This is a genomic window from Flagellimonas spongiicola (assembly GCF_023502425.1).
GTDB classification, from domain to species: domain Bacteria; phylum Bacteroidota; class Bacteroidia; order Flavobacteriales; family Flavobacteriaceae; genus Flagellimonas; species Flagellimonas spongiicola.
Genome location: NZ_JAMFMA010000003.1, coordinates 115,343 through 173,013, shown reverse-complemented (window position 1 = coordinate 173,013; position 57,671 = coordinate 115,343). Strand labels below are relative to the sequence as shown.

Annotated in this window: 59 protein-coding genes and 1 tRNA gene (2 of these 60 running past the window's edge); 33 read left to right on the top strand and 27 right to left on the bottom strand. The window is 39.3% G+C overall.

The genetic code is table 11. The features are described 5' to 3' along the window. Both M3P19_RS12310 and M3P19_RS12305 read left to right on the top strand, forming a co-directional pair. Nucleotides 1–453, top strand: partial view of a 3-deoxy-D-manno-octulosonic acid transferase gene (locus M3P19_RS12310; protein WP_313791627.1) — the 3' portion only. 789 nt of this gene lie to the left of the window's left edge; 453 of the gene's 1,242 nt are visible here — the last part of the coding sequence; its start codon lies beyond the left edge, outside the window; its stop codon occupies nt 451–453. A gap of 31 nt (nt 454–484) precedes the next feature. Next, nucleotides 485–1,834 (top strand): sugar porter family MFS transporter, encoded by a 1,350-nt coding sequence (locus M3P19_RS12305; RefSeq protein WP_249657982.1) that lies wholly within the window; start codon nt 485–487, stop codon nt 1,832–1,834. Between the two features lie 279 nt (nt 1,835–2,113). On the opposite strand, the gene M3P19_RS12300 is transcribed toward M3P19_RS12305, so the two are convergent. From M3P19_RS12300 to M3P19_RS12275, 6 genes are all read right to left on the bottom strand, one after another. After that, nucleotides 2,114–2,740 carry a hypothetical protein gene (locus tag M3P19_RS12300; RefSeq protein WP_249657981.1) on the bottom strand — a complete coding sequence of 209 codons (627 nt, stop codon included), beginning with the start codon at nt 2,738–2,740 and terminating at the stop codon, nt 2,114–2,116. 47 nt (nt 2,741–2,787) lie between these two features. Next, the gene (locus M3P19_RS12295; protein ID WP_249657980.1) at nt 2,788–3,087 is read right to left on the bottom strand and encodes an HPF/RaiA family ribosome-associated protein; all 300 of its coding nucleotides are present in this window, start codon (nt 3,085–3,087) and stop codon (nt 2,788–2,790) included. A 140-nt stretch (nt 3,088–3,227) separates the two neighbouring features. Continuing rightward, a complete protein-coding gene (locus tag M3P19_RS12290; protein WP_249657979.1) occupies nt 3,228–4,544 on the bottom strand; it encodes an ATP-dependent 6-phosphofructokinase in 1,317 nt (438 codons plus the stop codon). Between the two features lie 12 nt (nt 4,545–4,556). Then, the gene (pckA, locus tag M3P19_RS12285; RefSeq protein WP_249657978.1) at nt 4,557–6,185 is read right to left on the bottom strand and encodes a phosphoenolpyruvate carboxykinase (ATP); all 1,629 of its coding nucleotides are present in this window, start codon (nt 6,183–6,185) and stop codon (nt 4,557–4,559) included. 17 nt (nt 6,186–6,202) lie between these two features. Next, entirely contained in the window at nt 6,203–8,038 is a 1,836-nt protein-coding gene (locus tag M3P19_RS12280; protein ID WP_249657977.1) for an SLC13 family permease, read from the bottom strand. Between the two features lie 22 nt (nt 8,039–8,060). Next, the gene (locus M3P19_RS12275) at nt 8,061–8,849 is read right to left on the bottom strand and encodes a universal stress protein (RefSeq protein ID WP_249657976.1); all 789 of its coding nucleotides are present in this window, start codon (nt 8,847–8,849) and stop codon (nt 8,061–8,063) included. 260 nt (nt 8,850–9,109) lie between these two features. Between M3P19_RS12275 and M3P19_RS12270 the strand changes: the two genes are divergently transcribed. After that, nucleotides 9,110–9,805: a DUF2490 domain-containing protein gene (locus tag M3P19_RS12270; RefSeq protein WP_249657975.1), complete on the top strand. Its 696-nt coding sequence runs from the start codon at nt 9,110–9,112 to the stop codon at nt 9,803–9,805. 106 nt (nt 9,806–9,911) lie between these two features. Further along, nucleotides 9,912–10,637 carry an energy transducer TonB gene (locus tag M3P19_RS12265; RefSeq protein WP_249657974.1) on the top strand — a complete coding sequence of 242 codons (726 nt, stop codon included), beginning with the start codon at nt 9,912–9,914 and terminating at the stop codon, nt 10,635–10,637. A 54-nt stretch (nt 10,638–10,691) separates the two neighbouring features. Here the strand turns inward: M3P19_RS12265 and M3P19_RS12260 are convergent, their stop codons facing one another. Then, a complete protein-coding gene (locus M3P19_RS12260; RefSeq protein WP_249657973.1) occupies nt 10,692–11,888 on the bottom strand; it encodes a succinylglutamate desuccinylase/aspartoacylase family protein in 1,197 nt (398 codons plus the stop codon). A 2-nt stretch (nt 11,889–11,890) separates the two neighbouring features. After that, nucleotides 11,891–13,738 carry a glutamate-cysteine ligase family protein gene (locus M3P19_RS12255; protein WP_249657972.1) on the bottom strand — a complete coding sequence of 616 codons (1,848 nt, stop codon included), beginning with the start codon at nt 13,736–13,738 and terminating at the stop codon, nt 11,891–11,893. A gap of 155 nt (nt 13,739–13,893) precedes the next feature. Here M3P19_RS12255 and hemN point away from each other — a divergent pair, with 155 nt between their 5' ends. Both hemN and M3P19_RS12245 read left to right on the top strand, forming a co-directional pair. Next, entirely contained in the window at nt 13,894–15,249 is a 1,356-nt protein-coding gene (gene hemN, locus M3P19_RS12250; protein WP_249657971.1) for an oxygen-independent coproporphyrinogen III oxidase, read from the top strand. A gap of 17 nt (nt 15,250–15,266) precedes the next feature. Beyond that, nucleotides 15,267–16,088, top strand: a complete 822-nt coding sequence (locus M3P19_RS12245; RefSeq protein ID WP_249657970.1) for a universal stress protein — start codon at nt 15,267–15,269, stop codon at nt 16,086–16,088. An 87-nt stretch (nt 16,089–16,175) separates the two neighbouring features. Here M3P19_RS12245 and M3P19_RS12240 read toward each other — a convergent pair whose 3' ends face one another. From M3P19_RS12240 to M3P19_RS12200, 9 genes are all read right to left on the bottom strand, one after another. Beyond that, on the bottom strand, nt 16,176–17,444 hold the full coding sequence (locus M3P19_RS12240; protein WP_249657969.1) for an acetyl-CoA hydrolase/transferase family protein: 1,269 nt from the start codon (nt 17,442–17,444) through the stop codon (nt 16,176–16,178). Nucleotides 17,445–17,454: 10 nt separating this feature from the next. Further along, a complete protein-coding gene (locus M3P19_RS12235) occupies nt 17,455–18,165 on the bottom strand; it encodes a sulfite exporter TauE/SafE family protein (RefSeq protein WP_249657968.1) in 711 nt (236 codons plus the stop codon). Between the two features lie 4 nt (nt 18,166–18,169). Then, nucleotides 18,170–18,616: a FixH family protein gene (locus tag M3P19_RS12230; RefSeq protein ID WP_249657967.1), complete on the bottom strand. Its 447-nt coding sequence runs from the start codon at nt 18,614–18,616 to the stop codon at nt 18,170–18,172. 10 nt (nt 18,617–18,626) lie between these two features. Further along, a complete protein-coding gene (gene ccoG, locus M3P19_RS12225; protein WP_249657966.1) occupies nt 18,627–20,036 on the bottom strand; it encodes a cytochrome c oxidase accessory protein CcoG in 1,410 nt (469 codons plus the stop codon). A gap of 23 nt (nt 20,037–20,059) precedes the next feature. Next, entirely contained in the window at nt 20,060–21,010 is a 951-nt protein-coding gene (locus M3P19_RS12220) for a cbb3-type cytochrome c oxidase N-terminal domain-containing protein (RefSeq protein WP_249657965.1), read from the bottom strand. A gap of 4 nt (nt 21,011–21,014) precedes the next feature. Further along, a complete protein-coding gene (locus M3P19_RS12215) occupies nt 21,015–21,200 on the bottom strand; it encodes a CcoQ/FixQ family Cbb3-type cytochrome c oxidase assembly chaperone (RefSeq protein ID WP_249657964.1) in 186 nt (61 codons plus the stop codon). A gap of 12 nt (nt 21,201–21,212) precedes the next feature. Further along, nucleotides 21,213–23,417 (bottom strand): cytochrome-c oxidase, cbb3-type subunit I, encoded by a 2,205-nt coding sequence (ccoN, locus tag M3P19_RS12210; protein WP_249657963.1) that lies wholly within the window; start codon nt 23,415–23,417, stop codon nt 21,213–21,215. A gap of 2 nt (nt 23,418–23,419) precedes the next feature. Beyond that, nucleotides 23,420–23,629, bottom strand: a complete 210-nt coding sequence (gene ccoS, locus M3P19_RS12205; RefSeq protein ID WP_249657962.1) for a cbb3-type cytochrome oxidase assembly protein CcoS — start codon at nt 23,627–23,629, stop codon at nt 23,420–23,422. 227 nt (nt 23,630–23,856) lie between these two features. Next, entirely contained in the window at nt 23,857–26,268 is a 2,412-nt protein-coding gene (locus tag M3P19_RS12200) for a heavy metal translocating P-type ATPase (RefSeq protein WP_249657961.1), read from the bottom strand. Nucleotides 26,269–26,387: 119 nt separating this feature from the next. Between M3P19_RS12200 and M3P19_RS12195 the strand changes: the two genes are divergently transcribed. The 22 genes from M3P19_RS12195 to M3P19_RS12090 all read left to right on the top strand — a co-directional run bounded on the left by M3P19_RS12195 (nt 26,388) and on the right by M3P19_RS12090 (nt 46,053). Next, nucleotides 26,388–27,077 (top strand): Crp/Fnr family transcriptional regulator, encoded by a 690-nt coding sequence (locus tag M3P19_RS12195; RefSeq protein ID WP_249657960.1) that lies wholly within the window; start codon nt 26,388–26,390, stop codon nt 27,075–27,077. Nucleotides 27,078–27,159: 82 nt separating this feature from the next. Then, nucleotides 27,160–28,071 carry a universal stress protein gene (locus tag M3P19_RS12190; RefSeq protein ID WP_249657959.1) on the top strand — a complete coding sequence of 304 codons (912 nt, stop codon included), beginning with the start codon at nt 27,160–27,162 and terminating at the stop codon, nt 28,069–28,071. A 109-nt stretch (nt 28,072–28,180) separates the two neighbouring features. Then, on the top strand, nt 28,181–28,510 hold the full coding sequence (locus M3P19_RS12185) for an avidin-fold protein (RefSeq protein WP_470299683.1): 330 nt from the start codon (nt 28,181–28,183) through the stop codon (nt 28,508–28,510). Nucleotides 28,511–28,638: 128 nt separating this feature from the next. Next, complete coding sequence (locus tag M3P19_RS12180; protein ID WP_249657957.1) at nt 28,639–29,082, top strand: nuclear transport factor 2 family protein; 444 nt, start codon at nt 28,639–28,641, stop codon at nt 29,080–29,082. Between the two features lie 98 nt (nt 29,083–29,180). After that, nucleotides 29,181–30,062 carry a glycoside hydrolase family 16 protein gene (locus M3P19_RS12175; RefSeq protein WP_249657956.1) on the top strand — a complete coding sequence of 294 codons (882 nt, stop codon included), beginning with the start codon at nt 29,181–29,183 and terminating at the stop codon, nt 30,060–30,062. A gap of 50 nt (nt 30,063–30,112) precedes the next feature. Then, nucleotides 30,113–30,757, top strand: a complete 645-nt coding sequence (locus M3P19_RS12170) for a hypothetical protein (RefSeq protein ID WP_249657955.1) — start codon at nt 30,113–30,115, stop codon at nt 30,755–30,757. Nucleotides 30,758–30,946: 189 nt separating this feature from the next. After that, the gene (locus tag M3P19_RS12165) at nt 30,947–31,561 is read left to right on the top strand and encodes a hypothetical protein (protein ID WP_249657954.1); all 615 of its coding nucleotides are present in this window, start codon (nt 30,947–30,949) and stop codon (nt 31,559–31,561) included. Nucleotides 31,562–31,604: 43 nt separating this feature from the next. Then, a complete protein-coding gene (locus tag M3P19_RS12160; RefSeq protein WP_249657953.1) occupies nt 31,605–33,536 on the top strand; it encodes a S41 family peptidase in 1,932 nt (643 codons plus the stop codon). Between the two features lie 88 nt (nt 33,537–33,624). Further along, complete coding sequence (locus M3P19_RS12155; protein WP_249657952.1) at nt 33,625–34,104, top strand: GyrI-like domain-containing protein; 480 nt, start codon at nt 33,625–33,627, stop codon at nt 34,102–34,104. A 20-nt stretch (nt 34,105–34,124) separates the two neighbouring features. Then, nucleotides 34,125–35,249, top strand: a complete 1,125-nt coding sequence (locus tag M3P19_RS12150; RefSeq protein ID WP_249657951.1) for a helix-turn-helix domain-containing protein — start codon at nt 34,125–34,127, stop codon at nt 35,247–35,249. A gap of 78 nt (nt 35,250–35,327) precedes the next feature. Next, nucleotides 35,328–36,647, top strand: coding sequence for an amidohydrolase family protein (locus M3P19_RS12145; protein ID WP_249657950.1), 1,320 nt, complete (start codon nt 35,328–35,330; stop codon nt 36,645–36,647). Nucleotides 36,648–36,743: 96 nt separating this feature from the next. Further along, nucleotides 36,744–37,274, top strand: coding sequence for a hypothetical protein (locus tag M3P19_RS12140; protein WP_249657949.1), 531 nt, complete (start codon nt 36,744–36,746; stop codon nt 37,272–37,274). 13 nt (nt 37,275–37,287) lie between these two features. Continuing rightward, entirely contained in the window at nt 37,288–40,203 is a 2,916-nt protein-coding gene (locus M3P19_RS12135) for a hypothetical protein (protein WP_249657948.1), read from the top strand. Between the two features lie 13 nt (nt 40,204–40,216). After that, a complete protein-coding gene (locus tag M3P19_RS12130; RefSeq protein ID WP_249657947.1) occupies nt 40,217–40,741 on the top strand; it encodes a hypothetical protein in 525 nt (174 codons plus the stop codon). A gap of 67 nt (nt 40,742–40,808) precedes the next feature. Then, nucleotides 40,809–41,939: a glycoside hydrolase family 26 protein gene (locus tag M3P19_RS12125; RefSeq protein WP_249657946.1), complete on the top strand. Its 1,131-nt coding sequence runs from the start codon at nt 40,809–40,811 to the stop codon at nt 41,937–41,939. A gap of 75 nt (nt 41,940–42,014) precedes the next feature. Then, the gene (locus M3P19_RS12120; RefSeq protein WP_249657945.1) at nt 42,015–42,692 is read left to right on the top strand and encodes a M23 family metallopeptidase; all 678 of its coding nucleotides are present in this window, start codon (nt 42,015–42,017) and stop codon (nt 42,690–42,692) included. A 131-nt stretch (nt 42,693–42,823) separates the two neighbouring features. After that, nucleotides 42,824–43,738, top strand: a complete 915-nt coding sequence (locus tag M3P19_RS12115) for a DUF5996 family protein (RefSeq protein ID WP_249657944.1) — start codon at nt 42,824–42,826, stop codon at nt 43,736–43,738. A 6-nt stretch (nt 43,739–43,744) separates the two neighbouring features. After that, on the top strand, nt 43,745–44,044 hold the full coding sequence (locus tag M3P19_RS12110; protein ID WP_249657943.1) for a DUF1905 domain-containing protein: 300 nt from the start codon (nt 43,745–43,747) through the stop codon (nt 44,042–44,044). 11 nt (nt 44,045–44,055) lie between these two features. Further along, complete coding sequence (locus M3P19_RS12105) at nt 44,056–44,619, top strand: Crp/Fnr family transcriptional regulator (RefSeq protein WP_249657942.1); 564 nt, start codon at nt 44,056–44,058, stop codon at nt 44,617–44,619. Nucleotides 44,620–44,729: 110 nt separating this feature from the next. Beyond that, on the top strand, nt 44,730–44,933 hold the full coding sequence (locus tag M3P19_RS12100) for a tautomerase family protein (RefSeq protein WP_249657941.1): 204 nt from the start codon (nt 44,730–44,732) through the stop codon (nt 44,931–44,933). Then, a complete protein-coding gene (locus M3P19_RS12095; protein WP_249657940.1) occupies nt 44,930–45,673 on the top strand; it encodes an SDR family NAD(P)-dependent oxidoreductase in 744 nt (247 codons plus the stop codon). The genes M3P19_RS12100 and M3P19_RS12095 overlap by 4 nt, the downstream gene beginning before the upstream one ends. A gap of 8 nt (nt 45,674–45,681) precedes the next feature. Further along, a complete protein-coding gene (locus M3P19_RS12090) occupies nt 45,682–46,053 on the top strand; it encodes a nuclear transport factor 2 family protein (RefSeq protein WP_249657939.1) in 372 nt (123 codons plus the stop codon). 54 nt (nt 46,054–46,107) lie between these two features. On the opposite strand, the gene M3P19_RS12085 is transcribed toward M3P19_RS12090, so the two are convergent. The 5 genes from M3P19_RS12085 to M3P19_RS12065 form a co-directional block, all read right to left on the bottom strand. Beyond that, complete coding sequence (locus tag M3P19_RS12085) at nt 46,108–47,235, bottom strand: glycoside hydrolase family protein (protein WP_249657938.1); 1,128 nt, start codon at nt 47,233–47,235, stop codon at nt 46,108–46,110. 178 nt (nt 47,236–47,413) lie between these two features. Then, entirely contained in the window at nt 47,414–49,657 is a 2,244-nt protein-coding gene (locus M3P19_RS12080; RefSeq protein ID WP_249657937.1) for a xanthine dehydrogenase family protein molybdopterin-binding subunit, read from the bottom strand. Continuing rightward, nucleotides 49,654–50,118: a (2Fe-2S)-binding protein gene (locus M3P19_RS12075; protein WP_249657936.1), complete on the bottom strand. Its 465-nt coding sequence runs from the start codon at nt 50,116–50,118 to the stop codon at nt 49,654–49,656. Before M3P19_RS12075 ends, M3P19_RS12080 begins: the two co-directional genes overlap by 4 nt. After that, a complete protein-coding gene (locus tag M3P19_RS12070) occupies nt 50,118–50,489 on the bottom strand; it encodes a c-type cytochrome (RefSeq protein WP_249657935.1) in 372 nt (123 codons plus the stop codon). Before M3P19_RS12070 ends, M3P19_RS12075 begins: the two co-directional genes overlap by 1 nt. Nucleotides 50,490–50,707: 218 nt before the next feature. After that, a complete protein-coding gene (locus M3P19_RS12065) occupies nt 50,708–51,703 on the bottom strand; it encodes a helix-turn-helix domain-containing protein (protein WP_249657934.1) in 996 nt (331 codons plus the stop codon). Nucleotides 51,704–52,054: 351 nt separating this feature from the next. On the opposite strand from M3P19_RS12065, the gene M3P19_RS12060 reads away from it, so the two are divergent. Then, on the top strand, nt 52,055–52,741 hold the full coding sequence (locus M3P19_RS12060; protein WP_249657933.1) for a hypothetical protein: 687 nt from the start codon (nt 52,055–52,057) through the stop codon (nt 52,739–52,741). 7 nt (nt 52,742–52,748) lie between these two features. Beyond that, on the top strand, nt 52,749–53,180 hold the full coding sequence (locus M3P19_RS12055) for a hypothetical protein (RefSeq protein WP_249657932.1): 432 nt from the start codon (nt 52,749–52,751) through the stop codon (nt 53,178–53,180). A gap of 70 nt (nt 53,181–53,250) precedes the next feature. On the opposite strand, the gene M3P19_RS12050 is transcribed toward M3P19_RS12055, so the two are convergent. Beyond that, nucleotides 53,251–53,332, bottom strand: a tRNA-Leu gene (locus M3P19_RS12050). 97 nt (nt 53,333–53,429) lie between these two features. On the opposite strand from M3P19_RS12050, the gene M3P19_RS12045 reads away from it, so the two are divergent. Beyond that, entirely contained in the window at nt 53,430–54,821 is a 1,392-nt protein-coding gene (locus tag M3P19_RS12045) for a dipeptidase (protein ID WP_249657931.1), read from the top strand. A gap of 32 nt (nt 54,822–54,853) precedes the next feature. On the opposite strand, the gene M3P19_RS12040 is transcribed toward M3P19_RS12045, so the two are convergent. Next, complete coding sequence (locus M3P19_RS12040) at nt 54,854–55,090, bottom strand: hypothetical protein (protein WP_249657930.1); 237 nt, start codon at nt 55,088–55,090, stop codon at nt 54,854–54,856. 169 nt (nt 55,091–55,259) lie between these two features. Between M3P19_RS12040 and M3P19_RS12035 the strand changes: the two genes are divergently transcribed. Further along, on the top strand, nt 55,260–55,607 hold the full coding sequence (locus M3P19_RS12035) for a helix-turn-helix domain-containing protein (protein ID WP_249657929.1): 348 nt from the start codon (nt 55,260–55,262) through the stop codon (nt 55,605–55,607). Here the strand turns inward: M3P19_RS12035 and M3P19_RS12030 are convergent. From M3P19_RS12030 to M3P19_RS12020, 3 genes are read right to left on the bottom strand one after another with little or no spacing between them, the layout of a single operon-like run. Then, the gene (locus M3P19_RS12030) at nt 55,569–55,790 is read right to left on the bottom strand and encodes a hypothetical protein (RefSeq protein WP_249657928.1); all 222 of its coding nucleotides are present in this window, start codon (nt 55,788–55,790) and stop codon (nt 55,569–55,571) included. The two genes, M3P19_RS12035 and M3P19_RS12030, sit on opposite strands and share 39 nt — an antisense overlap. Next, nucleotides 55,783–56,361, bottom strand: coding sequence for a hypothetical protein (locus tag M3P19_RS12025; protein ID WP_249657927.1), 579 nt, complete (start codon nt 56,359–56,361; stop codon nt 55,783–55,785). The genes M3P19_RS12030 and M3P19_RS12025 overlap by 8 nt, the downstream gene beginning before the upstream one ends. Continuing rightward, nucleotides 56,297–56,440: a hypothetical protein gene (locus M3P19_RS12020; RefSeq protein WP_249657926.1), complete on the bottom strand. Its 144-nt coding sequence runs from the start codon at nt 56,438–56,440 to the stop codon at nt 56,297–56,299. Before M3P19_RS12020 ends, M3P19_RS12025 begins: the two co-directional genes overlap by 65 nt. A gap of 424 nt (nt 56,441–56,864) precedes the next feature. On the opposite strand from M3P19_RS12020, the gene M3P19_RS12015 reads away from it, so the two are divergent. Then, on the top strand, nt 56,865–57,671 hold the 5' portion of the coding sequence (locus M3P19_RS12015) for a DUF4407 domain-containing protein (protein WP_249657925.1). 294 nt of this gene lie beyond the right edge of the window; 807 of the gene's 1,101 nt are visible here — the first part of the coding sequence; it begins with the start codon at nt 56,865–56,867; its stop codon lies beyond the right edge, outside the window.

Sequence of the window (57,671 nt, the reverse complement as noted above, 5' to 3'; positions counted from 1 at the left end):
CATACCATAAAACCTTCCAAAATAGACAAGTTAAAGGCAAGTCTGGAAGTACCTGCAATTTGCTATTCCGAAATAAACGACAATGAATTGTCCAGTTATCAAGTACTGATTGTAGATACGATAGGGTTATTAACCAAGATTTACAGCTATGCCAACATTGCTTATGTTGGTGGTGCTTTTGCAACAGGTCTTCACAATACGCTAGAACCGGCAGTTTTTGGAGTACCCATCATTATTGGCCCAGATTATTCTGGATTCAAGGAAGCAGAGGATTTGGTTGCTCTTAAAGGCATCCAGACAGTGCAAAACAAAACGGAATTCAAAATTCTTATGGACAAATTTGTTACCGATTCTAAATACCGAGAATCCATAGGTGAAATCAATACTTCGTACATCCAAAATAATCTGGGTGCCACTGATAGCTTCATGAAGACGATTAAAAAGGTTCTTTGATTTTTTCCTAGATTTAGAAAAAATCAACCTTATGAACCAGCGTATTTTCAAAATCTCCCTTACCGCCGCCCTGGCAGGATTTCTATTTGGATTTGACACTGTAGTTATCTCCGGAGCCAATCTTCCCATAAAGGAATTATGGAATACCTCCCCTGTATTTCATGGTGTTTTCATTATGAGCATGGCCTTATGGGGAACGGTTTTAGGTTCATTATTAGGTAGCATTCCTTGCGACAAATTTGGACGAAAGAATACCTTGGTCTGGATTGGTGTGCTTTATTTTATTTCTGCGTTGGGCTCCGCTGTTGCCCATGACCCCTATTTGTTTTCATTCTTTAGATTTATTGGCGGAGTAGGCGTTGGAGCTTCAAGTGTTGCAGCACCAATATATATATCGGAAATATCAACTCCGAAAAATAGAGGAAAACTCGGGGCAATGTATCAATTCAATATCGTCTTCGGAATTCTGATAGCCTTTTTTTCCAATTATTTCCTAAAGGGATTTGATGGCGCAAATGACTGGCGATGGATGTTAGGTGTAGAAGCAATACCAGCTTTTGGCTACACCTTAATGGTTCTTACTGTTCCTAAGAGTCCTAGATGGTTATTATCCCAAAAGCAGGATGAGGAAGGTGCACTAAAAACACTGGAATACATCACCAGTATGGAACAAGCCAAAGTTAGATTGACCCAAATCAAAGAAGTCCTAGGAAAATCATTGGCAAAAGAAAATTTGTTCTCCGGAAAGTACAACAAACAACTCTCCTTGGCTTTCTTGATCGCATTTTTTAACCAGTTGTCGGGAATCAACTTTGTGCTATACTATGCTCCCGAAATATTGGAGCGGGCCGGTTTGGCATCCAAAGAATCTTTGTTCAGTTCAATTTCCATTGGTGTTGTCAATTTAATTTTCACCTTACTGGGCATTCGACTCATCGATTACTTGGGCAGAAAACAATTGATGAAAATTGGTTCTATAGGCTACATACTTAGTCTTGCCATGGTTGGATATTGTTTTTACAGTGATGCAAGTTCTACCTTATTATTGACCTTCATCTTGGTTTTCATTGCATCACATGCTGTTGGACAGGGGGCCGTAATTTGGGTGTTCATTTCCGAGATATTCCCAAGTAAAGTTCGCGCTTCTGGCCAATCCTGGGGAACAGGCACACATTGGGTGTTTGCTGCTTTGATTACCCTGACCACACCAATATTCTTAGACGCTGACAAAGGTATTTTCAAGGACAACCCATGGCCCATATTCTTGTTTTTTGCCTTTATGATGGTTTTACAGCTGTTATGGGTTCTTTTCCGAATGCCAGAAACCAAAGGTGTCTCATTGGAAGAATTGGGAAATACCCTAAGCGGAAAATCGAAATAGTACAGGACATACTTAAAAGCGTTCAGTTGGTCGAATAACCATCTGAAAACAAGGCGATTTCTCTGAATTATTCCGTAAATTGAAAGGAAATAACACTATTATGACTGATGATATTTCTTTTGGCAACAAAATGCTTGTCGGTTTTTTACGATTGATGGTTTTCGTCTTGGTATTGATTTTGGTTGCCATACCGGTTTGTATCCTTTTGGATTTTCTAGGTATTCTTGGATAAAAAAAATGCGGTAGTCACCTACCGCATCCTTTTCTATTTCTAATTGATTAAAAAATTACGTCCACATCTGCCATTGCCGTGGTCATTAATTTGATATAGGCGTCTATGGTCTTACTGGCCTTACTGGGTTCCTCTACCTCAAAGTCACCTTTCCAAATCAACTCGCGGTCTTTGTCCACACAAATACAATAAAGTGCTGTTTCTATGTAGTACAAATTGAAGGTGTCATAATATTCAGGGTCATAATACATATCCTGATGTCCTAAATAATCAGCGCTAAACCTGCTATACAGATTATTGAATTTGTTCATACGTTCCCTGAAAGTTCTTCTGTTTTCAGTACCAACTACCTTAGTGAACAAAATAGCATCAAATCCTTTGTCCAAAAGTTGCTGTTCCACATCTGAAAGTTCTTCTTCAGATTTTTCAGAAGATGTAAATTCAACATCGAACAAATCAACACTGCGCATAGCTTCTACACCTAACTTCTCCAACTTTTCCTTCATCTGACTTTCAAATTCCAGTCGGACCTCATCGTCTTGGCTCATGCCAACAATCAATACTTTGCCGGCATCAAAAACAACGTGCTCTGGATTCTTCCATGTTTCCACCAATTTAGTGGAAGCACAACTTGTCATCAGCACCAATGACAATAACATCAATTTGGTTTTCATGGCATTGTATTTAAAAAATTTCCTTAATCCCTCTCAGGATAACCCTGTCAATGTCTTACAAACATATCATGTCTCTTTTCCAATTGTCTTTTAAGGTCATTTATGGTCTCTGCCATCGCTTTCTCAAAATCATTGGATCTAGATTTGGCAAACATTCTTGGTCCAGGAGCACTCAATTCTATCTCGCAAATATTGTCTTCTCCCGATTTATCATGTTCTTCCTTAAACAATACATTGGCTTTAATGACCCAGCTATATTTATCACCCAATCGATGCAATTTTTTAAGCAACAGTTTATTCAAGGATTCACTGGACGGCATTTTTTGATATTGAATATTGATAACCATAACATTTGTTTTTAAAATCAATATAAAACTAGCCAGTACCCAATCGGAATAAAATGACAAATGTCAGGATTGATAAAGGTATATTTCCGTAAAGAGACGGGAATGGCACCAATAAAATGATGAAAGTTCTTTTGTACCCTCTATTTCAGTAAGAAAGGCTGACCGGTGCTTTGAAGTACGGAGAACCAAAATTCACTCTCCAAATCTATTTTCTTGCGTTTTTTGGTCACCTCTTTAATGGGGATGTAGACAAATTTGTTGTTTACTTTACAAGAAACAAATTGTGTCTTTCCTGCCATGGCCCCATGTACTGCGTGATACGCTAATCTACTACAATACACACTATCACTGGAATTTGCAGGAGCACTTCTAACAATGTAACTAGGGTCTATATATTTAATCGTGACTGGAGTTTCCGTGAAGTATTCCTTGATCTTATCCTTTAGAAATATCCCAATATCTGCATGTTTGATATTCCCGGAAGCATCTTGAACTCTGTTCTGGTCTTCAAACAATTGTTGTCCAGCACCTTCAGCAACTACAATTACCGCATGTTTCTTTTGCTGCAACCGTTTTTTGAGCACTCCCAAGAAACCCAATTCCCCTTCCAATTGAAAATCCATTTCGGGAATCAACACAAAATTAACAACAGGCATAGCTAGCGCCGCAGAGGCTGCTATAAACCCACTATCGCGCCCCATTAATTTCACTATGGAAATCCCATTGAAAGCGCCGGCAGCTTCGTTATGTGCATCCCTAATTATTGGACTCGCAACATCAAATGCCGTTTCAAACCCAAAGGATTCATCAATAAGATCTATATCATTATCAATGGTTTTTGGAATACCAACAACGCTGATATCGGCACTTCTTTTTTTGATCTCTTCACCAATAGCGTCAACACCTTTAAGTGTACCATCCCCCCCAATCGCAAATAACATGTTCACATGATTGGATTCCAATGTATCCACCATGGTCGATACATCCTGGCCGCCTCTGGAAGAACCAAGAAAAGTACCTCCAAATTGATGGATATCCTTGACTTTGTCTGGGGTCAGTTCAATAAGTTCATGGCCCATTTCAGGGTTAAGCCCTTCGTAGCCATAAGGAATACCAATGATGCGTTTTATTCCGTAGAAATAATGAAGTGCCATCACAACACCACGAATCACATTATTGATTCCTGGACATAAGCCCCCACAGGTAACAATCGCAGCTGTGGTGTCTTCAGGTTTAAAAAATATATCCTGTCTAGGTCCCGCTTTTTCCAGACATTGCGGTTCCTCCCCGTTGGATAGGCAACTAGCATAGCTATCCAGCGATAAGTCGAAAACCAATTTATCGGACTCCTTGACAAAATTGAAGATATGATCTCCCCTGACAGTACTTAACTGCAGGGGAGATTTGTAATTGGGCTTACCCAAATTTGCTATTTGAAACCTATTTGTTTCGCTCACGTTCTAAAACGATTAAAAATGATCATCCAATCCATGATGAGAATCAATCAGCGGACCTCCATTAAGGATTTCTTCTGACGCCTCACTAGCAAATTTATCAAAGTTAATGTGAAATGAATGTGCCAACTGGATGGATTTGCTCACATAGGCTCCTTTTTGCAACCAAGTGTTCATTGGATCTAAAATTTCGGTTGGAACACCTGGGCAGTATTTTGGCATATGTAATCCAAATACTGGGTGTGCATCATATTCCACCTCATCCAACTTCCCTTCCAAAATAGCGGATATCATGGCCCTAGTATATTTCAACTTAATTCGGGATCCAACCCCGTAAGGTCCTCCTGACCATCCTGTGTTGATCAACCACACATTGACTCCTGCCTCTCTCATCTTTTTGCTCAACATTTCGGCATAAACTGCTGGGTGCAAAGGCATGAAAGGTTCACCAAAACATGCAGAAAACGAAGGTACCGGTTCATTGATGCCCGCTTCTGTACCTGCAACTTTGGCCGTATAACCAGAGATAAAATGATATGCCGCTTGACCTGGGGTTAGCTTGGACACTGGAGGCAATACGCCAAAGGCATCACAGGTTAAAAAGAAGATGTTCTTTGGATTGGTTGCATAAGAAGGTGTCTGAATGTTATCGATATGATCAATTGGATAACTTACCCGTGTGTTTTGGGTTATACTGCTATCAAAGTAATCCACCTCCTTTGTTCCTTCTTTAAAAACAATATTCTCCAAAAGCGCACCCGGTCTGATTGCTCTATAAATATCCGGTTCCTTTTCTTCCGTCAAGTCAATCACCTTGGCATAACATCCTCCTTCAAAATTGAAGATGGTGTTTTCTTCCGTCCAGCCATGCTCATCATCACCAATCAACTTTCTTTTTGGATCTGCCGAAAGGGTTGTTTTACCTGTACCCGAAAGTCCGAAATAAATTGCAGTATCCCCTTCTTCACCAACATTGGCGGAGCAGTGCATGGGCAAAACATTTTTTTCAACCGGTAGCACAAAATTCAAAGCAGTGAATATTCCTTTTTTCATTTCTCCAGGATACTCAGAACCGCCAACGAGTGCTACTTTTTTACTCCAGTTCAAAATTGAAAAGTTCCCCGCAATGATTCCGTATTCCTCTGGATTTGGGCATTCATATCCGGGCGCACAGAGCACTAACCATTCTTCCTCAAAATTTTGCAGTTCAGCTTCGCTCAATCGAATGAACATGTTTTTGATAAAGTAACTGGACCAAGGATATTCAGCAATGACCCTAACGTTCATTTTATATTTGGGATCAGCACAAACGGCGGCATCCCTAACATACAGTTCCTTGCCATCCATGTAATTGACCACTTCGGCCTGAAGTTTATCAAAATTTTCAGGTGAAATGGGTTTATTGATCCTACCCCACCATACTTTATCTTTAGTGTAATCATCTTTTACCAAAAAACGGTCTTTTGGTGAACGTCCCGTAAATTTTCCGGTGTTTACGGAAAGTGTACCATTTTCTGATTCTACGCCCATTCCTTTATCAACGGTGATTTGTTGAAGGGTTTCGGCGCTAAGGTTCCAATGCGCTGTTGCATTCTCTAAGCCATATTTGCTTAAATCTTTTGTTGTTTCCATAACGTCGTTCATAATTTCCTATTTTTAGGTTAAAAGCTCCATATTGCAGGAACCAGTATTAATGTTGCAATGAAAAATAGCAGCAGCAACGGCCCTCCTACTTTCACATAATCCATAAAATTGTATCCTCCTGAGGACAACACCATGGCATTGGTAGTGGTCCCCACTGGGGTTAAAAATGCAGTTGATGCACTGATGGCTACGGCAATCATAAAAGGCTTTGGCGATACCCCCAATGTTGTTGACGCCATTATAGCTATTGGAGCCATTAGTACAGCTGTTGCGGAATTGTTGATCGTTTGACTAAAGGTGGTGGTCAAAAGAAATATGCCTGCCAATAGTGCAGTTGGATGTATACTCCCCAAGGCTTCCACCAAACCATTTGCAGCCAATTGGGCAACTCCTGTTTTCTGCAAGGCCAATCCCATGGGAATCATGGCTGCTATCATGACCACACTGGTCCAACTAATTCCCTTATACGCCTTACTTATCGGCACACATCCAGTCAACATCATGATTCCGGCACAGGCCAAAGCTGCAATTGCTCCAGGTAGAATCTTAAATACCAACAATACGATCATCAGCACCAAGGTTCCCAAGGCTATATAGCTTCTTGGTGTTAATTCATCCACGTTTTTGGATAATGCTTCCGGACTGCCGGAAATTACCAGGTTGTCGTACATGGAAGTCAAAGCCTCTATGTTTTCCCATTGTCCTCTGATGATAAATGCATCTCCGGCTTCTATCTTAATCTTGCCACTTAAAGGTCTGTTATGTCTTGAAGCAGCCAATAATTGTACTCCGGCTTGCTTCAAATAATGACCTAACGGAAGTGTCTTACCTACAAAAACAGATTTTGGTGTAATGATCATTTCAGCCAAACCAACTTCTTGATTGATCAATTCTTTTTTCAATAGGTCTTTCTCTGGTTTCCAAGGAAGCACGCCCAAACTAAACTTCAGAATAAGTTTATCAACATCTGCCGCCGTTCCTTTAACCGTAATGATATCATGATAGCGCATCTCGGTTTCTAGAGCAGGTAATTCAACAAACTGATGAATTCCCTGCAATGGATTTGGATGTCTTCGTTTTAAGCGCATAAGAGACACGTTGTGCACATCCTCAAAATCCCAATCCCCAACTTTTGTGTTGATCAATTGTGACATAGACCGAATCCTCAAGCGATAGATATTGTCTCCAATACTATAGTTTTCAATCCATTTGTGCATTTCCTGATCCAAAGCCATTGGCTTGTTTTTTGTGGTATGACTTGGCAACAAGCGATAACCAACATAACGGAAATACAGAATTGATATCAACAATAGTGGTAGACCAATCAATCCAAATTCAAAGAACGAAAAGCCTTCAAAGCCATTCTCCACCAATGCATTACTAGCAATAATATTAGGAGGTGTTCCCGTCAAGGTCAGTAATCCTCCTGTATTGGAGCCAAATGCAACCGGCATCAGTAATTTTGAAGGCAAGGTTCCGGCATTCCACGCGGCGGTAACCGTAACTGGCAACAGGGCTGCTACTGTACCTGTATTACTAACAAAACCTGATAGTAAGCTAGAACCCAAGGTGACAATTACCAGAAGTCGTGGCACGCTACTCTTTGCCCACTTTACAAAGCGTTGTCCTGCTAAGGCCGTCCAACCAGTTCTGGAAAGGCCTTCCCCAATAATGAACAAGGCTGCAATCATTATCACCGTGGAGTTACTGAAGCCAATCAAGGTTTCAGTGATGTCCAAAATTCCAGTCAGATATAGTGACAGCATTGACATTAAGGCCACTACATCTGGTGGGAATTTGCCCCAAACAAACAATATGATCGTAATAACCAGTATTACTAGAATTGTGGTCATACTTTTGTTATTGTTGTTTCCATTAATCCAAAGTCAGAACAGGAATATCAGAATGCAAGGTCAACAGCTTGGTTAACCTACCTTCAGAAGGTGAACTCATATTGGTATGGTTCCTTGGTAATATTGCCAATAGATCTATGTTCTTCTTGTTGATATAGTCCAGTATACCTTCTTCAACATCTTGGTTTTTACTGAAAGCATGCTCTTCGTAAAAATGTTCCAAGTAATATTCCAATGTATTTTCGTTGCTCTCCGTCACGGTCTCTTCTGCATAAATTGACTCTTTATAAATGGTCAAGGCATGTACTCTGGAGTCAAAAGTGCGGGCCACATCCAACAAGGTCCTTAATACCTTTTTATCATCAATTTCCTCACCACCCAATACAAGAGCGATATCCTTTGGCTCCTTGATAGGGCATCCAAATGGTATGGAAATCACTGGACAATTAGCTTCCAGCACCAATTTTGAGGTATTGGTAATTGCTTCATCTGTGATCTTATCTCCCATGGTCCCCATAAAAATCAAGTCCGCATCAACCTGACGTTGATGTTCAAGTATACCATCAACGACATCGCCAGATATTGCTTTCAGGATTGGACTATGCATTACTTTTTTATTCAACGAGGCGATTACTTTGCTAAAATCTTGGTTAAGTGTGTCCACTTGTGAAGCAGAAGTTGGAATTGCAGATACATATAAAGCTTCGATATTTATGTTTCTGGTTGGACCAACAAAATTCATTGTGTATTCCAATGCACTAATTGAAGCTTCTGTAAAATCAAACGGGATTAATATATTCTTGATGCTCATACCTAAAAGTTTAAATGTTCAAAATCTTTGATTCAAAATTAGAACCAGGCTATTTCCTAAAATATGATAGAAGTCAGTTTTGGTAGGTATGTATCAAATTGGCCCCAAAGTATTGATATCCAATAATGATAGACCCCAAGATAACCAATAGGTTTGGCCTTAATATTACCCAAACATTAATTCTTCAGGATTCCTGATATCTATCATTTTTACACCAATGGATATGAATAAACTTTGCACTCTATTTTAAAGTTGCAACAGTGTACGCAAGATTCGGTTATTCAATACTATTCGTACTGTATCAAAGCATTGTATTGGCGCAAAACTTTGACGAGAATTCCTCAGGCTCGTGGCTGGAATTTTCTGGAACCGGTACACTTAATGAAAATTGGAGTATACCAGTGGCTGGTATTCTAAGGCACCACGAGCTTTTTGAAACGTATGATTTCTCCTTTATCAGAACTGGAATTACCTATCATTTTAATGACAAATCCAGTTTCACTGGCGGTATAGCTTATGTGAATTCAAAATCCTATCCAGAAACAGGGATAGCCACAAACACCAAACAATATTGGATCTATGAACAGTTTACCTTGAAAACTGCAATAGCCAAGAACAATTTGTCGCACCGGTTCCGATTGGAAAATCGCTGGATCAACAAACCGGAAACTACATATTTCACTAATAGATTTCGTTATCGCTTACAATACACGAGACCTATATCCCGTAATGTCTATTTTAAAACCTCAAATGAACTTTTTGTCAACTTAGATAACCATTGGTTCAATCAAAATAGGTTTTATATAGGTCTTGGAAGGAAGTTGACTCCAAATTTGAAGATTGACATAGGCTATTTGAAAAATCATTTTAGAAATTCTGCATTGGATGCTGTTCTAATGGGGCTGAATTTCAACATTGATCTAAGACGGGATGAAATTGCTCTTTTTGAGGATTAAGCATTTTTTCATAGTTAAAATTATTGAATACTCATCAAAACTGACCTTTATCATGTTTTTTGACAAATGACAAGTCTACTTTTATCAGAGTTAAATAAGATAAGTCATGAAACCAAAAAAAAACCCTAATGCCGATATTGGTCGCAACAGCAGCCTATATTTTATGATAGGTTTGACTTCAGTTTTGTTTGTTACATGGCAATCATTTGAGGTCAAGACCTACGACAAAGAAACAGACGTCACCGACGTGGTTCACGTTATGGACGATCTGAAAGAAGATGTTCCCATTACGGAGATGGTACGCACCACACCACCTCCACCTCCGCCATCCGCTCCTGATGTAATTGAAGTCGTTGAAGATGTGGAGGATATAGAGGAAACGATCATTGAAAGTACTGAAAGTAATCAAGACGCCTATATTGAAGATGTTGTGGTGGACATTGATGATGTTGAAGTTGGAGAAGTGGAAGAAGAGGAAATTGTACCTTTTGCTGTCATTGAGCATGTACCCGTTTTTCCTGGATGCGAAGATTTGGCCACGGAGTCTGAACGTAAAGAATGTTTCAATCAAAAAGTTCAGGAACACGTAAGAAACACAATTGTCTACCCTAAACCTGCTTTGGAGATGAGTATCAAAGGAAGAGTCTTCGTTCAATTTGTGATTGATTCCAGAGGGAATGTGACCAACATTAGACAAAGAGGACCAGACCGATTACTAGAAGAAGAAGCTGTACGGATCATTGCCGCTTTACCGAAGGTAAAACCAGGTATCCAAAGAGGTAAGGCCGTTCGAGTAACTTATGCCATCCCAATCAATTTTATAGTGAAATAATACTAAACTCACTATCTGCAGCCTCCTTGGATTTGGATTCAAGGGGGCTTTTCTTTAATACCATTGTGTGATTTTGTATTCTGATTTTCTAGATGCAGATTCCCTATTTTTTACAATCAAATGAGCCTTATCCAATTGTCTTGCCCTGTACCCCAATAAATGGAATATGGATTTCGCCAAATACTTGGCAACCCGTTGATCAACAATCAACGTATCCTTTGCGCTTGATTTCCATCTAATGCCGGGCATTTTCGCCAAAACGTGGTCTAGTTTAACCTTGCGAAGTAATTTGGATATCCAGAGTAAAACAGCTGGGATTGATTGTATAAAATAGAAGCCTTCACTACCCAACTTTTGGTAAAGCGGCATAAAGATTTGCCGTTTTTTATTGGTAATCAAGGTTTCTCCATTTTCAATAGCTAATTGGGTACCTTTTGGTACTTTTTGAAAGTTGCTGAAGCCCGGAAACATGTTAAAAACATCTTCCTTTTCAATATCATGCTGGTAATAAATCTCATAAAACCGGTTTATAACCAGTGCTGAATTATGGATTTTTAGCTTTAATTCTTCTAATTCCTGGGGCAGATAATCGACGCAACCTGTTAGCCCTAGCGTGTATCTTACAAAATCTATGGAATTTTGGATTGAAACAATATCATCGTGACTTCCACTCTCAAATCCGAGTGAAACATAGCCCAACTCATTGATGTAGCTTAAAAGGGCGCCATCCAAATATTCTTCTATCCCAAGTATGATTGGCAAGGGATAATTAGTGGCAAACTTTCGGTTTAATAAACTGTCGTTTAACACCATAAATGGCGATGTAGGGCTACTTGTGGTATGTAAATCGATAAAATAGAATGGAGGTTTACTCTTTTCAAGAATGGAAGTTAGCAATGCTTTAATTTCATTTTGCTCAGAAACATCTTCGCAAAGGCAGTCCGTTTTTTCACTATAATTGCTCATTTCATCGGCAGACCATATTCGATTTAGATCTTTGTCCATATAACGGACATTGTTCTCCAAAGCCTTTAAATTTCCCGCAATGGCAAAACACTCCCCGGCTAGTGATCGTTGCTCTAACTTCAAAGTACGAACCACTTGATGCAATGCAAATACACCTGCCGGTTCATTCCCATGAATTCCTGCAAAAAATACCACTGTGGGACCGGATTCCTTGCCTTTAATGTGCCCTATTATTCTTTGGATTTTCAATGATTCACCCAGAGCTTTACTATATACTTTACCCATGGTCATATATCGACCTTACTTATTATTCCTACCAAATGCGAGCCTACACATACAGGCAAAGATCCTATCTGATAATCCATCATTAATTTTTTGGCCGTTTCTATTTTGGTCCGAGGTTGTACGGTGACCACCTTATTGATCATAATATCAGAAACCAAGGCATCTTCTTTATGTTTATGCTTGTCCAAAGCTTGGATATGGCTCCAGGTAAGAAGCCCAGAAAGTTCTCCTTTTTCATTTTCCACGGGGATATGATGGATGTTGTTCCATTCCATTATCGAAACCGCCAGATTTGCATAATCATTTTCATAGAGCTTTATCAATTTTGTCGACATAAGCTGGCCTACCCATTCATAGTTATCCTTGGGCTTGGCTTTTCTTTGGATTGAAGGCCATTCATGTACAGGAACATTCATTCTTTGATTCGTATAGATGGCCTTGGTCAGCTTGACCAAAGCTGAATCAGTTTTTAATTCACTTTTTAACCCTCTGAAATTTTTTATTTGCCATTCTGCACCTGTACCTTTTTGTACTCTTTCAGCAATTATACCCAAGAGTTTATCTATTGTGTTTTGCTGTATTCCGTGTGCTAGCAAGCCAGCTCTTGAAATAGGCAGGAATTTGTTTAGAATTAGCTTTTTCAGTGTTACGGTTTTACCCAACCAGGACAATACCGTTTGCCTCCCACTAATTGCGGTCTTAATGAAATTGAGCTTTGCCTCCTTAAAATCCATGACACTTGGCATATAATCAAATTCTTTTGGACGACCTACCATCAATCCTACCCAAAAGGCAAAATTGGCCATCTCATCCAAAACAGATGGTCCAGACGGAATGTAGCGGTTCTCAATGCGCAAATGAGGCTTACCACCACCTACGCCATAGCAAGGTCTGTTCCAACGATAAACAGTTCCGTTGTAAAGATTTAAAGCCTCCAACTTTGGTATTGCTCCATTCTCAAGTACTTCCAATGAATTGTGATGAATCGGTTTAGTCAATAGAATTCGGTGAGTGGATATATCTTCTTTAAAAATCTCAGCCACTGATTCTTTTTGCCAATGGTTACCGAATCCAACTCTTGCCACCTGTTCTTTTAGGGCATGCGACCATTTACGGGTATCCAAACTTTGTTGAAACAGGGCAATCCTCGTTTCTTTCCAAAGCTCTCTGCCCATTAGTAAAGGTGAGTTGCTACAAACTCCTAATACAGGGCCGGCAATAGCCTGTCCCCAATTATAACTTGGTATGAAATCTTCTTGCGGAATTTGTAAATGCAGCTGAAAGCTAGTATTACAGGCTTCAAAAAGTACGGAATCATGACGAAGGGTAAGCTCATCCACGCCTCTAATCTTTAAGGAGAAATGATCTCCCCGGCATTTGGTCAACACTTCATTCAGTTTGTGATAACGCGGAATTGGTGTCATAAAATCAATTCCTAGTTCATTCTTACTGATGGTAGGCAAAATACCTGTTAATATGATTTTCATTCCAAGTCCTTCAGCCTTGGCATGTGCCTTATCCAATAATTCCATTAACTGCTTTTCCACTTTTTCAAAACAGTCATCTTGCAATTTGAATGGATCCAAATTGATTTCAATATTGTAATTGGCCAATTCTGTAGTGAAATGGCTGTCATCTATCGCTTTTAACAATTCAATGGCATCACCTGCAGGTCTATATCCTTCATCAACGAGACATAATTCCTGTTCGGCACCAATGCGCACCACATCACTTTCAATTAGATTTTGATCCAGCATCAATTCCAATGCCTTTATGTCGTCAATGAGATGTTTTACAAAGGCTTTCCGTTCTGCCTGATCAAATTTGCTTTTGGAAATATGTTCTCCCATGATAATGAACTTGATGGATTTTCGGTCGGGTATAAATCTACAAAGGCGTAGTGTGTTAAAATATGACGGTTGTCAGTAGTTCAAGTAGCACACTGACAATTATCATGTTTTTAGCGAAATCCCAATGCTAATTTTGAGGTATCAAATAAACCCCTATGTGTCTAGTTCAGAAATATAACGTTCCAGGACCTCGATATACCAGTTATCCCACAGTTCCGTATTGGGATTTGGAGAGTTTTTCAGGCAAAAAATGGAAAGCAAGTGTCCTTAAAGCTTACAACGAATCATCGGATGAAGGGATAAGCCTATACATCCATCTTCCTTTTTGTGAAAGCATGTGTACGTTCTGTGGATGTCATAAGCGCATTACCAAAAGACATGAACTTGAAGCACCTTACGTAAACACAGTGCTCAAGGAATGGTCGCTTTATTGTGATCTATTGGAATCAAGACCCATAATTAAAGAAATTCATTTAGGTGGTGGTACCCCAACATTCTTTTCGCCAGACAACCTAAAATTTTTGATCAATGGAATTCTTCGGTTGGGGAAAATGGCTGATGAACCAGAATTCAGTTTTGAAGGTCATCCCAACAATACAACCAAAGCGCACCTCCAGGCCCTTTTTGATGTGGGGTTTAGAAGGGTCTGTCTGGGTGTGCAAGATTACAATTTGACCGTACAGAAGGCCATCAATAGAATTCAACCTTTTGAAAACGTAAAAAAGGTGACCGAATGGGCCCGGGAAATAGGATATACTTCCGTTGGACATGATATAATCTATGGATTACCCTTTCAGACGTTGAAAGATGTGAAGGAAACAGTGGTACGCACCAATAGTTTAAAACCTGATCGTATTGCATTTTACAGTTATGCACACGTACCATGGATGAAAGGTAATGGACAACGTGGATACAAAGAATCTGACCTTCCAAATTCTGATGAGAAAAAAGAACAATATGAAATGGGCAAAAGTATGCTTAGCAAGTTTGGCTATAAAGATGTAGGAATGGATCATTTTGCCTTACCTACTGACAGTCTTGCCTTAGCATTGGAAAATGGCACTCTGCATCGAAACTTCATGGGGTATACACCTTCAAAGACCGAATTGATGATTGGTTTAGGCGTTTCCAGCATCAGTGATAGCTGGTATGGATTTGCTCAAAATGTGAAAAGCATTGAAGAATATGAACATTTAGTGAATAGTGGCGTAATTCCCATTTTTAGAGGTCACATTTTAACGGAGGAAGACCAAGTTATACGTAAACACATTCTTAATCTCATGTGTCAATTTGAAACCAATTGGGACATGGGCCATATGCAAATACATGATTTTCAGAAAATCATTGAGAACCTTGCCGAATTGGAGTCGGACGGATTGGTAGAAATAGGTGCCAACCAGATTAAAGTAACTCCAAAAGGAAGACCTTTTATCAGGAACATCAGTATGGCTTTTGATTTAAAATTACACCGTAAAAAGCCAGAAACTAGATTGTTTTCCATGACCGTTTAACTTAAAACCCGAATCAAATGAAAAGTATAATTGTACCCGTAGATTTCTCCCAACAATCTGAAAAAGCGCTTAAAGTAGCGGCTTCACTTGCCAAAGAGCACGGTTCTGAACTCTTGGTGTTACATATGTTGGAACTTTCTCCAGCAATTATGTCCGATACCGGATACGTATCGCAAGAACAGATTGTACACTTGATAAAAATCGGGGAGAAACGCTTTAACGACTTTTTGGATAAAGCGTATTTGAAAGGTATCAACATTGTGCCCATCATCAAACACTACAAAGTGTTTAGTGAGGTAAACGATGTAGCGAAAAAACACAATGCCGACTTGATTGTCATGGGGTCCCATGGCACAGACGGCTTACAAGAAATATTTATCGGCTCTAATACAGAGCGCGTAGTTAGGACTTCAGATATACCGGTCTTGGTCATTAAGGGGGATATTGAGAAATTTAGAGCTGAACGTTTTGTTTTTGCCTGCGACTTTAAAGAAGAAAGTGTTCCGGCTCTATTAAAAGCTGTTGAAATGGCCAAGACCTTTAAGTCCAAGCTACACCTGGTTTACATTAACACACCAGGGGATGAGTTTTTAAGCACCGAGGACGCCTACAATAGAGTTTCCAGATTCCTTAATCTGGCCAAAGTAGGCTTGGAAGTCCAAATCTACAATGACTACAATGTGGAAAAAGGAGTTTTGAACTTTAGTGAATCCGTAGCTGCGGATTTAATAGGAATCCCTACGCATGGAAGAAAAGGATTAACCCATTTTTTCATGGGAAGTATAGGGGAAAATATTGCCAATCATTCAAATACGGCTGTGGTGACCTTTAAAATTTGATTGATTGGTACTTTGATTGAGTTTTGCGACGGAAAAAGGGAAGCATTTGCTTCCCTTTTTTTGTTTCCAAGCTACTATTTATTTTCCTTATTGGTGAAACCTTTCATAGGCCGCCTTTTCGAGCATATCCCTATGATCAGGATGTGCAATGGAAGTTAGAGCGGCGGCGCGTTGTTGTAAATTCTTTCCATATAGGTTTACCACACCAAATTCAGTGGCTACGTAATGTACGTGTGCCCGAGTAGTGGTAACCCCCGCTCCTTCCTTCAGGAAAGGAACTATTTTGGACACGCCTTTTTTTGTTGCAGCAGACATAGCAAAAATGGGCTTACCTCCTTCTGATAAAGAAGCTCCCCTAATAAAATCCATCTGACCTCCCACACCAGAAAATTGATAACTGCCAATCGTGTCAGCACAAACTTGACCCGTCAAATCAATCTCAATGGCGCTATTGATCGCCGTAACCTTTGGATTTCTCCGGATTCTTGCCGTATCGTTGGTATAGCCAGAATCCCTGAAATCACAAATTGGGTTGTCATCGATAAAATCATACAACTTTCTTGACCCAACAGCAAAACAACTTACAATCTTACCACGTTTCACTGCTTTATCGACCCCGGTAATAACACCTTTTTCGATTAGTGGAAGAACCCCGTCGGAAAACATTTCCGTATGTATCCCTAACCTTTGATGGTTGTTCAGATTGTTTAAAACGGCATTGGGAATGTTTCCTATACCCATTTGAAGCGTTGCTCCATCTTCTATCAACGATGCTACATTAGCTCCGATGGCATGTTCCAAATCAGAAATTGGTCCTTGGTTGTGTTCATGGATAGGTCTATCCACCTCAATTGCAAATTCGATTTCATCAATATGAACTATTCCAGTACCATGTGTTCGTGGTACCGAAGGATTTATTTGCGCAATTATTTTTTTTGCGGTCCGGACCGCGGGTAACGCAACATCCACAGATACTCCTAATGAACAATACCCGTGTTTGTCTGGCACTGAAACCTGGACAATTGCCACATCCAATGGTAGGATATTTCGTTTGAACAACCAGGGTATCTCACTTAAAAATATGGGTATATATCCCGCATCAGGCGTATTTACACTCTTTCGAACATTGCTTCCCACAAAACAGGAATTAAGGTGGAATGCTTCGGAATAAGGAGCTTCAGTATAAGGAGCATTTCCTTCCGTATGGATGGAAACAATTTCAACATTTTCCAGTTCCTTGTGTCTTTCACATAAAGCATCAACAAGTTCATTAGGAGTCATTGCTGCACCCTGCACAAACACTCTATCTCCTGATTTTACAATGCCTACGGCTTCTTCTGCTGTTGTTATCTTCACTGTTGTTATATTAAGGTTGATGGCATTCCATACTGGCTGCTTCCATTTGCGGGTTCATGGGTTTGGGTGAAACATATGGAATTCCTAATCCCATACCTCTCAATATGAACAACGCACCAATTAAAACAACAAATATCGGGACCAATTTCCTGATTTTTGATTTTAGAGTTGCTGGAAACAACGTATGCGAAAATGCCGCAGTTGTCATTAATGGAATTGTACCTGCACCGAATAACATCATGTACAGAGCACCCTGCCAAGCATTTCCCAAGGCAATGGCTCCAAGTAAGGCCATATACACCAAACCACATGGCAAAAACCCATTTAGAAAACCAATGGTTAAAAAAGCATCTGGTGTTTTTTTCTTCAACTCAGTTCCCAATTTGGATTTGATTTTACCCAGTGCCTGGTAAACTGGTTTTGAGATTTTGTATGTATTGAAGTACCGCGTTGGGACCAAAACCAACACAATCATCAATATCCCCATACCAATTGATAATTTTTGCTGTATTCCGAAAAGGGAAAGTCCTTTTCCCAAAAAGCCGAAGAGAACGCCAATGGTTCCATAAGCCATCAATCTACCAAAATGATAGATGAATATTTGCCCTATTTTCTTTCCATGGTTTTGATGATCCAACGGCAGCATAAAGGCAATAGGACCGCACATGCCCAAACAGTGCAAGCTTCCTAACAATCCCAATGCCAATGCGGATACCAACATGATATTAATATATCAATTTTTCTTTGTGTAAAAAGGTATTACCTTCATAGGACCATTTGATGGTAATATCCCAGCGACCGCCCACCAAGCGACTGTCAGGTATGAGCAAATGTGTATTGGACAAACTTAATGGAAAGTCTAAGTCCAAATGCTTGTTGGACGGTCTGTATAGGGACACTAAACCTTGTATTTTTTTGTAATTGTATTGATCAGGAAAGGTTATCCGTAAACCTTCTGTTACTTTTTCCACTTTTAACTTGGCATTCTTTTCAGCAGCTGTTTTAGAGGCGTCAATTTCTTTTTGATAGGCCAATTCCTGTTTGTAATAATCTTCAGTAACCAAATCATGATTTGCCCTGTCATCAGTGCTCATTCGGACGACGAAATAGAGAATAAAGCTGATAAATGCCACAAATGCCAATACAATACCTGTTCCCCAATTTATTTTCATGATTTTCAATTTAATTGTAACTCCTAGGAGCCAAAAACTGAGTAACTGTAGTCTCAATTAATTTCTCCCCACAATAAACACCTATTTTCAATTTATCCTTATCACCTGTTAAAGCCGATGCGTTGATTTCTATGAACAAGGTGCCTTCTGCCAATTCCTCTGCAGGAACCGTAAAACTATCGTAGGATACCAGTTTTATGCTTCCTTTATGGGAAAGCAATTTAAAACTTACGTCTTCAACATCCGTGGTTGTCTTATTCACCAATTTATAGGTATAAACATTACTGATGACATTGTTTTCCTTTCGTTCATACAACTGCCCCGGCAACCTTAAAATATTAGCTTCCAACTCATTTCGCAAGAATAGCATTCCGATTAAGATTCCTGTCAAAATAAAAAGGACTGCAGTGTATCCCTTCATCCTGGCAGTGAACTTGAACTTTTCTTTTTTATTGATTTCATTTTCACTGGCATATCGAATCAACCCCTTAGGCTTGTTGATACTTTCCATGATATGATCACACTCATCAATACAAGCTGTACAATTCACGCATTCCAGCTGGGTACCATTACGAATATCTATACCTGTTGGGCAAACATTGACGCATTGAAAACAATCGATACAATCGCCATGACCCAGTGCTTCGCGATCTTCGTTCTTTCTAAATTTCTTTCTACCTGCTTCTCCCTCTCCCCTTTTATGATCATATGCAACAACAATGGATTTATCATCCAATAGGACCCCTTGCAATCTACCATAAGGGCAGGCAATTATACATACCTGTTCCCGGAACCATGCAAAGACAAAGTAAAAGACCCCGGTAAAAATCAATAGTGGGACCATGGTGCCCAAATGGGCCATGGGCCCGTCTGTTACATATGCGATAAGTTTATCGCTTCCTATCAAATAAGCCAAGAATACATTGGCGATCAAAAAGGAAATGATAAAAAACAGGGTCCATTTTAAGGAACGCTTCCCTATTTTTTTTGCGTTCCAAGGTGCTTTCTGTAATCTTGATTGTGCTCCGCGATCACCATCAATCCAAAATTCAATCCTTCTAAAAACCATCTCCATGAAAATGGTCTGGGGACAAATCCAACCACAGAAGATTCGGCCATATGCAACGGTAAAAAGTGCAATGAAAATAACCGCGATGATCATTGAAACCACAACAAGGTGGAAGTCTTGGGGCCAAAATGGAAATCCAAAAATATTGAACCTCCTGTCTACCACATTAAAGAGTAGAAATTGATGCCCTTTAATCTTTATAAAAGGGGAGGCAAACAAAAATAGCAACAGGGCATAGCTCACATATTTGCGATACTTATAAAACTGCCCGCTAGGTTTTTTGGGATAAATCCAAGCTCTTTTACCTTCTTTGGTAATGGTGCCTATGGAGTCCCTGAAATTTTCTTCCATTGCAATTTTGTTTGCCTATCCAATCAATTCATAGCCACATCCGTGGAATCGGAAACTTGCTCCATTGGAGCTTCTTCTGATTCCTCAACCGCTGGAGCATCTGGATCAATCCAAATTTCTCCTTCAGCTGCCTTAGGGTTTGCTGGCGTTGTTCCACCTAAGGTAAGCACGTAACTTGCTACTTGTGCCATTTCGGCCGGTTTCAAACTTTGTTTCCATGCTACCATTCCTTTACCATCACGGCCTCCTTCAGATATGGTATTGAATACGTTTTTGATTCCGCCGCCCAATATCCAATATTCATCCGTAAGGTTTGGTCCAATACCACCCCCGCCATCGGCCATGTGACAAACCACGCAATTGGTGGTGAATATTTTCTCACCGGCACTCAAGTCAGACGCATCAGACAGGAATTCAACCGTGTTTACATCCACCAAATCCTTAGCTGTTTTTTTGTATTCTTCAATAGCGATTTTGGCCGCAGCTACTTCTTGCTCGTATTCCAAAGCTTGATCGTATTCTCCGATGACATGAAAACGTACCATATAAACCACTGCAAAAACGATGGTCGCATAGAAAAGGTAGACCCACCAAGGTGGCAAGACATTGTCCAATTCTCGGATTCCATCATAGTTATGGTCCATGATGATTTCATTTTCCGCCTCTATCTCCTTTGTTTTGGTCAAGCGTTTGTACAGGTTTTTGGCCCATTTCCACTCACGCTTTTCGCTTTTGGTCTCTAAATATCTGGCTTTAGCTTCTTCAGAAAGCGTTTGCAGCATTACGTTTTCAATTGCTTTGAGGATGAGCTCAATCGCAATTAAGATCATAAGAACCAATAGCAGGAAAAATTGCGTAATCGGATATTCAATTATTGCGGGTTTGTTTCCCGAATCTATGAAGTACTCCATCAACCCGAAAATCAAAAAGAAGATTACTGGAATACGTATCCACCAAGGTGTTCTTGTGCTCATAATATTATAGTTTGTTAGGTTGATCGTTATCTAATGGCAATTCGCCCATTTCCTTTACATGCTCTTTAGTAGCGGTAAAAACCCACCAGAACAAGGCTACAAAGAACACAAAGAAGATCATCAATGATATCATAGGATAGCTGGCTACTCCATCTATCGTTTCCATATGACTTTTTACAAATTTCAACATCTTATATTCTTTTTATTCGTTGTTCTGTGATAGTAACTCTCCGGTTTCCTGAACCTTGATATCCGTTCCCAATCGCTGCAAGTACGCTATCAGCGCCACTATCTCACGATTTCTCATTTCCACGAATTCCTCGCCATTTTCTTGAGCGTATTTCTTATCCGCTTCATAGGTCTTGGCAAATTCTGGATCTGTGTATAGATTTTTCTCAATGGCTTCAGCTTGTTCTGCCATAGATTGAGGTGCATTGGCAATGTCCTCTTCGGAATAAGGAACACCCAACTTCACCATGGCCTCCATTTTGCTTTGTACAGCACTTCTGTCATGCTCATCTCGAACCAACCATTGATACGCTGGCATAATAGATCCTGCTGATGTACTTTGAGGATCGTACATATGGTTTAGATGCCAATTATCGGAGTACTTTCCTCCAACTCGTAATAAATCGGGTCCGGTTCGCTTACTTCCCCAAAGGAACGGATGATCGTAAACGAATTCTCCTGCTTTGGCATATTCGCCGTAACGTTCCACTTCACTTCTAAAAGGTCTGATCATCTGGGAATGGCATCCCACACAACCTTCCCGGATATATAGATCACGTCCTTCCAATTCCAGAGGTGTATACGGTTTCACACTTGTTATTGTAGGAATATTGGATTTGACCAATATGGTAGGCACAATTTGAATGACACCTCCAATTAATATGGCTATGGTTGCCAAAATGGTCAGCTGAACAGGCTTACGTTCCAACCAATTATGGAAGGTTTCTCCTGCGACACGTTTTTTGGATACTCGTTCCAAGGCAGGTGCCTCAGCAAGTTCATCCTCAACACTGCTACCCTTTCTAATGGTCACAACAACGTTGTAGATCATAATCAGCATACCAATAATAAACATGGTACCTCCAATGGCCCTCATCCAGTACATTGGAATGATCTGGGTAACTGTTTCCAAGAAGTTACCATACACCAAGCTACCATCTGGATTGAACTCCTTCCACATTAAAGCTTGGGTAAACCCTGCCACATACATTGGTAATGCATAAAGAATGATACCCAAGGTTCCTATCCAGAAATGGAAATTGGCTAAGCCTTTGGAATACAAGGTTGTCTTGAACATTTTAGGTACCAACCAGTAGATCATACCAAATGTCATAAAGCCATTCCAAGCCAATGCGCCGACGTGCACGTGGGCAATAATCCAATCACTAAAGTGTGCAATGGCATTTACATTTTTAAGGGATAGCATAGGACCTTCAAAAGTGGCCATACCATAACCGGTAATGGCTACTACCATAAATTTCAAGGTGGCATCACTTCTAACTTTATCCCACACACCTCGTAATGTCAACAAACCGTTGATCATACCTCCCCAAGATGGTGCAATAAGCATCACTGAGAACACAACACCAAGGTTTTGTGCCCAATCTGGTAATGACGAATACAGTAAGTGGTGTGGTCCTGCCCAGATATATATGAAAATCAACGACCAAAAGTGAACAATGGACAATCGATAAGAATAAATAGGTCTATTCGCTGCTTTAGGCACAAAATAGTACATCAAACCCAGGAATGGTGTGGTCAAGAAAAATGCCACCGCATTGTGACCATACCACCATTGTACCAAAGCATCTTGTACCCCTGCATACACAGAGTAACTCTTCAATGCAGAAACAGGCAGCTCCAAACTATTGAAAATGTGCAAGACCGCTACAGTAACGAAGGTGGCCAAATAGAACCAAATGGCAACATACAAGTGACGTTGTCTCCTTTTTAGTATGGTTGCGATCAAGTTCCATCCAAAGACTACCCAAATTACGGCAATGGCCAAGTCAATGGGCCATTCCAATTCTGCATATTCCTTGGAAGTGGTATAACCTAAAGGTAAGGTTATGGCCGCTGCCACGATTATCAATTGCCATCCCCAAAAATTAATATTGCTCAGTGCATCACTGAACATTCTTGTTTTCAGGAGTCGCTGGGTAGAATAATATACCCCAGCAAAAATGGCGTTCCCCACAAACGCGAAAATAACGGCATTGGTGTGCAATGGACGTATCCGTCCAAAACTCAACCATGAAATGCCATCAGTAATGTTAGGGAACAAAAACATGAATGCCAACAGGAGTCCTACCAGCATTCCAACTACACCCCACAACATGGTGGCGTATAAGAACTTTTGTACGATCTTGTTGTCGTAACGAAATTGTTGTATTTCCATATTTATTGGTTTGTTCTTTTTGTTTGTGTGATTTCTTTTTGTTCGGTGGTCGATGTGCCGGATGCATCTAAAAGTTCATCTTCAAACAACATCCGTACAGAAGGTGTATAGGCATCATCATACTGTCCTTTTTTTACGGACAATACAAATGCTGCAAAAAAGACCAGTGCAACTGTAATGCTTATGGCCAACAACACATAAATGACACTCATACCTACCTGAATTTGCGTGTAAAACTACTTCTAGGTCATCTCCTAAAAAATGACATATATCAGCTTTTAAAGCTATTTCTGTTATTTATTATTACGCTTACTAATCACTTCTCGGATAGTACCAAAAAGTCACTATTTTTTCGCTTCTAAAACTACCTTATGTGTTTCCGCAAGCAATAGATGGTCAACCCACCTAGTATCTTAGGCTGCTTCGCGGAGTTATTGAGTTAGCTTGTCGAAAAGCTATCTATCGTGCCTTTTTTCATCGAGATTTTACGGCCTAGGGCATTCGTCATTAAGGTAGTGAATAAAACAATGCTTATAGAGCTCAGCGGCATTAAGATTGCAGCTATCACTGGCTGTAACTGCCCGGTAACCGCAAAATAAATTCCCACAACATTGTAACATAACGATAGCACAAAACTCATTTTGATTACCTGTATGGATTTTCTAGATAATTCCATAAACAAAGGCAGGTCATCAAATTGTGACGCATCCAATATTCCATCACAAGCAGGTGAAAACACATTTATATCTTCGGAAACCGCTATTCCAACGTCACTTTGCGCCAATGCTCCAGCGTCATTTAAACCATCTCCAACCATCATTACTTTATGTTCGCGCTGCAAACGTTGTATGTGGTTGAGCTTGTCCTCAGGTTTTTGGTTGAAGTGCATTTGCGTCCGTACCGGCAATAATTCCTGCAATTGCTTCCGTTCGCCATCATTGTCCCCTGAAAGTATTCCTATTTGCATTGATTTTCCAAGTGCCTTGAAGATATTGGAAACACCTTCCCTATAGCTGTTTTTAAATACAAAACGACCCTTAAACGCATCATTTGAACTGATATACACCGCTGTTTCGGCAATTGAATCACCAGACACACCTTCACCAACGTAGACCGAAGAACCCGCCTTAATAGTATGCGAATCCAATTTACCCACCACCCCTTTACCGGTGTGTTCCTCAAATTCATCCAAAGTGGCTATTTCGTTGGCTTTTAGTATATCATAAAGTGAACGACTTAATGGATGGTTGGATGCTCGTAACGTGGTTTTCAGCAAGATCGTCTCTTCAGGAGTAAGTTCAACACCTTCATAAATAATAGTGTCTTTCTTAGTGGTGGTCAAGGTACCAGTCTTGTCAAAAATTGCAGTATCAATTTTGGCAAGCCGTTCTATAACGTTGGTATTTTTTAGATACAATTTATGTCTACCAAAAATGCGTAGCATATTGCCCAAAGTAAAAGGTGCCGCAAGTGCAATGGCACATGGGCACGCGATGATCAATACCGCAGTAAATACATTTAGAGCCATACTAGGTTCATAAAACAACCAAAACAAGGTTGAAATCGTTGCTATGGTCAAAACCCCAGCTGTAAAACGCTTTCCAATACTATCTGTCAAGGTCCGGAATGTGCTTGCCTTATCTTTGGAAAAGACTAAATTACCCCATAATTGGGTTAAGTAGCTTTGTGAAACCGACTTCAATACCTCAACCACCAAAAGACCTGAAAGCTGTTTTCCGCCGGCATAAAGTTTTTCACCATTTTCTTTAAAAACCGCTTGGGATTCACCAGTTACGAAACTGTAATCAATTTCTGCGGATCCTTTGATCAAAACACAATCCACAGGTATGATCTCGTTGCTTCGTATTAAAAGCCGATCTCCAACTTTTACTTTATAGATTTGAATGTTCTCCTCAGATTTATCAGGATTCAAACGGGTTACCGCAATTGGAAAATAGGATTTGTAATCCCGTTCAAATGAAAGAAAGGCATAGGTGCGTTGTTGAAAGAACTTCCCTAGCAATAGAAAAAACACCAATCCTGTTAGGCTATCAAAAAAACCGGAACCTAAGTCAAAGGCAATATCGGCGGTACTTCTCAAAAACAGGGTAAGAATTCCCAAAGCAATGGGTACATCTATATTCAACAGTTTTGATTTCAGTCCTTTAAATGCAGCCTTGAAATAATCCTGGGAAGCGTAGAAAACCACTGGTAAGGAAAAAGCAAACATGAGCCAACGAAACACAGGCTTGTATTGTTCCAACCAAAATTCCTCCACTTCAAAATACTCGGGAAACGACAGCAACATAACGTTGCCAAATGCAAATCCGGCAACGCCCAATTTGTAGATCAGCGAGCGGTCTATTTTTTTATCCTTCTTATCATATTCATCCAAGGAAATATAAGGTTCATAACCAATGCTACTTAACATTAGCACCAAGCCTTTTAATGAAAAATCCGTTGATGAATAGGTTACGCGAAGTGTCTTTTTGGGAAAATCAACCTGTGAATTGCTAATTGATGGATGCAACTTGTTAAGGTTTTCAAGCACCCATATGCACGAACTACAATGAATGGAAGGAATACTTAAATTGATGACCTGTACTCCTTCTTCATTAAATTCCGTAAGCTTATCAACGATTTCCTGATTGTCTAGAAAATCGTACTTGCTTCTTACCTCTTTGGGGCTGATTCCTGCCTTGGTCTCAATCTCGTAAAAATTAGATAGGCCATTTGAGGTGAAAATTTCGTACACTGTTTTACAACCATGGCAGCAAAAATCCTTGTCATCAAAATGTACATGGTCCCTGCCACAGTCATCACCACAATGATAACATGTCATGTTTGTCATTTACATTTGCTTTACCTACGGCAAAATTGGGACACAACCTTTTCTAAAAATATGACATTTATCAGTTATTGATAAAGCCTTAAGGCTTAATTTTGTCATATCAGGTAAACCAAAAAACTATGGAAAGTAGGTGTGAAAATTGTATTATCAGGCAGTTCAACTCACTGCGAGCCATGAGCAAGGAGGAGTTGAAGAAAGTTTCAGATTCCAAAACCACCAAAAAAATCAAGAAAGGCGACCCGCTTTTTGAGGAAGGTGATAAGCTGAATGGGGTTTATTGCGTTCGTGATGGTGTTTCCAAACTATCTAAATTAAGTGCCAATGGTAAGGACCAAATTGTAAAATTGGCCACCAAAGGTGAAGTAATTGGTCAACGTTCCGTTATTGCCGAAGAAAGCACCAACCTTTCTGCCACTGCAGTAAACGATATGGAGGTTTGTTTTATTCCGAAGGAGAGTATCATCCATACACTGCATAAAAACCCCGATTTTACTTTGGAAGTATTGCGCCATATGGCACATGACCTTAAGGAGGCCGATGATGTTATCGTAAACATGAGTCAGAAAACGGTAAAACAACGTATTGCCGAAGCATTCCTATACCTGAAAAACAACTTTGGAGAAGATGAGGAAGGATTTTTAGCACTGACGCTCTCACGGGAAGACATTTCCAATGTAGTGGGCACTGCTACTGAATCTGCAATTCGTATCATATCTGAATTCAAGAAAAAAGGATTGATTCACACTTCAGGCAAACGAATTGGCATCAAAAACGAGCGCAAACTTGTTGAATTGGTTGAAGGATTTTAATCACAATCCCCAAAACTGACATTTGTCATAGTATCCCCTTTTGCATTGCGGTAATTTTACCTTGACCTTTTTTTATAGCCGTATGCAAAAGATATTGATACCCACGGATTTTTCGGATAATGCATGGAACGCCATTGATTACGCCATGCAACTTTTCAGAGACAAACGATGTACTTTCTACTTTCTGAATACCTATACCCCGGTTATTCCTAGCGGGCGGTTTATGGCCAAAATGATAGATGGCGTTCGTATTGTTGATGCCGTAAGAGATGCTTCTGAGGAAGGATTGCGCAAGACCGTGAATCGTATCCAAAGTAAATATGGTAAAACTGGTCATACTTTTGAAACGATTTCCTCATTCAATCTATTAACAGAAGAAGTCAAAGACTTGGTCGATTCTTTAGGTATCCATCTTATTATAACAGGTACCAAAGGTGCTTCTGGAATTGATGAAGTTTTTATGGGCAGTAATACGGTGCGCATCATCAAAAGCACCAAAAAATGTCCAATTCTAGCAATCCCTCAGAACTTTGATTTCACAACCCCTTCGGAAATTGCTTTTGCAACGGATTTCAATAGATTCTATACCACATCTGAATTAAGTCCATTATTAGAACTTGCAGAAATGTTCCAAGCAACGATACGTATAGTTCATGTACAGCAGGGTATTAAAGCGCTTTCAGAATTACAGCAGTTCAATTTGAACATGCTTCGTAGATATTTGAATGATACCGAACATTACGTTCATACCGTGTCTGAGTTAAGTTCTGTTTCCAAAACGCTGGAAATTTTCTCACAAGAGCTGAACATCCACTTATTGGCCATGTTGAATTACCAACATAGTTATATGGAACAGATGACACGTGAACCCATAGTTAAACGTACTGCCTTTCATACGCAAATACCATTATTGGTCATTCCAGAGCTGGGAATGGAGGGAGTTGCCGACCCAAACCCCGAAGCTGAGCAGGAGGAGCAAACAATCAATTACTAGCTTTTTTTTACCGTAATAGTCTTACATCCACCTCTAGGACTCTGTAATTCGTTTGGCAATTACGGATATCTTTGTGACTAGCTAGGTTAATACAAGAAGTAGAAAGGCTATGTTGCACAATATCAAAATGAAGGTAATCAAGACCGCTCCCAACGGTATTGTAAATTCTGAAACCATATTTGAGTTTACCCAGAACGAAAATGTAGTAACTGCCAATTATGCTGGCGGAAAGATTTCCAAAGGATTTTTAGTTGGAAATCTTAATCAAGAAAATTTAAAATTCACCTATTGCCAAATGCGAATGGATGGCCTTATGGATCATGGGGAGTCTTCATGTACAATCTCCAAGGAAAATGGTAAAATCACATTGACCGAACATTTTGAGATGACCACAGATTCCGAATTGGCTCAAGGTGTAAATGTTTTCCAGGAATTGTGAATTGTACGAAACCCAAAACACTAGCTGTTAATCCATTCATAAAAAAACAATCATCCACAAAAGGGTAGCGCATCAAATGTTATTTTTGGTTAATCCCACGGTTTAAAATCAAAAAAACGATCATTAGAATGAAACCCATTTGCCTATTACTTTTTTGCATTAGTTACCTAAGTGTATCCGCTCAAACTAAACAGGATTCCCTTGCTATTACCCAGGCCGCTTTGGATTATATCGAATCCCAACACAATACTAAGCCAGAGCAGTTTGAACGTTCTGCTCATCCAAGAATGGTAAAACGAACATTTTGGATGGATAAATCCACCGGGAAGGAATATTTGAGGGAGACCTTTACGGATGCCATGGTCCTGTTGGCAGAAACGTATAATGAGAATGGGGATAAGTTCCCGTCAAATCCCAAAAAAGAGGTCATCATCCTTGATATTTTTGACAAGACCGCATCTGTAAAACTAATTGCGGACGACTGGATTGATTATATGCACATTGTTCAACTCAACAACAAATGGCAAATTGTAAACGTGTTATGGCAATTTAATGATTCAAGTACCCACTAGCACATCACAATTTTTCCTTTTCACCAGAGGTAAAGTCAATTAAGTTGTTAAATACTTTAAGTTTTTGGAACTTTAAGGAGACGACAATACTTAAGGTTATGACCAAACAACTTCGATTTATAGTCCTTTCAATTCTTTTAATAGGGACACTCACTTATTTTATCTGGAACGGATTGACATCAGAAGTAAATCCTGTTGCATCCACGGAAAACACCACAGAAATAAATGAGTTGGATTACAAAACATTGGTATGGTCTGATGAATTTGAAGGAGAGGGACAGATTGATACCGAAAAATGGTTTCTCCAGACCAAATTGCCACCAGGAGGTAGTTGGTGGGGTGGGTTAATCCAACATTACACCGATAGAACTTCCAACACCTTTGTCAAAGACGGTTATCTTCATTTAGTAGCCAAAAAAGAAACCTTTGAAGACCAAGGTGAAACCAAAGCGTATACGGCCGCTCGACTCAATTCCAAATTTGCCTTTACTTATGGAAAAGTAGAAGTTCGCGCTAAATTACCTCAAGGGATAGGTACATGGCCCGCCATTTGGATGTTGAACCAAAATATTGATGAAGATGGCGCCTATTGGCAAACCAAAGGATATGGTACAACCCCATGGCCTAATTGTGGTGAAATAGACATCTTGGAACATTGGGGTAAAAATCAAAATTTTGTACAAAGTGCCGTACACAATGGGGACAGTTATGGTTACTACGTAAAAAATCTAGGTGGGCAGCAACTTGTGGATGCATCTGGGGAATTTCATGTCTATAGTTTGCAATGGACCCCTGAGAAAATGGATTTTGGAGTGGATGGCAAAACACATTACACCTATCAACCTAAAGAAAGAAATGCAGATACCTGGCCTTTTGGCATGGATTACTATTTCATTTTCAATATTGCTATTGAACCTGACATTGACCCTAATTTTACTGAAAGTGAAATGGTAGTGGATTATATACGGGTGTACCAATAATTAAAATTAGGAACTTGAACCATACTATCATCTTCCAACAAATATTTCTGATGAAAAAATCACTCGCACTTATATTATTTTTCATTGTAAGTAGTACTAGAGCAGAATTCGTTTCCATGGATATCTTAACCATGACACTAAAGGCAGATTCAATTGTTGCAGGGGAAATCACGTGCGTAGATAATCTTGTATATGAGCTTGAAGTTAGCCAAAGTATTGGACAAATCGACGGAGTAATCACAATACGTAAATTCAACGACTGGGCTTGTGCAGTGAGATGGACAGACTACTTTGTAGGTGAACAATTATTGGCATTCCTTGTAAAGGACAAAAATGGATTTAGGGCTTTAGGAGCTGGAAACGAGGGTGAATTGCCAATCTTAAAAAACAACGTGTATCCAAGTTTAATGTGTTGGTCATTCGATTATGGGCAATTGAAAAAGTTATCTCCTCATCAAGGACTTGAGAAAACAGATTCAATTTACCATATGGGCATTGAGGTCAATTTGGGTTTTCTTTGGCGCTATCTGGATTGTATTACAAACTGTTTTGAGGCATCTAGTTATCAATTTTCAAGGGTGAAAAGCGCGCATTGGACATGTTCCGAAAAAAAGGTATTGGAATTGAGGAATTCGAATAAGTTGATAGATCTTACATTCGAAAAATATCCACACATTACGAAAGATGTAAATTAACCAAGCATAGTAATAGCTTGCATTAATCCACTTCATTAAAAATCATTAACTTAATCACATATTATTAGCTTTAATGAATGTCAATCAAATCGAGAAAAATTGCATAATAAGTACTACGCATTCCAATGATTCAAACATGTAACAACTGAGATTTAATGAAAGACTCTATGTAATCTTAAATTCAGTAACATGAAGAATATCATACAGTTAAGTGCCATTTCCTTAATCATAGGAGGCATCTTTTTTATTATTACCAACTCGGTACTAACGCCATTAATTGATTTTGAAGCACCAACTTCCGTAATAGCACAATCTTCAATATTTATATATCGGATGAGTGCTGCTGCCCTTGGAGTGGGGTTCTTATTATTCGGGCTTATAGGTTTGCTATTAGCTCACGCCAAAAACTTAACTAGTTTCGATTACTTATCGTTCATTATCGTCTTTTTTGGGAATGCTTTTACTCTTGCTAATGAATGGTATCAAATTTTCGTGATTCCTGAGTTAGCCATTATTGACCCAGATGCTTTAAATTCTTTAGATGAAACTGTGGGATTTTCTTTGTATAACATAGGTACAATGATTGCATTGTTAACATTCACATTTGGATGGATAATGTTCTGTATTACTATGCTGCGTATTGGGAAAATTGCACGTTTAGCGCCAATTATGATTCTAACAGGTTTAGTTGGTATTCCTTTGGTCTCTTTAATTTCCACGCCTGCATGGGGAGGAACCATCGGCACCGCTATTATGGGAATTGCTTTTGTACTGCTTGGCAGAGATTTGTTTACATCACAATAACAACATATAATAAACTAACTAATTCAACTAAAAACGAACACTGATGAAACTCTTAAAACGATTCTTGAAAATCCTATGGAAGATCTTCCGATTCATCCTCATTTTAATTCTGATTCCTATTTTCCTCTATTGTATCACTTGGTCATTCCATAGGGTTCATGCCCTGGTCATCTCAGAGGAGAGCGAATGGATTAGGGATTTGGACAAATTGGAGGTATCCTTGCTCACCTACCATGCAAATCCAGATTGGGCAGCACCAACCAGAGAGGCTGTCAAAACGAAGATCGATAGTTTAAGACAAATTGTTCACCATGCTGAAGGTAAGCTTGATCGCGATAAAATGCGCATCTCTTTAATGGAAGTATCAGCTTTACTAAAAGATGGTCATACACGTATTGCCAATTATGCTGATGATGTTGGTGGATTTCCTATACGTACCAAGTTTTACAAGGATGGGCTTTACATTGTGGAAGCCGATAGTTCGATTTCAGAAATCCTGGGTCATAAAATCACTGGAGTAAATGGGCATCCCATTGAAAAAGTGCTTCAAAAAATAAAAACCATTTCCCCGAGTGTAAACGAAAGCGGATATAAAATGTACGGCGAAATTTATATCAGAAGACCGGGTTTACTGTATGGCTTGGGTCTAACGGAAAATAACAAAAAAGCAACTTTTGAATTCATCGATTTACAAGGGTCCAAACACCTTTTAGAGCTTGATGGATTTTCAGAAGAAAGTGGTATGGTCAACTTGAATGCTTTAGATGACATCAAAATTTCAAAATACAGGGAAAATAGAAGTGCCGCATATTGGTATGAGTATAAACCAGAGACAAAGCTGCTTTATATGAAATACAACAGTGTCTTCGAAATGCCCAATCAATCTATGCCCGATTTCATTGATGAACTCATGGATGTAGCTGAAACCAACGTCATAAACAAGTTTGTTATCGATTTACGAAATAATGGTGGAGGAAATAATTTTCTGACCACCAAGCTGGTAGCTGAAATTCAAAAAAGACCCAAAATCAATAAAAAGGGTATTCTTTATGTAATAACCGGGCACAGAACTTTCTCCGCAGCTATTTGTTTTGCCACCAATCTTTCAACAAAAACGAAAGCCACTTTCGCCGGCGTGCCCTTTGCAGATTACAACAATTTACCTGGAGACGGTTTATTCTACGATCTTCATATGAATCGCATGACTTGGCAAATATCAAAATTGTTTTGGGAGAACACTTATTACGATGATTCATACAACACATTTTCCCCTACAATACCATACGATATGAGCTTTAAGGAAGAATTATCTGGCGCAAATCCAATTTTGGATAAAATCATGAAAGACACATTATTCATGAATATGCCCAAATGGGATCTTGGAGATGAAGCTTTTTCAAGTTATAACGGACGTTATGAATTTAGTCCCGACAAAACGTTGCATTTAAACTTGACACAAGGAAACATCAACATTTCAGGCTTAATGGAATCTGATTTGACTATTGTAAATGATTCCACATTCCATGCAGACAATCTGAGATTCGATTTAATGGCCTCCAATAATGAACTGACTTTGATAAAAGCGGATGGAAATTCCCGAGTACTTGATAAATTGGGAAAAGATGAGTTTACTGCTTTGGAATTAATCCAGAATGAATCCTACGATAAGGCAAAAGAGGCCTACAAAGCGCTTTTCTCAACCTACGGAAATAAATTGGATGCCCTTGCGGCCAATAACTTAAGTACCACAGCCATTTATCTCTATCACAATACCGGAAACAATGAAATGCAACGGGCGTTGTTGGATGTAGCTGTAGAATACTATCCCGATTCCATGATGGCCAATGGGAGAATGGCGGCAAGTAAAGATATAGATGGTGAAAGCATGGGAGCCATTGGTAGTATGCTCAAAGCACTTTGGAATTTTGATTGGAAAAACGTTGACAACTATGCCAAGTGGTTTGGATATTTATAATCCAGTATACCAACCATTCGCATATCTTGACAACTGTAGTTTGTACTGTGATTTAATCATCCAAAAGACCTAAAAACAATTCCATAAAATGGAACCTAGAATAGAAACTTTAGCACCCAAAAAACTTGTTGGGTTGCATCTCAGTATGAACCTAGTCCAAAATAAAACAGGACAATTATGGAGGCAATTTGCCCCACGTATCAAGGAGATTGGAAACAGGGTAACCGCAGACAAAATTTCAATGCAAATCTATCCAACAGATTACTACAGCGCTTTTTCACCTGCCAGGCAATTTGAAAAATGGGCAACCTTAGAGGTTTCAGAATTTGAAAACATCCCTAAAGGGATGGAATCTTTTGATTTAATTGGTGGGCTATATGCCGTTTTTGATTATAAAGGTTCCAGTGCGGATACAACCATATATCAATATATCTTTTCAGAATGGATTCCGAATTCTGCTTTTGTAGTAGATGATAGGCCGCACTTTGAAGTCTTAGGGAAAAACTATAAAAACAATGACCCCAATTCCGAAGAGGAAATTTGGATTCCAATAAAGGAACACAACTAGATATTTAAACTTAATTTTTCATGCAGTTCCGGTTTAAATGGGCTGCTCTAAATTCACCGTATATCGAAGTTTCAGTGCTTGAAATAGTAATTTTAATTGGCATTCTGCATTGCTTTGCACTAGGCTTTACCATTCTATTCTCAAAATTTTTCAAAAGTAAGAGCAACAATCCTTTGGGTTATACTTTATTGATTATTGCTGTGGTGGGTTTAAACAATTGGTTTTGGGACATAGGTACAAATCCTTTGTTAATAAATATCCTCGACTTGTTCCTATGGCAGTTTCTATATCCTGTCACCCTATTCTTCTTTTTTGTTCGCAATAGCGTTCAAAAGTCCAAAACCTTAAAGTCCTACCGCTACTTTTACCTGCCATTTGTGTTGTTAAGCACATTGAACATAATGTTGTCCCTTAGTATCAATTTTGACTTGTTCATACTCCCCTTTAAGACCATTGATGGCTATAGTTTCTTTTACAAATCCATAAGTCTACTTTCAGTTATTTTCCCATTGCTAATGGTATATCTTTCATACAAACAAATTCGAATCACAAATCGACCAGTTCAAAAGAAATGGCTTTTCTATTTGTGGGTGTTTACCTCTGCACTATTGGTTTTTGGTGTGGTATTGGAATCTTATCGGTTCTTGTTCTCGGAAAAGTTGCCCCTAACCTATTTATGGACTTTTGCTTCAATTTTTATCTACTGGTTAATTTATCATGGCCTTTTTCAGTTTAAGCTTAGCAATGATCAATTTGAAATTCGAAGTATTCGGAGAAAAGAAATAGCCGTAAGCGCTAATAAACCTGCAGCCAAGCGTTCCCACTTTGACTCACTAATCAACTTATTAGATACTGAAAAAATTCACTTTGACCCTAATTTAAGCAGAGAAAAAGTGGCTGATAAGCTAGGAATAAGTTCCGGCTATCTTTCTCAAATTGTCAATGAAAATGCCGGCGTTAATTTTCCGGATTTCATCAATTCTCGTCGTGTAGAAGAGGTAAAGAAATTAATTAATGATCCCGAATTTAACCGATATAGTTTATTGGAAATTGGCTTGGAATGTGGCTTCAATTCCAAAACGAGTTTTTACACAAATTTCAAAAAAGAAACTGGACTTACGCCTAGGGAATTCAAGAATAAATAAGTTCCAAATTATCATGAGTTAAGCTTTCTGAACTTCAACTGTTCTGTACCTAAGTACGTTTGTTCCAAACAAAACAACATGCGTACAAAATTCTTACTCCTATTAGGTTTACTCTCGATCATTAGTACATATTGCGCCACACAGGAGCAGATTATTTCTTTTGAAAAGGTCAATGTTATCCCAATGGACAGGGATACTATTTTGAAAAATCATCGGGTCATAATAGCCAACGGAAAAATCCTAAAAATAGAACCCACCCTGAGTCAGCCTCCTATACCAGTAGATCAAACCATAGATGCTGAGGGTAAGTTCATGATTCCCGGATTGGTCGAAACTCATTTCCATCTTCAAAACAACATTGAAAATGAATTCAAGCTTTTGATTGCAAATGGAATAACCTCAGCTAGAAATATGGCGGAATACGATGGACAGGACCATATCAAAATCAGAAATCAGTCACGAAACAATGAATTTTTTGCACCCCATTATTATACAACTGGCCCTTATTTAAAAAGAGACCATTTTCAACATATTGATTCGGTGGAAAGTGTGGTGCAATTCCATAAAGATCGCGGCTATGATTTCTTAAAAATAGCAGACAACCTGCCAAAAGACATCTATCTGAAGCTATTGGATAGGACGAATGAAGCGGGCATTGATGTGGTAGGTCATGGTCAGCGTAAAATGCCTTTGGAATATAGTCTTCGTATAAAATCCATAGCACATATGGAGGAGTTCATGTATATACTTCCCGAGGATAAATTACATGACCAATATTATTTGAAAAGGGCAGCCCAAGACATTAAGTCAAGTGGAATTTACGTTTCTCCAACTTTGGGAATTTTTGAAATGATACGTAGGTATGCGGATAAACAAAAGTCAGCGGAACTCCATGCGGATGACAACCTCAAATATTTGCCAAAACACTACTCGGATTATTGGACATCTGTCCGAATCAACTACCGAGTTCACAAATGGTTTATTGCGCCAGAATCTTTAAAACGACTGCAAAATGAACTCAACTGGCAAAAAATGTTTACCAAAATGCTACACGATCAGGGTGTACCATTAATGGCGGGCAGTGATACCTACGGCTTATTTTTACCTGGATTTTCCCTTCATCGGGAATTGGAACTGATACATGCGTCTGGTTTGAGCAATTATGAAACCCTCAAAACGGCAACTTTGGTTCCTGCGCGGTACCTAAACACTATAACGCAGAGTGGTACAATATCTGAAGGAAAACTTGCCGATTTTGTGCTTCTAAACAAAAATCCTTTGGAGAATATAAAGCACACAAAATCCATATTTGGAGTTGTGCTAAAAGGTAAATGGCTTAACAGGATTATTCTTGACCAACTTTTGAAGGAGGTAGAAAATAACTATTCCGAGGAATAAATTACCTAAAACGTAAAGGTTATCTTTAGTGCTAAGCATCGCTGGATGCCAATTAGATCCATATTCTATTTGAACAGAACCTAGCACTATCAATAAATGAAAACAAATCGAAATTCGTTCTTACTCGTTGTATTCCTCTTGCTGTCAACTGGAATGGTATTTGGGCAAAGCACCCAAGCAAACACCTACCCAATAGTACAGGATGTCCAAACCTTAGACGGTATTTTAAAAGCCTATTACGATGTGATTTCTGGCCCGGCCAATTCCCCACGGGATTGGGAAAGAGACAATTCTTTGCATCATCCAGATGCGTTGATAAGCATTACTGGTAAAAACAGGGAAGGAAAAATCTATATTCTCACCCAGAGCTTAGAGGATTATCATAAAGGATTTGGCACACCTAAAGCGGGTTTTTGGGAATATGAAGTGAGTAGAAAAGTAGAACAGTTTGGAAACATTACCCATGTTTGGAGCACCTACGAAACGAAAACTGAAAAAGACGGACCTGTAGTGGCAAGAGGCATCAATAGTATTCAATTGTATTTTGATGGAGACCGATGGTGGATTCTATCTTGGATGTTCGATAGTGAGAGACCTGATAACCCTATTCCTGCTAAATATCAATAAACATAGCTTAGTTATGAGACGTTTAATTGGTGTATCGATCTATTTATTTTACGCTACACTTAGTTGGGGACAGGAACAGTATGATCAACTTTCTTCGCTTCAGGAAATTTCAGGCACCTATGATTCTGGTAGTGAACGGGATTGGCTTTTAGGGAATATCGCAGAGAAATCCCAATTATTCAAAACCGTCTCTGGAGATGAAATCATACTCTCGAACGGAATCATTTCCCGGTCATTCAAACTTAGTCCTAATGCTGCAACAACAAGCTTAAAAGTTTTAGGCAAACAAGAAGAACACATTCGGGCCATAAAACCGGAAGCCATTGTTTCCATTAACGGGTTTACCATGGATGTGGGTGGATTAAATGGGCAACTTAATCTTGCCTTCCTGTATCCGGATTGGTTAAATAGCTTAACCGCTAACCCATTGGCTTTCAAATTCAAGGGGTTTAAAACCTTGGCCCCACAAAAGAGGTTTGAATGGAAACAAGTAAGACATGTAGCGCCAAATGTTTCTTGGCCTCCGAAGGGTATAAGATTAAAGATGGATTATCAACTGGACAAAGTTCCAGCCACCGATTTGATCACCTTGTCCCAACAAAGTCATGTAGGAAGAAAAGAAATATTCAAAGATGATTTCGCAGCAATGAAAGCAGATTGGAAAATTCGAACCAGTCCTTTACATGAGCGAAGCTCATTCTTCAATGAGGGAAAACCCGGTGAAATTTACACCCCAAACAATACAGCGGTATATGCCGAGTATGCACTGGCAGAAACCATAGGACTCGTAGAGACTTCAATAGATGCAGGAACCGACCTTAGCGGTTATTGGGGGCCAGGAATTGCCTTGGTCTGGGAGGATAGAATCATAAAGTTCAATATGCGCCCAGGAAACGAATCCGGTTCAAAAAATGAAGGTGCGTGGCGATTTACAGTTTTTGATGGACAAAATGAAAACATACAGGCCGGCGGAAAAGACAATGTGGATTTTAGCGGGACTTGGTTTTTTCGATTGAGAATTGATGGTAATCTCGTACACTGTGAAGCCAAACCAAAGGAGGGTACCTGGAAAACGTATGAAAGTATTGATTTTAAGACTACGGTACCCGACCCAATAGCCGTTAGGATAGGAAAACTGGGCAAAAATGCCAATGGCATGGATAACGATACCCCAGGTGAACTGGTACGACTCAAAATCAACAGTTTTTCAGCCTACGGAAAGTTGGATCCTAATGAAATTGAAAAAATCAGTCAACGATTGAGAAATTTGCAGGAGTTGACCATTTCTATCAATTATGAGATGTACGATGGCATTCCTGCACTATCCAAATGGGTAGAAATAACCAATAACGGCCAACAAGCAGTAAAGGTAGATCAGATTGTTTCCGAATATTTGGGTATAGCCGACCACCATCCTTATGGGGACTATCGTGGTCGGGATGACCTTAAACTCAAGCCTAACATCCATTTTGAAACGGATATGGCATTTTCATCAATGGCCGCTTCGGTAGCCAATAGCCAAACCGTACATTGGGGTACCGATCAAGACTATGTGACGCAGATATCTTGGGTCCAAGCGGTGCCAAATTCCATGCGAATCTATCCTGATAACGGTTACCATATCAATTTAGATGCAGGTAAATCCATGGAATCCATTCGCACTTTTATGATTCCTCACGATTCCTATGATAAAGAGCGGAAAGGCTTGGCGCAACGAAAAATGTATCGTGTAGTTGCTCCTTGGATCACTGAAAATCCCATGATGTTCCATATCACCAGTTCTAATTGGGATGAATACACCAATGGCATAGACCAAACCGCGGAAGTCGGTTATGAAATGTTGAATTTCTCCTTTGGAAGCGGTTTTAATCCTGAAGATGAAAGCCAAGCCAACTATGAGAACATGAAAAAATATGCTCAGTATGCGAATGATAAAGGCATCAAAATCGGTACTTATTCGCTTTTGGCTTCAAGAAGCATTAGCGAACAAGATGATGTCGTGAATCCAAAAACGCGAAAAACCGGAGGGTTTGCCACTTTTGGCAATTCGCCATGTCTTGAAAGCAATTGGGGACAAGAGTATTTCAGAAAAATGTATCGCATGTTTTCGGAAACTGGATTTATGACCTTCACCCATGATGGCAACTATCCTGGAGACGTTTGTGCTTCCAAAGACCATCCAGGTCATCTGGGATTAGGGGATTCCCAATACAGACAATGGAAAAAAATCACGGATTTTTATAAATGGTGCAAGACCCAAGGCATTTATTTACGAGTACCTGACTATTACTATTTGGCAGGTTCCAATCAAAATGGTGTAGGCTACAGGGAAAATAATTGGTCATTGCCTCGTAGGCATCAGTTGATTCACACACGTCAAAATATTTTTGATGGCACTTGGGAAAGTACCCCGTCCATGCGTTGGAGTTTTATTCCATTGGCACAATATCACGGTGGTGGTGCAGCCGCTACCATAGAACCGTTAAATGAACACCTAGATCATTATGAAATGATGCTGGTAAGTAACCTTGGCATGGGCATCCAATCCGCGCTAAGAGGTCCAAGGTTATATGACACCGAGACGACCAAGCAGATGGTAAAACGAGTGGTTGCTTGGTACAAAAAATACCGCGATATCTTGGAAAGTGATATCATCCATCTTCGTAGGGCAGATGGTAGGGACATTGATTATATGATGCATGTAAATCCCAACCTAAACCAAAAAGGCTTTTTACTTGTCTTCAATCCAACGGATAAGTTGATTCGAAAAAAAATTAAAGTTCCCTTATATTATACAGGTCTAGATACACTAGCGAAGGTTAGTGAGAAGCATATTTCACCCAAAACTTATGAATTGAATCGTGCGTATGAAATAGCTATTACGGTAGAAGTGGAACCCAATTGGTATAACTGGTATGTGATTGAATAATTAGCAATATGATATGACAAACTTTGAAAGTAGATTAACTGGCGGGCACCCTAATTCTTTGGGAAATACAGTTGAAGTGGTAGATCAGGTATTGGCAAACCCTATCGAATTTGATGCCCTTTTCAATTGTTATTTCAGTGCGGACGAAGTGGTGCGTCTACGTACTTCAAACGCAATGAAACGGGTTTGCAAAGCAAACAAAGCACTACTACTACCCTACATTGATCGTTTTATAGATGAAATCGCAAAAATTGATCAAGCATCAACACAATGGACATTGGCACAATTGTTTTTGTCCCTTGAAAAAGAAATGTCGCCAAATCAAGTCACAAAGGCTAAGGAAATAATGAAGTACAATTTGGCAAACCATTCAGATTGGATTGTACTTAATCAGTCTATAAACACCTTATCCAAATGGTCCAAAAAAGATGCTGATTTAAAGGAATGGATTAAATCGCATCTAATTCGATTGGCCAAGGATGAACGAAAATCAATATCAAAACGAGCCGGTAAAATGCTGGAAATGCTGTTCGGTTAAACCACTTAAATTAGAATCGATTCTGTCTTATCTTAAAACAAAAACATGCACAACTAGCCAAAGAAACATGGAAAAAAGACTTTTACTCTGGAAGACTTCAATTGCGCTGATTGGTTTATGTTTTTTCAGTAATCTCCATGGTCAAGAAAATGATTCAAAGCAAGTTTTGACGATTGAAGAAATGGCTTCCAAAATTGATACTGTAATCAATCCTTATTACGAGTACGACTATCATTTGTCAAAATTTGTTCCTCCTGCTGGCAAAACATTGCTCATCATGGGACAAACCGTGGAGCGCATCCAAGAATATCAAAAACATTTTGGGAATATGCCGCAACCTGGAGGATGGTCGACCTATTGGGGAATTCCGGAATTCAAGGGAATTACGCACAAGCATAAAAACAATACAGGAAGTTCGCAACATCACCAAATGTTGATAGATTCATTTCCAAATTCAGCAATACACAGTGGGCTTTGGATGGTTGGTAAATGGTCAATTGCAAAAAAGACTGCCCATGGTGATTACAATCAAAACATCAAGAAATTTGGGGCATGGGCAAAGCGTACTAATCGGCCAATTTATCTTCGAATCGGCTATGAATTTGATGGTCCGCATAATGAATTGGACCCAAAAGAATATGTGAAAGCCTACCGAAAAATTGTCAAAATATTGCGAAAGAGCGGTGCAAAAAACATTGCCTTTGTCTGGCACTCCTATGCTTCTAAACCCTATAATGACCATGCAATTTCAGAATGGTATCCCGGAGACGAATATGTTAATTGGGTGGGAATTTCAGTTTTTGGACATGCATATCATGGCACGGATTTTGGGACGGATTGTGACAATATATTGGAATTTGCAAAACAACACCATAAACCTGTAATGATTGCAGAAGCTAATCCCATTTATGGGATTAAAAAAGATGATGAAAAAGTATGGAGTTCTTGGTTTGCTAATTTCTTCTCATTCGCCTACAATAAGAACATTAAGGCCATTTGTTTTATCAATGAAAACTGGGAGGATCTGTCAATACCGGGAATCGAAGAATGGCAAGACAGTCGTTTATCCAATAATAGTAAGGTCGCCAAAGCTTGGTTTATAGAAACATCCAAAGAACGTTTTCTAAAATCATCTCCCACACTTTTTAATCAATTAGGATATTCCTCTATTCAATATTTGGTAAGGCCAAACAAATGATATAGTATCTTTGCGTACTGAGAATTAATTTTTTGTTTACAAATAGATATCTGTTAACCCTTAATTCATGATACTATGAAAACAAATAAATTAATATCTAAATCGTTAGTATTGCTAGCTTTTCTTTCTACCAACTGCCATGAAGAAAAATTAGCCCCCAGTGGGGAATTGGACTACTTAACTACCACATCCCTTCAATTACCATTTGCGGAAGAATGGTATGTAGTATGGGGTGGTCGTACCCTTGCAGAAAACTATCATGCTTCAATAAGCAATCAACGTTTTGCAATAGATGTAGTACAATTTGAAAATGGTTCTACCTTTCTAGGCGATGGTTCCAAAAATGAGGACTACCACTGCTTTGGCAAACCTTTAGAAGCCCCAGCAGATGGTCAGGTTGTAGCATTGCTCAACTCAGTTGCGGACAATAAACCTGGTGAAACCAATAAAAATGAATTATTTGGGAACTATATAATAATAGATCATGGTAATGATGAATTTTCCGTTTTGGCACATTTTAAACAAAATTCAATTTCAGTCAATATTGGTGAATTTGTTAATCAAGGTGATAATTTAGGGCAAACGGGAAATAGTGGAAATTCCACCGAGCCACACTTACATTATCATTTACAGAATAAACCATCTATTGGTCAAGGGGAAGGTTTACCAGCACAATTCCGAAATTACTATGCAGACAATGTTTTTGAAGTTTTAGGAGAGCCGAGGCAAAATGAAACGGTCAGAAAAGGCTAGTTTTCATTTATATTCAAAATCTGATGCAAGCCATAATTATATGATTTGATAATTACCAAGTATAAGGTAACTTCATAGCATATAATACTATTTGATTTATTACTAATTTTTAGGTTCTAAATTTAGATTTCATGGGTTCATCCAATAACATTTTGTGGCCAATCCTGAATTTTCAGGAGATTCAAGATACTTTAGAAACGCTTCACCAATGGATTCAGATTGTTGGAAAAATACGATTACGTGCCATGCCATGGCAAAACCATTCTTGGCATACCGCACTGTACATTTCGTCCCATGGTTTCTCAACACATAGCATTCCGTATGGTGATAAAATATTCCAGATAGACTTTGACTTTGAAAAGCACCAGTTGCAAATTGAATGCGGCGGCCAAGAAACCCAGATAATGGGCTTGACACCCATGAGCGTAGCCGATTTTCACGACAAGTTGTTTCGCATACTGGATCAGATGGGGCTTAAAATAAAAATCCATGGTAGCCCTAACGAAATAGAACCGGCAATTCCTTTCAGGGAAAATACAATCAATAAATCGTATGACCCGAACGCCGCCCATGCCTTGTGGCAGGCCATGCTGAAGACCAATGCCGTATTCCATAAATTTAGAGGTGACTTCGTAGGAAAATGCAGTCCAGTGCATTTGTTTTGGGGCGCATTTGATTTAGCCGTCACTCGATTTTCCGGGAATAGTGCTCCCTTACATCCTGGAGGTATGCCCAATATGCCTTTGGAAGTAATGCAAGAAGCATATTCAAAGGAAGTGAGCAGTGCAGGATTTTGGCCAGGTTCCAAAGACTTTCCATTTCCAGCTTTCTACGCTTATGCCTACCCTAGCGACTCAGAATTCGGCAACCAAAAAGTAGAACCCAAAGAAGCGTTTTATAGTGAGGACATGGGTGAGTTTTTTCTAAAGTACGAAGATGTACAAAAAGCTTCCAATCCAGAGGAAATGCTTTATGCATTCCTTCAAACCACGTATGAAGCTGCTGCAAATACCTCTAAATGGGATAGGGAATCCTTGGAAAAATAAATGGACATGGACGGCAAAATCACCTACAAATTCACATCTAAGATGTGGCGGGACCAATCCTCAGGTAGCTGGCATTTTATTTCCGTACCAAAAGATATTTCCAAAGAAATTAGGGAAAATCTGCAATGGCAGGAAGAAGGTTGGGGTCGTATGAAAGCAGCGGCCCAAATTCAATCCGTAAAATGGGATACTGCCATTTGGTTCGATTCAAAATCCAAGACCTACTATCTTCCAGTTAAGGGTGAAATCAGAAAGAAGACCCAAATAAAAGTCGATGAAAATATCAGTATCACCCTTTGGGTGTAAATGTCAAACCCATGATGCATCCTTTACGAAAACATATTGAAGAAATCATTTCATTAACCGATGAGGAATTTGAATTTGTTCTAGGGCATTTCGAAAAAATCAGCAAAAGGAGGCACCAATATCTCGTACAGGAAGGAGAAATTGTAAAACGGGAATATTGGGTTTTATCTGGCTGTTTAAAGAGTTACTTCTTGGACGAAACGGGTAAGGAACATATTCTTCAGTTTGGCATGGAGAATTGGTGGATCACAGATTACGAATCCTTTGTCAAACAAGTCCCCTCAAAAATCTATATCGATTGTATAGAGGATTGTGACCTCTTGTATATCAATTTTGAAAACCGTGAAAAGTTAACGGCTTCAATGCATAAAATGGAACGGTTTTGGGCCAAAAAAAGTAAAATGGGGCGAATTGCCTTACAGAACCGAATTCTCTCCCTCTTAAAAAATTCCAGCAAAGTCCGCTACCAACTATTATTGGAGCAATACCCATCCTTATTTCAACGCGTTCCTAAAAAAATGATTGCCGCTTACCTTGGTGTTTCCCGCGAGACCTTAAGCAGGTTAAACGACTAACATTCTTTCTGTTAGCCATGTGACATAGCTCACTTCAAAGAAGTGATTTAGCTCCTTTCCCCTCAGAATCCACTGGTGCAATTTTGTATAGAAATTTAAAACACAAAATTATGCCTTATGTAAACATCAAGGTCACAGATGAAGAGGTGACCAAGGAAGAAAAACAAAGATTGATTACTGGGGTTACACAACTTTTAGTTGATGTTTTGGACAAGAATCCAAAATCAACCCACGTGGTCATTGACGAAGTTCCAATAGACAATTGGGGCTACGATGGTAAACAATACACAGGAACAAAAAGATCAAAAAAATGAAAAACAAAACCGTAATCGTTACAGGAGCTTCTACAGGAATCGGGAAAGCAATAGCTCAATATTTTGTAGATAAAGGAAGCAATGTGGTCCTAAATTCTTCCAATAAGGAAAACTTAGTTGCCGCTTATAAAGAATTGGGATCACCAGCTAATGCTATATATTTTGCTGGTGATATCAGTTTAAAAGAAACTGGGAAGCGACTAGTGGCCATGGCCAAGGAGGTATTTGGCACCGTGGATGTTCTTATAAACAATGCCGGGGTTTTTGCACCAAAACCTTTTTTGGATGTTGAAGAAACCGATTTGGATTTCTACTGGAACATTAATTTAAAGGGAACCTATTTCACATCCCAAGCCGCAATTCCAGAAATGGTGGAGCATGGTGGTGGATCCATTATCAATGTTGGAACAGTATTAGTGGATCACGCAATTGATGGATTCCCGGCAACAGCACCGCTTGCCAGCAAAGGAGCAATTCATTCCCTTTCCAGGCAATTGGCTGCAGAATTCGGCAAGAAAAACATCCGAGTGAACACTATTGCGCCAGGAATTATCAGAAGCCCATTACAGGGTAAAATCGGTATTGAAGATGCTGATAGCCTAGCAGGCTTGCATCTGCTGAATCGAATTGGAGAGGCCTATGAAGTAGCAGAAGCCGCTTATTATCTAGCCTCATCCGAATTTATTACCGGAGAAACCATAAATGTTGCAGGAGGTCATACTGTTGGCCATGCTATTTAAAATGTAAAATGATGAATGCGACAAGTTTCAAAGCCATTGAAAGCGTAATCCTGGATTACTTTGATGGCATTTACGAAGGGAATACGGAAAAATTGACTCGTGTTTTTCAAATGGATGGTTACCTGTATGGAGACATCAAAGGTGATGCCTATTTAAAACATGTGTCGGAGTATATTGAGGGTGTGAAAAACCGTCAAAGTCCAAAAGAATTGGATGATGCTTACCACACTGAGATTCTTGGGATAGAAGTCCTTGGTAAAATCGCTATGGCCAAATTGCGATTACAAATGTTTGGTTTCAATTATTACGATTACCTCTCATTGGCCAAAATAGATGGTGATTGGAAGATTGTAAACAAGGTTTTTGCCCATGTGGAGTAGAACACGAATTGAATAAAAAAGGGGACTTTTCAAGTCCCCTTCTTCGTATTTGATTTATTTACCATTCAGTTTCTTATGCCATTTCTTTATGATTTCCAAATGTTTCTCATCTAAAGAACCTGCAGTAAAAAAACTAATTCCTTTTGCGCCCTTCTGGTGCGATAACTCTATTGCTTTTTCAAAGTCCTCGTAGTTTTCTCCGTAATGACCGTTTAGGATTCCAGTGATCAAATCCTGCTTATTACCAAGGTCACGTACCCCTTCTTGAGTTGCAAAACCAACCCAATTCACATTCCCTTGATGGTCTTTCTTGTACGCCATCGGAAAAAACGTATCTAAATTCCAGTGAATCCAGTCTTGCCGAACATACTCCCTTGCCAATTGTGGAAAAGGGAAAACGGCCGCGGATGTAGCTACTCCTCTTTCGTGACATAATTCCACACTCTCATTGACCAAGGACGTAATAGCATTCATTCGAAACTGCTGCCAAGCAGGATTCTCTGCCCTGTCCTCCAACTCCATTGGATCTGTCCCAAACATTTCCTTGAATTCCTTTCTTGCATTCGGATGATATCCAAAATCGTAGGCATCAATTATATGATCCTGGACCAATGGTTCTCCATTATGCTTGTATTTTTTTTGTAGATCTGCACCTAAAATGACATCCACAAATCGGATGTAGTCAAAATGCACTGAGGCTATTCCAGGGATTTCCGCCTTTTCCTTTACTCTATTTTTTATGAATTCACGAGCTCCTTCTGAAAATGGACTCAAAAAATTATAATAGCTGACATAGGGATCATAATCCCTACAATTTTGACCAAGTGCATTCACAGAATACCATTCTGGATGTTTTTGCGCTTCTTCAAGCCCGCCGATATTCATCATCCATAGCCAGGCATGAACTCTTATTCCGTATTCTTTGGCCAATGGAATTAGTTCTTTGAGACGAGCAGTACTAGCATTTGGCAGTAAATCAGTTATTCCAGCAGCTGCCAACTTCTGCAATCGCTGTTTTTGTACTTCCACCGATGCTTCACTTTTACCATCGCCCTTGTTCACATCTCCCCAAGCGGTAAAGTAAAAAGTCTGTTCGGAAAATCCGTTGTCTATTTGTTGTGCATTGACAACGCTAAACGACACTAACAAAATCATTAAATGCAATTGCTTGCCTATCTTCATAACTATTTGGAATTGATTGTTTTTTGAAAAATAGGACTGATATTTCGCTACGCCTAAACTTTTATACGAACGTAGGAATTGGAACTCCAAACGGAAACTTATGCATCACAAATGAGGAGAATTGCAGTTTACAATGCACACTGATCGAGGCATCTGTGATAGAGAACCTCCTAAAAATTTAGGTCATGGCCACACTATTGAAGAATGTGTTTAAATCTTCTTCCAATACGGGTATTTTACGAACACGGAGACCGGAAGCATCATAAATGGCATTCAGAACCGCTGGAGCAAGTGGTGGGGTTCCAGGCTCTCCTAAACCACAAGGTCGTTCTTGACTTTCAATGAAAATGACTTCAATTTCTGGAAGTTCATCCATCCGTAGTACTTTGTTATCGTGGAAATTGCTGCGTTGTACCTTCCCATTTTCAACTTCCATACCCCCATACTTCACAGCCGACAATGCCCAAATTATTGAACCTTCAATCTGCCCTTTACCAATGTGAGGATTGATGACCATTCCACAATGCACAATAGCCGTTACTTTGTCTACCTTAAACCCAAACTCCTCATCCATGCTAACCTCTGCAATTTCTGCACATACCGTAGGACCAAAATTCGCCATCGCAAAACCAATGCCCTTACCCGGCTCGGTTGTTTTGTTCCATAATCCGTGTTTTTTCGCATAGGAAAGTACCTCAACTTGTCGCTCACGAAGTAACTTTTTTCGTGGTATCATGAAATCTACTGCCCAATCTGGAAAATCCTTGGGATCTCCCCAATCCACTTCACGACTAAGTAGTTCCATTCGATAGTCCAACGGATCTTTGTTCAATTTAAGAGCCAACTCATCTATAAAACACTCTTTTGACAAAGCCGCTGAGTGTTCCCCAACACTTCGCCAAGCCCCTTCATGTAAGACGGTTGGGACCATACTACGGTGACAACGAATATTCGGGAAGGCGTAGTAGTGCTCCCATTTTTCCGTCCAAGTGACATATTCCACGGTGGCCATAGCCTTATTTTCAATAGCCACGACCTCATTTTCAGGACTAATGGCTGCCCTTAAATAGTTCTTTAGATAGGGTTGGAAATGATCATTGCGCACTTCATCTTCCCGAGTCCAGATTACTTTGACAGGTTTTTGCATCTTTCTCGAGACAAATGCAGCCTCTATGGAAGTATCTGCATGATAGCGCCTACCAAATGACCCCCCAGATTTCAAATTATGCACAATCACTTTATCGGTGGAAATTTCCATGGCCTTTGCCACCTCACCAATGGTTTGTTCCGCATCTTGCGTCCCCACCCATATTTCACACTTATCTTCCCGATAATCTGCGGTGGCATTTAATGGTTCCATCAGGGCATGGGCTTGATACGGATTGTCATATTCCATGCTCATGGTCTCATTTTGCGTACTGGAAAAACTGGGGCCAATATTCCCTAGATCCATGGTCAGGTGTTCTGGGGCATCCTTCAAAGCTCGCATATCCGCATTTAAGGACTCAATACTTCTTGCTCCGTTTTCCAGTCCATCCCATTCAACAATCAATGCTTTTCTGGCTTTAAAGGCAATCCATGTTGATTTGGCGACAATAACAACCCCTTCATTCACATAGCCAAGTGTGGGGTTCAAACTACTTTTTATTTCATCTGAAAACCCAATTGGAAAAATGTCCAGGACGCCCTCAATTTGTCTAGCCTCGGAATCATCATAAGATTTGAGTTTGCCCTTGTAGATTGGACATTTTTCAATTGACGCATAAACCAAATCCGGCATATCCATGTCTAAACCATATCTGGACTGCCCGGAGACCACCTCCTTGGTAATGCGATTTTTGATTGGTTTTCCTATATAAACATATTCCTCATGAGTTTTAAGGATCACTTCTTCTGGCACTGGTAGTTTTGATGCTGCTTCTGCCAATTCTCCGTATTCGAGTTTCTCCCCAGTGACCAAATTGGTGATAAAGCTGTTACTCACTTCCATGGCCACTGCATCCACATTCCATCTTTGGGAAGCAGCTTGAACTAATAGTTGCTTTGCGGTTGCACCAGCATTCCGAACAGCATCCCACGTTCTTGATATGGAACCACTTCCTCCTGTAGTACCCATTTCATGCCAGGTGTAATCAGGGCTATACTCAATTTGTTTAATCTTGACTTTGTTCCAGTCAGCATCCAACTCATCAGCAATAATCGTAGGAATGGATGTTCCTGTTCCCTGTCCCATTTCATGCTTGGTAAGCATAATGGTAATCTCGCCATTTGGATCTATTGAAATAAACTTATTGAATGGAATTTCAACGCCTTCCTTCGTTGTTTCACCAATTTTTCCATACATAGGCAGGCTTAATGAAATCATCAAACCACCCCCTACTTTTCCGCTAACTTTTAAAAAATCCCTTCTGTTGATTTTCATGATTCCATGTTTTTGGCAGCAGTTTTAATGGCACTACGAATTCTTGCATAGGTTCCGCAACGACATATATTTCCTTTCATGGCCCTATTGATTTCTTCATCTGATGGATTTGGATTCCGCTCCAGCAATGCCACCGCACTCATTATCTGCCCTGATTGGCAATAGCCGCATTGGGGAACATCGACCTCTTCCCAAGCCAATTGAACGGGATGATCAGCAGTATCTGACAAACCTTCGATAGTTCTTATGGATTGTCCGTTTACTTTTTCAATGGGAATACTGCAAGACCGCATAGGCAATCCATTAATATGAACGGTACAAGCGCCGCACTGGGCTATCCCACATCCATATTTGGTTCCATACAATTTCAGTACATCCCTTAAAACCCATAATAAGGGTGTATCCGGAGTTACATCAACGGAATACGAATTATTGTTTATCTCTAGAGTGTAGTTCGCCATTAGTTGTTTCTTTTCATTTCCTTGATTTGGGAAAGGGTTAAAAATGATGCTTCGTTACCCCATGAATTCTGTATGAAGTTTATAACATCCATGATTTCTTGGTCCGTTAATGCCACTGGCTTCATTCCGGCTTCAAAACCAGAGCCATTCTTTATTAGGTTTATGGCCCGCTCCGTTTGTGCCCAGATTATGGTTTCCGGTTTTACCAATGAAGGATACATGGCTTCTACACCCATCCCATCGGGTTGATGACAGGTGATACAATTGGCGATATACACTTCTTTGCCTTTGGCTATACTTGCTTTCTCCTCTTTGGATTGGCAGGAAACAAGGAATACGAACAGTAAAAAGTAAATCAAGCGATGTTTCATGCTTGGAAGTTGTTTGCTATTGGTTAAAGAGTGATTTGAAGTACACGAATGCCTAATCCGTAAAACCTCCGAATATGCTGGAACAATTTTAAGCTTATAGCTCGGGAACGACCTATTGATTTCCAAAATCCGTAGATACTTTTAAGAAGATTACCGGAAAATTTAACAGCCCTTAACGAAAGGCCACTGACTACTTAAATGAGGCGATTGTTTTCCCTTTAGGCTTTTGTAGAATGGAAATTGGCTTTGTATTTACTTGGACTTACCCCCGTAGATTTCTTAAACTCCGAATAAAATACAGAAGGAGAGTTAAACCCAACCTCGTAGGCAAGGGCTTCAATTTTGGTATTGTAGGTGTCCGGGTCTTGAAGCTTTCGTTTTAAAGCTTCTATCCTAAAATGATTCACCGTTTCAGGGAAGGTTTTCCCATACAATTCCTTTACCGCGTTGGTTATCAAATAGGCGGGGATGTTCAATTCTTCCGAAAATTTAGACAAGGAAACCCCTTTATTTAAGAACACAGCCTCCTTTTCAAATGCATGTTGAATGTTCTGTAAACAATCCAAGGGTAATTTCTTTGCTGCAGCTTTTGCATTGGTAATAGGCCATCTTAACGCATAAATGAAGATGTAGTAAATGGGTACGGCAGCAATTCCAGAGCCAATGGCATAATCAGGAATCCCAGAAGTCACATGTTGGTAAACGAATGCACCCCAAATTAAACACACCACAATGAGGATTCTTAAATTCCATTGTCTTAACCGTACAACGGTATATTGGTTTTGGATAAATCGATATACCGAAAAAACCAAGTAAATGAACAAGAGAGCCGTTGTTCCCCAATACAACAAAGTAGTAGGGTAAAGATTTAGGAACAAACACGCCATGGCTCCCGCAATGGGAACTACCGCATGGAACCAATCGCTATTTTGAAACATATTTGCATGCTCCGAGGATGACCTTATGTACAGATACAGCAGTGGACCAATTGCTGAAAGTCCCAAGAAGCCAATGGCCAATCCAATAGGTGCAATAGAATGGAAAATAAAAAACGAAATTGATTTGCTGAGTCGTAAACTGATGGCCAAGAAAAGCAACCCCAACAACTTATCCTGCGGTTTATTTTTTGATTTTGCCAGAAAGTACGTGGCCAAAAACATGCTAGTGGCCACAGCTACCCCAGCAATCAATCCTAAAATGATCAAATCATCCAATTCTCAATGCTTAGCTGAATCTGGTAAAACTATCATTTTTAAGATTAGTTAAAAAACAATTGAGAATAGATGGGGAGGATTTAAGTAAATATTAGCAACAGGATGGTTGATTCACTCAAATATTCAATCAATTGTACTGCGGGAAATACTAAGATTAGTCAAATTTCATAGCGCAGGAATTATTTAAGAAACGATTTAACAAGAAAAGACATATTAATGTTAAATTTGATTCACCTATTAGTTAAGTAAGCATTACAATTCACGAGGAGATTGCGACACAGCGTTTTAAAATGTTTTTTGGTTTTGATATTTTTCGTCCTAGGAATTCAGATATCTTTCGGATTTCAGGAATTGAAGATAAAAGCAAAGAGCATTGACTCAATTGTATCGCCTGATTATGCTAATTCCGCTGTATATCGAATCGAGTTACCCGACACTCTGAATCTAAAATTGACCCCTACAATAGATTTAAATGAGAAACAAACTGATAACGACTCAACACCTTGGATAGTCGCCTTGGCAATAGGCATCATTTCGGCACTGGTCCATATAATTGTGGCTTTTATGCAACGGAAGTCAATGCTACAAAGTACCAATAGCCAAATAACCAATTCCAAGGAAAACATAAAGTCCCAGATTGAAAGTAACAAACAACTTAAGCTTGCTGAGTTTCAAGCTAATCTCAAAGTGCAAAATCAACAAGATAACCTTAATACCATAATCGATAACTTGACTGATTTTTTATCACATACGATTAAGCTCACTCCAAACAAGAATATGGATATTGTGGAATTGGAAGAAGTCATCGCAATTATTCATAATTCAAAATTAAAGATCGAGCTATTATTAAATCCCAAAATTCAAATACATTCAACACTTATTGATTCTTTGAATCAGATGATTGAATTAATTGCTATTGATGAACCGAAAGACTTTAAATTTGAACAATGGCAAAATACCAAGGATGATTGTGTAAACAACTCAAGATTGTTAATTCTTTCCATTAAAGAAGAAATTAATCACCTTAACCTAAAATAGTCAAAAAATGCATCTGTTTACTGTAACTATTTATACAGGCTTTTTCCTGGAAAAACATGAAGATGAGATTCTTGAAAAATGTGCAATAGGGATATTCAAGGAATTCAAGAAAATAATGGACAAGGAATACACCTTTGAATTTAACTATGACGTTTATTGGCGTAAAGGATGTGTTCTGACTGATATCGTTGTTACATCCAAGGATAAAGAATTACAAGACTTGTTTTTACAAAACAAACACGATTTCAAGAATAATCCTGAATACTTGGAATTTTTAAAAGATCTTGAAAAAAAATTGGAAAATTTACCTCCTGACCTGGCAATAGGAAGCCTCATGTTCAATTTAAAGGACTTTAGGTTATCTAGATCTGATTTTGAGTTGAGAGGTAAGAGAATTGATTTAAAAAATCTTATTATCAATCATAATCCTAGAAACTAAATATGCAATCGTGATTAAATCTGTCATACATAAAAAAAGCTTCTCAAATGAGAAGCTTTTTTTAATGCTGTGCGGGTGAAGGGAGTCGAACCCCCACGCCTCGCGGCACTAGATCCTAAGTCTAGCGTGTCTACCAATTCCACCACACCCGCAAAAAGGTCTGCAAATATAATTCAATTTTCCGATTACAATGCATCCCCATTTTAAAAACTTGTTTTTTGTACTTTTAGTGTCCTTTTAAATTACTTCATGGAACAAATAAACGACTACATTAATTCCCATAAAGACCGTTTTATAAACGAGCTTATTGAATTGCTAAAAATACCCTCAATTAGTGCAGACACTGCTTATTCCCAAGACGTTTTGGAAACTGCCAAGGCCGTTCAGCGTTCATTGGATGAAGCAGGTTGCGACAATACTGAAATTTGTGAGACCAAGGGCTATCCTGTGGTTTATGGTGAAAAAACCATAGATCCCAATTTACCTACAGTCTTGGTCTATGGTCACTATGATGTGCAACCGCCAGACCCTATGGATCTATGGAATTCTCCACCTTTTGAGCCGGTGATCAAACCAACGGACCTACATCCTGATGGTGCCATTTTTGCGCGTGGTGCCTGTGATGATAAAGGCCAATTTTTTATGCATGTGAAGGCCGTGGAATTTATGATCAAAAACAACACCCTTCCTTGTAATGTGAAATTCATGATCGAAGGCGAGGAAGAAGTTGGTAGCGATAGCCTTGCAGACTTTTTATTGGAACACAAGGATAAGCTGGACAATGACATCATATTGATTTCGGACACTGGCATTATTGGAAATGATGTACCTTCCATTACCACCGGATTGCGAGGTTTGAGCTATGTGGAAGTCGAGGTCACCGGACCTAATCGGGATTTACATTCCGGAATTTACGGCGGTGCAGTACCGAATCCTATCAACGTTCTGTCAAAAATGATTGCTTCCTTACATGATGAAAACAATCATATCACCATTCCTGGTTTTTACGATAAGGTGGAAATCCTATCTGATGCTGAGCGGGCAGAAATGGCTAAAGCACCTTTTGATTTGGACGAATACAAACAAGCATTGGATATAGATGACGTTTATGGTGAGGCTGGTTACAGTACCTCTGAGCGCTATTCCATTAGACCCACCTTGGATGTAAATGGCATTTGGGGCGGATACACGGGTGAAGGCGCCAAAACAGTTATTGCCAGTCAGGCATTTGCAAAGATTTCCATGCGTTTGGTTCCGCATCAAGATTGGAACGAGATCACCGATTTGTTTACCAAGCACTTTGAGTCCATCGCACCTAAAGGCGTAAAAGTAAAGGTAACACCTCACCATGGTGGGCAAGGTTATGTAACTCCTATAGATAGTTTGGGTTATAAAGCAGCGTCCATGGCCATGGAAAAAACATTTGGCAAAAAACCGGTTCCGCAACGTACCGGAGGTAGTATTCCTATTGTTGCCTTGTTTGAGGAAGTACTGAAAAGCAAAACCATTTTACTTGGATTTGGATTGGATAGTGATGCCATACACTCCCCTAACGAGCATTTTGGGGTGTGGAACTTTTTAAAGGGTATTGAGACCATTCCATATTTCTACAAATTCTATACAGAATTGCAAAAGGAATAGGTGCGTAACTAAACTATAAGAGAAAAACTGTACTATTTTGTTTGGTGCTTTAAGTAAAACTTAAGGGCTTGGATATAGTTTTGGTGTCTGGACTCATCTTTCTTTTCCAGTTCAGCCAATCGGTAATAGATGGATGCCTCAAGGGACTCCGATATACGTTCCAAGGCCTTAGCTCTTCTTATGTATTTCTCTACTTTGGCCTTATGTGACTTATTGCGGCTTATGGCCGCCTGTAGGGATTTTTCTATGGTTTCCATTGCTCTATTCATTTTTGGGTTGCAATTGTAAAGCCTTCTGCAAAGCCATCAATTAAATTAGAATTGTATGATTTCCTTTATATTTGATATTTGCAGAGTTGGGGAATTACAATATGAATAAATGTACAATATTTTACATTATAAATTAATATTATACATAACAAATTAATTATTTAACGTTTTGAATACCGAAGAATTTCTGGAACTAATGGCAAATTCCCAACTTGGAAAACAGGAAGCTGCCAGTTTGCTGGGTGTTAGCAGGGGTACGATAAACAATTGGGAAAACGGCGAAAAAATTCCAAGTACCAAAACAGAATTCATCCGAAGGAACCTTTCCAAAGATCCGCGAATACTTAAACTCTTTCTGTCCAAATCCGATGGCCTATCTACCGATTTGGTCATGGATTTTGTATTGCGGAATTTTGATGTCTTTCTGGAAAACCAAGATTTTAGGGACAAGGTCTATGCCCAAGCCTATTCATTGGCTTCAGAAATAATTGAGCAAAAGTTGAAAGAAAATCAATAGCAGTAGCATTCTTTTTTTGCGCGCTTCGGCCAGCGCTTCTTCAAATTGCTTTTTGGCGGCCTCCAACTCTTTTCTATTTTTATCTACCAAGATGCGGTACATTTCCAAATCTATGGCCTTAAGTGCTTCATCAGAAATAAAGCCCTTCTTATAAAGTTCTTTATTTCTTTTTTTTCTACTCATTAAGTTTATCCAAAGTGGGTTGTACTACTTCTTGTTCCCAGTCTGAGGTTTCCGTTACATGGTTTGGAGCTTCCAGAATGATGATATCCGTGAGCATTCTTATTTTACCTAGCAACTTTTGAATGTAATTCACCAAAGGGAAAAACAATTTGTTCATTACATAAAATGCGGCTATGGAAGTAAAACAGGCAAATAAGAGCTCAAAAGGGAGGCTAAAATTGTAGCTGTCGTAAAACGCCCAACACATAAAGTAAATGGCGACAACCAATACCAGATTTGCCAACCAACTGGTATACCTCTTTATTAGAACGGCTTCAGGATCTAAATGATGGACTAGGTATTTTACAAATAGCCCCATGGCCATCCATGCAATTTCATTTCCTATTCTGGATAGAAATGTTGAAAACCATCTAAACCCAAAAAGTCCTTGGTCAAATTCAATATCCCACTCATTAATGAAGGGAACATAAATTAGCCTGCTTATAAAAATAAGCAGGCCTAAAACACTAATTATCCTTACCGATAGGTTCGTCTTTTCTTTTATCCGGAGATAGAATTTCAACTTGTTCATCAATAGTTTCTGCTTCGCATGCGACCAATAAGGTTGAAGTAAAAAGGGCCACACCAATTACATAAAAAGCTTTTTTCATTTTGATATAATTTAGGGTTTATAGTATCCCCAAATTATTCTGCGAAGGTTGAGAAGTAGAAAAAAGCTACAAAAGTTATACAACTTTTATTCAAAATATGCGCCAATATACTTTATTTTTTGAATTCCGCAATACTGGCACCCACCTAAGTTTCTGTACAACAGGTACAGACATAAGAGTGTAATTGAAGCCCTTTTTCAATACAAATCCATCCTGTTTACCTCATCGCCCTCAACCTAAAAAACAGTTAAAGCCTTGATTTCAGGGCTTTTTCTGTAACAAATTGCCAAAAACTGCGTTCTAATACCATTGCCGAGGAACTCATCATTCATTCGTGCAAAGTAGAACACGCCAACCTCTCTTCTTTGTTCGTAAGGATTCCCTTGGTTTTAAGAGATTCAATCAAAACCAAACGAACACTATCATGTTACAACGATTTTTTATTTTCTGTTCGGGTGCGGACACCCAAATTCTAGAGACATGCTCCAACGGGGAGCGTAATAAATATGCAGGTATTGGCGCTACTGTATTTTTTACGGCCGTCATGGCATTTATTGCCAGCGGCTATGCCCTCTATACCGTATTCGACAACATATACACAGCTATTTTCTTTGGCTTCATCTGGGGACTGTTGATTTTTAACCTGGACCGTTACATTGTTTCCACCATTAAAAAAAGGGACAATTTTAAAAGTGAACTTTTGCAAGCCGCACCACGACTTATTTTGGCAATCATCATTGCGGTGGTGATATCCAAACCCCTTGAAATGAAAATTTTCCAAAAGGAAATAGACCAGGTTCTTTTGGAAGAGAAAAATGCCATGACCTTGGCCAATCAAGAGCAAATTGCCTTACAGTACACACCACAAGTTGAGGCGCTAAATCAGGAAATCTCCAATTTAAAGGCAGAAATCACTGCTAAAGAAGCGGAGACCAATGCACTGTATGACACCTATATCTCCGAAGCCGAAGGAACCGCTGGAACAGGTTTATTGGGCAAGGGACCTGTTTACAAAGAAAAGCGCGACAAACACGATGCTTATTTAGCCGAGTTAAACCAGTTAAAAGAAACCAATACCTCCAAAATTGAAAACTTGGAATCTCAAATTGCAGCACTTGGCACCGATTATAACACTGCCGTTGAAAACTCCCAACCCATTATAGATGGTTTTGATGGTTTGATGGCTCGAATCAATGCGCTTGGAAAGCTACCCTGGTTTCCTTCCTTCTTT

Bases quoted from the DNA above. Each gene is read 5' to 3' on its own strand.
- M3P19_RS12260 (WP_249657973.1), bottom strand. From the start codon at position 11,888: ATGGGTAAAGTATATAGTAAAGCTCTGGGTGAATCATTGAAAATCCAA.
- M3P19_RS12090 (WP_249657939.1), top strand. From the start codon at position 45,682: ATGATGAATGCGACAAGTTTCAAAGCCATTGAAAGCGTAATCCTGGAT.
- ccoG (WP_249657966.1), bottom strand. From the start codon at position 20,036: ATGGAAGAAAATTTCAGGGACTCCATAGGCACCATTACCAAAGAAGGT.
- M3P19_RS12120 (WP_249657945.1), top strand. From the start codon at position 42,015: ATGAAAACAAATAAATTAATATCTAAATCGTTAGTATTGCTAGCTTTT.
- M3P19_RS12280 (WP_249657977.1), bottom strand. From the start codon at position 8,038: ATGACCACAATTCTAGTAATACTGGTTATTACGATCATATTGTTTGTT.
- pckA (WP_249657978.1), bottom strand. From the start codon at position 6,185: ATGAACGACGTTATGGAAACAACAAAAGATTTAAGCAAATATGGCTTA.
- M3P19_RS12255 (WP_249657972.1), bottom strand. From the start codon at position 13,738: ATGGGAGAACATATTTCCAAAAGCAAATTTGATCAGGCAGAACGGAAA.
- M3P19_RS12200 (WP_249657961.1), bottom strand. From the start codon at position 26,268: ATGACAAACATGACATGTTATCATTGTGGTGATGACTGTGGCAGGGAC.
- M3P19_RS12030 (WP_249657928.1), bottom strand. From the start codon at position 55,790: ATGAGTAGAAAAAAAAGAAATAAAGAACTTTATAAGAAGGGCTTTATT.
- ccoN (WP_249657963.1), bottom strand. From the start codon at position 23,417: ATGGAAATACAACAATTTCGTTACGACAACAAGATCGTACAAAAGTTC.
- M3P19_RS12300 (WP_249657981.1), bottom strand. From the start codon at position 2,740: ATGAAAACCAAATTGATGTTATTGTCATTGGTGCTGATGACAAGTTGT.
- M3P19_RS12180 (WP_249657957.1), top strand. From the start codon at position 28,639: ATGAAACCCATTTGCCTATTACTTTTTTGCATTAGTTACCTAAGTGTA.
- M3P19_RS12305 (WP_249657982.1), top strand. From the start codon at position 485: ATGAACCAGCGTATTTTCAAAATCTCCCTTACCGCCGCCCTGGCAGGA.
- M3P19_RS12130 (WP_249657947.1), top strand. From the start codon at position 40,217: ATGACAAACTTTGAAAGTAGATTAACTGGCGGGCACCCTAATTCTTTG.
- M3P19_RS12150 (WP_249657951.1), top strand. From the start codon at position 34,125: ATGCAGTTCCGGTTTAAATGGGCTGCTCTAAATTCACCGTATATCGAA.
- M3P19_RS12275 (WP_249657976.1), bottom strand. From the start codon at position 8,849: ATGAGCATCAAGAATATATTAATCCCGTTTGATTTTACAGAAGCTTCA.
- M3P19_RS12100 (WP_249657941.1), top strand. From the start codon at position 44,730: ATGCCTTATGTAAACATCAAGGTCACAGATGAAGAGGTGACCAAGGAA.
- M3P19_RS12135 (WP_249657948.1), top strand. From the start codon at position 37,288: ATGAGACGTTTAATTGGTGTATCGATCTATTTATTTTACGCTACACTT.
- M3P19_RS12215 (WP_249657964.1), bottom strand. From the start codon at position 21,200: ATGTTGAAATTTGTAAAAAGTCATATGGAAACGATAGATGGAGTAGCC.
- M3P19_RS12230 (WP_249657967.1), bottom strand. From the start codon at position 18,616: ATGAAAATAAATTGGGGAACAGGTATTGTATTGGCATTTGTGGCATTT.
- M3P19_RS12040 (WP_249657930.1), bottom strand. From the start codon at position 55,090: ATGAATAGAGCAATGGAAACCATAGAAAAATCCCTACAGGCGGCCATA.
- M3P19_RS12170 (WP_249657955.1), top strand. From the start codon at position 30,113: ATGAAAAAATCACTCGCACTTATATTATTTTTCATTGTAAGTAGTACT.
- M3P19_RS12245 (WP_249657970.1), top strand. From the start codon at position 15,267: ATGAAAAGTATAATTGTACCCGTAGATTTCTCCCAACAATCTGAAAAA.
- M3P19_RS12095 (WP_249657940.1), top strand. From the start codon at position 44,930: ATGAAAAACAAAACCGTAATCGTTACAGGAGCTTCTACAGGAATCGGG.
- M3P19_RS12055 (WP_249657932.1), top strand. From the start codon at position 52,749: ATGCATCTGTTTACTGTAACTATTTATACAGGCTTTTTCCTGGAAAAA.
- M3P19_RS12115 (WP_249657944.1), top strand. From the start codon at position 42,824: ATGGGTTCATCCAATAACATTTTGTGGCCAATCCTGAATTTTCAGGAG.
- M3P19_RS12085 (WP_249657938.1), bottom strand. From the start codon at position 47,235: ATGAAGATAGGCAAGCAATTGCATTTAATGATTTTGTTAGTGTCGTTT.
- M3P19_RS12195 (WP_249657960.1), top strand. From the start codon at position 26,388: ATGGAAAGTAGGTGTGAAAATTGTATTATCAGGCAGTTCAACTCACTG.
- M3P19_RS12045 (WP_249657931.1), top strand. From the start codon at position 53,430: ATGGAACAAATAAACGACTACATTAATTCCCATAAAGACCGTTTTATA.
- M3P19_RS12075 (WP_249657936.1), bottom strand. From the start codon at position 50,118: ATGGCGAACTACACTCTAGAGATAAACAATAATTCGTATTCCGTTGAT.
- M3P19_RS12140 (WP_249657949.1), top strand. From the start codon at position 36,744: ATGAAAACAAATCGAAATTCGTTCTTACTCGTTGTATTCCTCTTGCTG.
- M3P19_RS12265 (WP_249657974.1), top strand. From the start codon at position 9,912: ATGAAACCAAAAAAAAACCCTAATGCCGATATTGGTCGCAACAGCAGC.
- hemN (WP_249657971.1), top strand. From the start codon at position 13,894: ATGTGTCTAGTTCAGAAATATAACGTTCCAGGACCTCGATATACCAGT.
- M3P19_RS12110 (WP_249657943.1), top strand. From the start codon at position 43,745: ATGGACGGCAAAATCACCTACAAATTCACATCTAAGATGTGGCGGGAC.
- M3P19_RS12025 (WP_249657927.1), bottom strand. From the start codon at position 56,361: ATGAACAAGTTGAAATTCTATCTCCGGATAAAAGAAAAGACGAACCTA.
- M3P19_RS12145 (WP_249657950.1), top strand. From the start codon at position 35,328: ATGCGTACAAAATTCTTACTCCTATTAGGTTTACTCTCGATCATTAGT.
- M3P19_RS12125 (WP_249657946.1), top strand. From the start codon at position 40,809: ATGGAAAAAAGACTTTTACTCTGGAAGACTTCAATTGCGCTGATTGGT.
- M3P19_RS12080 (WP_249657937.1), bottom strand. From the start codon at position 49,657: ATGAAAATCAACAGAAGGGATTTTTTAAAAGTTAGCGGAAAAGTAGGG.
- ccoS (WP_249657962.1), bottom strand. From the start codon at position 23,629: ATGAGTGTCATTTATGTGTTGTTGGCCATAAGCATTACAGTTGCACTG.
- M3P19_RS12175 (WP_249657956.1), top strand. From the start codon at position 29,181: ATGACCAAACAACTTCGATTTATAGTCCTTTCAATTCTTTTAATAGGG.
- M3P19_RS12295 (WP_249657980.1), bottom strand. From the start codon at position 3,087: ATGGTTATCAATATTCAATATCAAAAAATGCCGTCCAGTGAATCCTTG.
- M3P19_RS12235 (WP_249657968.1), bottom strand. From the start codon at position 18,165: ATGTTGGTATCCGCATTGGCATTGGGATTGTTAGGAAGCTTGCACTGT.
- M3P19_RS12165 (WP_249657954.1), top strand. From the start codon at position 30,947: ATGAAGAATATCATACAGTTAAGTGCCATTTCCTTAATCATAGGAGGC.
- M3P19_RS12220 (WP_249657965.1), bottom strand. From the start codon at position 21,010: ATGAGCACAAGAACACCTTGGTGGATACGTATTCCAGTAATCTTCTTT.
- M3P19_RS12070 (WP_249657935.1), bottom strand. From the start codon at position 50,489: ATGAAACATCGCTTGATTTACTTTTTACTGTTCGTATTCCTTGTTTCC.
- M3P19_RS12155 (WP_249657952.1), top strand. From the start codon at position 33,625: ATGGAACCTAGAATAGAAACTTTAGCACCCAAAAAACTTGTTGGGTTG.
- M3P19_RS12185 (WP_470299683.1), top strand. From the start codon at position 28,181: ATGTTGCACAATATCAAAATGAAGGTAATCAAGACCGCTCCCAACGGT.
- M3P19_RS12190 (WP_249657959.1), top strand. From the start codon at position 27,160: ATGCAAAAGATATTGATACCCACGGATTTTTCGGATAATGCATGGAAC.
- M3P19_RS12105 (WP_249657942.1), top strand. From the start codon at position 44,056: ATGATGCATCCTTTACGAAAACATATTGAAGAAATCATTTCATTAACC.
- M3P19_RS12160 (WP_249657953.1), top strand. From the start codon at position 31,605: ATGAAACTCTTAAAACGATTCTTGAAAATCCTATGGAAGATCTTCCGA.
- M3P19_RS12020 (WP_249657926.1), bottom strand. From the start codon at position 56,440: ATGAAAAAAGCTTTTTATGTAATTGGTGTGGCCCTTTTTACTTCAACC.